The sequence below is a fragment of the Rhizobium terrae genome, from assembly GCF_003425685.1.
Taxonomy (GTDB): Bacteria; Pseudomonadota; Alphaproteobacteria; order Rhizobiales; family Rhizobiaceae; genus Neorhizobium; species Neorhizobium terrae.
Map to the genome: position 1 here is coordinate 57672 of NZ_QJKM01000013.1, position 55992 is coordinate 113663.

Genomic DNA, 55992 nt, shown 5'->3' on the forward strand with positions numbered 1-55992 from the left:
ATCCGCGCCGAACTCGGCCTCGACCGGCCGCTGGTCGCCCGCTATTTCGAATGGCTGGGCGGCGCCGTGCAGGGTGATTTCGGTACGTCCTGGGCGAGCCGGAACTCGGTCTCCGAACAGGTCGGCAACCGGCTCGGCAACTCGCTCTTCCTCGCTGGTTTTGCGGCGGTCATCGCCGTGCCGCTCGCCGTCGGGCTCGGCATGGTCTCGGTTCACTTCCGCAACCGCCTGCCGGACAAAGTCATCAACGTCATCTCGCTGGCGGCGATCTCGCTGCCGGAATTTTTCATCGGTTATCTGCTGATCCTCTATTTTGCGGTCAATTTCGGCATCGCGACCTTCCCCGCCACCGTCTACGCGGGCATGGGCATCATCGAGCGCCTCCAGGCGATCGCGCTCCCGGCAGCCACGCTTGTACTCGTGGTTCTCGCCCACATGATGCGCATGACGCGGGCCGCGATCCTCTCCGTCATGTCCTCGGCCTATATGGAAACCGCCGAACTCAAGGGGCTTTCGGCCTGGCGGGCGATCGTCAAGCATGCCGCGCCAAACGCGCTGGCGCCGATCATTAACGTCGTGGCCCTCAACCTCGCCTACCTCGTTGTCGGCGTCGTGGTGGTCGAGGTCGTCTTCGTTTATCCCGGCATGGGCCAGTACATGGTCGATGCCGTGACGGTGCGCGACATGCCGGTGGTGCAGGCCTGCGGCCTGATCTTTGCCGCCGTCTACATCTTCCTCAACATGTTGGCCGACATCCTCGCGATCGTCGCCAACCCGCGCCTGAGGCATCCGCGATGAGGCTGAGAGACATTCCCGTCACCGCCTGGATCGGCATGACCGGCATCGCGCTGGCGCTGATCTGTGCCGTGTTCGCGCCGCTGATCGCGCCCTATGGCGAAACGGACGTGGTCGGTGCCGTCTGGCAGGAAGCCGATGCGCAATTCTTTTTCGGCCTCGACAATCTCGGCCGCGACATCCTTTCGCGGCTGATCTATGGCGCCCGTACCACGCTGTTCGTGGCGCTGGCGGCAACCGCCATATCGTTTTCGCTCGGCATCCTCCTGAGCTTCATCGCGGCGGTGACCGGCGGCCTCATCGATACGGTCTTTTCCCGCTTCAACGACCTGATGATGTCGATACCGACGCTGATCTTCGCACTCGTGGTGCTCGCAGTGCTGCCGCAGCACCTGATCGTGCTGATCCTCGTCATGGCGATCCTCGATTCCACTCGCGTTTACCGCCTCGGCCGGGCTGTGGCGCTCGACGTTGCGGTGATGGAATTCGTCGAGGCGGCGAAGCTGCGCGGCGAAGGTACCGCCTGGATCATTTTTCGCGAAATCCTGCCCAACACATTGTCCCCGCTGCTTGCCGAATTCGGCCTGCGCTTCGCCTTCTCGATCCTCTTCCTCTCGACGCTCTCCTTCCTTGGTCTCGGAATCCAGCCGCCGACCGCCGACTGGGGCGGCATGGTGAAGGAAAACAAGGACGGCATCATCTTCGGCATTTCGGCGGCTCTCGTGCCGGGTTCCGCGATCGCCGCGCTCGCCGTCTGCGTCAATCTCGTCGTCGATTGGCTGCTCAAACGAACCTCCAGCCTCAAGGGGGGCCGCGGCGATGCCTGAGACTTCAAACCAGCTCCTTTCCGTCCGCAACCTGAAGATCGAGGCCACCAGCTATCCGCCAGGAGAACCGCCGAAGCGGATCACCATCGTCGACGGCGTCTCCTTCGACCTGCAGAGGGGCAAGGTGCTCGGCCTGATCGGCGAATCCGGCGCCGGCAAATCGACGATCGGCCTTTCTGCCCTCGCCTACGGGCGCGGCGGCGCGGAAATCACCGGCGGCGAAGTATCGCTGAACGGCACCAATATCCTGGCCCTCGGCAAGGGCGGCATCCGCACCATCCGCGGCGCGCGCGTCTGTTACGTGGCGCAATCGGCGGCCGCCGCGTTCAACCCCGCCCACCGGCTGGGCGACCAGGTGATCGAGGCTTCCGTCAAGCACGGGCTGATGACCAGGGAAGACGCGCGCAAGCGGGCACTCTATCTCTTCCGCGTGCTCGGCCTGCCGAACCCGGACACGTTCGGCGACCGCTTTCCGCACCAGGTTTCCGGCGGACAGTTGCAGCGGGCCATGACCGCCATGGCGCTCTGTTCCAATCCGGAACTGATTGTTTTCGACGAGCCGACGACCGCGCTTGACGTAACCACCCAGATCGACGTGCTCGCCGCGATCAAGCACGCGATCGAGGAAACCGGAACCGCCGCTCTCTACATCACCCACGACCTCGCCGTCGTGGCGCAGATTTCCGACGACATCATGGTGCTGCGCCACGGCAGGACGGTGGAATACGGCTCAGTGAAACAGATCATCGAGGCGCCGACTGAGGATTATACGCGGGCACTGGTGAATGTCCGCCAGGAGATCCGCCACGAGGCGGCCGACCAGTCGAAGCCGCTTCTCAAGATCGACAATGTCAGCGCCCAGTATTCCAACGGTTTCAAGGTGTTGCACGGCGTTTCGCTGCATCTCTGCAAGGGTCAGACGCTGGCGATTGTTGGCGAATCCGGTTCAGGAAAATCGACGCTGGCGCGGGTCGTCACCGGCCTGTTGCCACCGAGCGACGGCAGGATCACCTTCGGGGGCAAGCCGCTCACCCCGGCCTTGAAGAACCGCCCACGCGAAGATCTTCGCCGTATCCAGCTCATCTACCAGATGGCCGACACGGCGATGAACCCACGCCAGACGGTGCGCGACATCATTGGCCGGCCACTGACTTTCTATTACGGGCTGCGGGGCGCTGCCAAGACCGCCCGCGTCAGGGAGTTGCTCGAGCAGATCGAGATGGGCAACGGCTTCATCGACCGTTATCCGGCCGAACTTTCCGGCGGCCAGAAACAACGCGTCGCGATCGCCCGGGCGCTCGCCGCCAGGCCGGAACTCATTCTCTGCGACGAGCCGACCTCGGCGCTCGACCCGCTGGTGGCGGAAGGGATACTGAAACTCCTGATGAAATTGCAGGAAGAACAGCAGCTATCCTATGTCTTCATTACTCACGATATCGCCATCGTGCGCGCCATCGCCGATTCCGTGGCAGTCATGCATCGCGGCCGGCTGGTGCGCTTCGGCCCGAAATCGCTGGCCCTTTCGCCGCCCTTCGACGACTATACCGACCTGCTGCTGAAATCCGTGCCGGAGATGGAGATCGGCTGGCTGGAAAGGGTCCTGAGGACGCGGCGCATGGAAAGCGCCGGCAACTGAATACGTGTGAATACATGGATTGTTGAGTGATGCAGGCATGAGCGAGCGTTCCTTCACTGTCATCGAAAACCAATGGATCACGCTGAAGGACGGGACGCGGCTCGCGGCCCGCATCTGGATGCCGGCCGGCGCCGAGGCGGACCCGGTGCCGGCCGTCTTCGAATTCCTGCCCTATCGCAAGCGCGACGGAACGAGCGCCCGCGACGAATCCACCTATCCGGTCTTTGCTGCCGCCGGCATTGCCGGCGTGAGGGTGGATATTCGTGGCTCGGGCGAATCGGACGGTGTCATCGACGGCGAGTATACCGAGCTCGAACTGGCGAACGCCTGCGAATTGATCGCCTGGATCGCCGACCAGCCCTGGTCGAACGGCAATATCGGCATGATGGGCATTTCATGGGGCGGCTTCAACAGCCTGCAGGTGGCAGCACTCCGCCCGCCGGCACTGAAGGCGGTGATCTCGATCGCCTCCACCACCGACCGCTACAACGACGACATCCATTACAAGAACGGTTGTCATCTCTCCGCACAACTCTCCTGGGCTGCCACCATGCTCGCCTACCAGTCCCGTCCGCCGGATCCGGATGTTGTCGGCAGCCGCTGGATCGAGATGTGGATGGAGCGGTTGGAAAACGAGCCCTTTTTCATGGAGGAATGGCTTTCCCACCAGCGTCGCGACGCCTTCTGGAAACACGGCTCGATTGCGGAAGACTTTGCTGCGATAGAGATCCCGACACTGGTGATCGCCGGCTGGGCGGATGGCTACCGCAATACGCCGCTGCTGGCCGCCGAAGGGCTGGGTCAAAATTCGAAGGCGCTGATCGGCCCGTGGGTGCACAAATACCCGCATTTCGCCTGGCCGAAACCGCGCGCCGATTTCCACGGCGAAGCAATCGCCTTCTGGAACCGCTGGCTGCGCGGCGAGAAAAATGGCGCCGAGGACCTTCCGCAGGTGCGGGCCTACATTCTCGACGGCCCGAAACCGGCACCGCGCCGCGACCTCGATCCCGGCACCTGGGTTTCAAAACGGCGCTGGGCCAAGCCGGATATGCAATGCTTCTACGTCGACCAGTTCGGCGCGCTCGTCGAAGGCATGCCTATCCCGCAAGCGCCGCCGCATGAGGTCTACCTGAAATCGCCGCTCGACACCGGCACCGCTGCCGGCGAATGGTTCACGCTGAAGCCGGATGCCGAGCTTGCGGGAGACCAGCGCGTGGACGATGCCGGCTCGTTGACTTTCGAAACCCTTCCCCTCGGGCAAGCACAAGCTTTTCTCGGCCAGCCCGAACTCACGGTGACGCTCCGCTCCGAGGCCAAGCTCGCCAATCTCTGCGCCCGCATCGTCGACGTGCATCCGGATGGCGCTGCCACCCGTGTTTCCTTCGGAGTCGTCAACCTCGCCCATCGCGACGGCAATGCGGACCCGCAGCCGCTCAAGCCCGGAGAGCCGGTGACGATAAGGCTGGAACTCGATGCCTGCGGCTACAGCTTTGGTGAAGGCCATCGAATCCGGCTATCATTGTCGACAGCCTATTGGCCGACCGTGCTGCCGCCGCCGACCGATCCGGGCCTGACGCTCGACATCGCCTCGCTCGGTCTCGCCATGCCGAAACTCGGCGAGCACGATGTCTTCGAGATGAAGCAGCCGAACAATCCCGATCCTTTGCCGAACTATATCGAGCACGCTCCGGCGGAGACAAAACGCAGCGTCACCCGCGATCTCTCCGCTAACCGCACCGACTACCGTATCCGGGAGGATACCGGCCTCTTCGAACATCCGGACACAGGCCTGGCGACCCGCCAGCTGCGCGAGGAGATCTGGTCGATCAAGCCGGACGATCCGCTGTCCCTGACCGGCGCGGCGACCTGGACCTGCGACATGCAGCGCGAAAGCTGGTCGGTTCGCACCGTCTCCACCTCGCGGATCGCCTGCACGGCGACGGACTGGCTGATCAGCGCTTCCGTGCGGGCCTACGAGGGCGAAAGGCAGGTTTTCGAAAAGACCTTTGAAAAAGTCATTGCCCGCGATCTGATGTAGCGGAAGCAGCCATCACCGGCCCAAGCTGCCGAGCAGGGCGGAAAAGTCGGTATGCCGCTCATGGCCTGCTTCCCGCCAGCCGGCTCACCGCCTCGCAAAGCGCCGCGAAACCCTCGCCGGCGCCGGCGCTCATGTGCCGGGCGCGCAGCCAGGCATGCACCATCTGCGGCTCCTCGCGGAAGGTTACAGCCACGCCCGCGGCCCGCAGCCGCTCCGCATAGAGCCGGCCGTCATCCCTCAGAGGATCAAAATGCGCCACCGTGACATAAGCCGGCGGCAGGCCGGAAAAGTCGGCTGCCAAAAGCGGATGCGCCACCGGCTCGTCTTCCGGCGCCCGAAGGATAGCCCGGTAATAGGCGACGTCCGCCGTCGTCAGGCCGGGCGCATGGGCCATGTCCTGGTAGGAGCCGGAAACGAGATCCCCGCCGAGGCCGGGATAGATCAACACCTGGCCGATGACCCCGGACAGTCCTTCGTCTCGTGACCGAAGTGCGAGGCCGGCCGCCAGGTTGCCGCCGGCGCTGTCACCGATCAGCACGATCTTGCGGCTCGCCCCGAGAAGCTGTTTCAGCACCGCGAAACAATCATCCGATTGCGCCGGCCAGACATGTTCCGGCGCCAGCCGGTAGTCGACGCACATCAGTTCCGTCCCGGAAAAATCGGCGATCTCGGCGCAGATCGCGTGATGGCTCTGCAGCGAACCGACCACGAACCCGCCGCCGTGCAGATAAAGAAGCATCGTTTGCGTGCGGATGTTCGCCGGCCGATAGCGGCGGATCGGCACGAAGAGCATCTCGTCCTGAAAGGTCAAGCCGGCCGGCAACGGCCGGTCGAACCGGGCGCAAAGCGCATCATACCAGGCTCGCTGCTGTTTAATCGAGGCATCCACCGCGTCGGGTGGGTAGAACGCGTCACAGATCTTCAGGAATTCCAGAATTCCCGCCTCTTGCGGAAACGGCCCTGTCCTTGAAGGGAAATTCTCGGAAGCGGAATTGTCCATTGCAGTCGAACCTCTGTTCCGGAACCCGATGGAGAGGTTAAAGCGGTCGCCGCTCTCCCACAAGCGCGGAATACGCTGCCCCGTTGCCCACCGGAGACGCGATTTGATCTTGCATGTCAGTAGCGAGCTTCTAGTCTGCGTTGCTTCATTCGCTTGTTTCGAAGGTGTGTTTCGTGACCGATTTCGAAAAGACTCGCTCGCTTTTTTATCTGCCGGAAGGCGTTGTTTATCTCGACGGCAATTCGCTCGGACCGCTGCCGCTTGCGGCAAGGGAACGCGTCGCGAAGCTGATGACGGACGAATGGGGCGAGCTGTTGATCAAAGGCTGGAACAAGGCCGGCTGGATGATGATGCCGCGCAGGATCGGCGACCGGGTCGGCAGGCTGATCGGCGCCGCCGAAGGCACCGTGGTGATGGGCGACACGCTGTCCGTCAAGGTCTATCAAGCGCTCGCCTCGGCGCTTGATCTCGTCCCGGAACGCCGGGTCATCCTTTCCGACAGCGGCAATTTTCCCTCCGATCTCTATATGGCCCAGGGCCTGATCGGCACACTCGGCCGCGGCCACGAGCTGAAGGTCGTCGAGCCGGAAGAGGTCGAAGCCGCGATCGACGCGAGTGTCGCCGTGGTGATGGTGACCGAAGTGGACTACCGCACTGGCCGCCTGCACGACATGAAGGCGCTGACGAAGAAGGCGCATGCAGCGGGCGCGATCACCGTTTGGGACCTCGCCCACACCGCCGGCGCGCTGCCGGTCGATCTCGCCGGCGCGGATGCGGATTTCGCGGTGGGCTGCACCTATAAATATCTCAACGGCGGCCCGGGCGCGCCGGCTTTCATCTATGTCGCGCCGCGCCATGCGGATAAGGTCCGCCCTGCGCTTTCCGGCTGGCTCGGTCATGAGGCGCCGTTCGCCTTCGACCTCGACTACCGGCCCAGCGCCGGGATCGACCGGATGCGGGTCGGTACGCCGCCGATCCTGGGCCTGGCGGCGCTCGACGCCGCGTTGGATGCCTGGGAGGGCGTCGATATGGCGGATCTCAGGCGCCAATCGATAAGACTCTGCGACCTGTTCGTCGCCGAAGTGGAAAAGCGCTGCCCGATGTTGACGCTCGGCTCGCCGCGCGAGGGGCAAAAGCGTGGCAGCCAGATCTCTTTCCTGCACGAGGAGGGCTATGCGATCATGCAGGCGCTGATCGCCCGCGGCGTGATCGGCGATTTCCGCGCTCCGAACGCCATTCGCTTCGGCTTCACGCCCCTCTATATCGGTGAAAGGGACGTGTTGAAGGCGGTCGATATCCTGACGGACATCATGATAAACCGCCTCTGGGACACCGCCGAATACAAGCAGCGGGCGCTGGTGACGTGAGGCGCCTGACGAGACAGGAATGACGGACGAACGCCCCACCCGAAAGCTCTCGAGCGTCGTGCCTTACCGCATGGCCCGCAGCAATGCGGAAATGGTAAAGCTCGTCGCCCTGCTCTGCGAAGAGAACGGTTTTACGCTGAACATCTGGCGGGTCATGTCGGCGATCGGCACCTATCGTTCCATCTCGCCGATGGAAATCGGCAAGCTCACGACGATCGACAAGGCGATGATATCCCGGGCCATCCGCGAACTCGTCGACCGCGGTCTTGTCACCCGCCGTGCCGACCAGCGCGATGCCCGCTGGGCGCAGATCGAGCTGACCGTCGAAGGCAGCGCGATCTTCGACAGGATGGTTGCCGGCATCGACGCGCTGGAAAAACATATCTTCGGCGAACTGCCCCCCGAAAAGATCGAGGCCTTCATGGATATGCTCGGCTTCGTGGAACGCCGCGCCCGAACAGCACGCGAGATGGTGGAGGCAAACGGCAAGGCTGGTTTTCTGCGGATTTTTAGCGACGACGCGGAGTAAGGCCGCCCGGAGCCCCGCCCTTGCATCACGGCCTCTTGAATTGTTTACAAAGAAACAATCTCCATGTAAACAAACAGGCGGGCGAGAGGAGATCGCCCGCTTCTGATCTGGGAGGATCTTATGAAGAACCGGTTTTTAGCTGGGATTGCGGCCGCCGCCGTCGCGTCCCTTCCTTTGATGGTTGCCGCCCCCGCACTCGCTGACGTTACGATCGGTGTTACCGTATCGTCGACTGGTCCGGGTGCCGCGCTCGGCATTCCGCTCAAGAATTCCGTCGAATTGTGGCCGACCGAAGTAGGCGGCGAGAAGCTGAAGGTCATCGTTCTGGACGATGCCGGCGACCCCTCGACCGCCACGACCAATGCCCGCCGCTTCGTCAATGACGACAAGGTGGACGTGATCGTCGGTTCGGCGCTCACCCCCGCGTCGATCGCCGTCGCCGGCGTCGCCGCCGAAACCAGCACCCCGCATCTCGGCTGCTCGCCGGTTCCGCCGAACATTTCCAAAGGCAAATGGACTTTCATCATGCCGCAGGATGCCGGCCTGATCGCCAGAAACCTGTTTGCCAAGATGAAGGCCGATGGCGTCAAGACCGTTGGCTATATCGGTTTCTCCGACAGCTACGGCGACCTCTGGATGGGCCAGTTCAAGGCAATTGGCGAGCAATACGGCCTGAAGGTCATCGCCGACGAACGTTACGCCCGCCCTGACACTTCCGTTTCGGGCCAGGTGCTGAAGCTGGTTGCCGCGCGTCCGGATGCCGTCTTCGTCGGCGCTTCCGGTACGGGTGCGGCACTCCCGCAGATCGGCCTGCGCGAGCGCGGCTTCACCGGCAAGATCTACCAGACGCATGGCGCCGTCACCTTCGATTTCCTGCGCATCGCCGGCAAGGCGGCCGATAACACGGTCTTCGCATCCGGCCCGGCCATGGTGCCGGAAGGCCTGCCGGACAGCGCCGAGACCAAGCCGGAAGGCATGGCTTATGTGACGGCCTACGAGAAGAAATTCGGCGCCGGCACCCGCACTCAGTTCGGCCCGCATATCAACGATGCCATGGCCATCCTGAAGAAGGCGATCCCGATCGCACTGAAGAAGGCAAAGCCCGGCACGCCGGAATTCCGCGCTGCGCTGCGTGACGCGATCGAAACCGGCGGTCCGTTCCCCGCAAGCCAGGGCGTCTTCAACTTCAAGGCGGACGACCATCTCGGCCTTGACGACCGCGCCGTCGTGCTTCTGACCGCCAAGAACGGGAAGTTCGAACTCACCAAGTAAGCCGGGGTATCGAACGAAGCCCGGCGCCCGCGCCGGGCTTCCGAACTGCCGCCAAAGGCGGCCAGACATTTCATCGTCGCGCTCATCCCCTGGTTTTACCCGAGGGTGTTGCGAGCACCTGCCCATACCGATCTTGGATAGGCAGGCTCTCGGTATGAGGCCGAGAATGACGTCGAATATGAAGGCGAGCCTGTCTGCAAACCAAGAGCCGGGGCAGAACCTTTCCGGCATATTTCGCAATCGGAGGAATTCACTTTTGGACGCGATGATTGCGGCCTTCCTGATTCAGGATGGCATCACCAATGGCGCGGTCTATGCGCTTCTCGGCCTGGCGCTGGTCCTGCTCTTCTCCGTCACGCGGGTGATATTCATTCCCCAGGGCGAATTCGTTGCCTATGGCGCGCTGACGCTGGCGCTTCTCGACGGCGCCAAGGTGCCGGCCACCATTTCACTCCTCGTCTCATTTGGCGTAATCGCATTTTTGCTCGATCTCTGGGGCATGCGGCGCGGCACCGACGCGCGCACCTTTCTGCGCAGCGTCGGGCTCAATCTCGTGCTGCCCGGCGCCATCTACGGCATCACTGCGGCACTTGCGCCGCTCGGACTGCCTTCGGTCGCCAAGGCGCTCCTCACCGTCCTGATCATCACACCCATGGGTCTTTATATCTACCGGATCGCCTATCGGCCGCTCGCCGACGCCTCCGTGCTCGTCCTGCTCATCGCATCCGTCGGGGTGCACCTTGCAATGATGGGGCTCGGCCTCGTCTTCTTCGGGGCAGAGGGCCTTCGGGCGGAACCCTTGGCGGATGAAAACTACACGGTCGGCATGCTGATGGTGAGCGCGCAGAGCCTCTGCATCTACGGCGCGACGATCGCCATCATCGTCGCGCTCTACCTGTTCTTCGAGCGGACGCTGCTTGGCAAGGCGTTGCGTGCCACCGCCGTCAACCGGCTTGGCGCCCGGCTCGTCGGCGTGCGCACGCATCTGACCGGGGTCACCGCCTTCACGCTGGCCGCCGCGATCGGCGCCGTTTCCGGCGTGCTCATCGGGCCGATCACCACCATCTATTACGACACGGGTTTTCTGATCGGCCTCAAGGGCTTCGTGGCGGCAATCATCGGCGGGCTCGGGAGTTTCCCGATCACCGCCATCGCCGCGATCGGCGTCGGCCTTGTCGAATCCTTCTCCTCCTTCTTCGCCAGTTCCTACAAGGAGGTCATCGTCTTCGGGCTCATCATACCGGTGCTGATCTGGCTCTCGCTCAGCCATGCTTTCCACGAGGAGGAGTGAGCCATGAAGATCGAGCGCCTGCTTCCCGGCCTCGCCGGGATCGTCCTTCTGTCGGTCGTCCCGCTCCTGCCGGTACCGCCCTTCTGGATCACCATCCTGAACAACATCGGTCTTGCCTCGCTGGTGACGATCGGCCTCGTGCTTCTGACCGGCGTCGGCGGCCTCACCTCCTTCGGACAGGCGGCCTTCTGCGGCTTCGGCGCCTATACGACGGCCGTGCTCAGCACCAATTACGGTGTCTCGCCGTGGCTGACGCTGCCGCTGTCGCTGCTCGTTGGCGCGGCGACCGCCCTTCCCCTCGGCCTCATTACCGTACGCCTTTCCGGCCATTTCCTGCCGCTCGGCACGATCGCCTGGGGACTGGCGCTCTATTACCTCTTCGGCAAGATCGATCTGCTCGGCCGTTATGACGGCATTTCCGGCATCCCCCCGGTGGAATTTGCCGGCTACCGGTTCCTGAGCGATGACTCGATCTATTATCTCATCTGGTTCTTCGTGGTCGCCGTGGCGATCGGGGCTCGAAACCTGCTCGACTCGCGGATCGGCCGCGGCATCCGCGCGCTGCGCGGCGGCGGACAGGCGGCGGAAGCCTTCGGCGTCAACGTCGTCCGCGCCAAGCTGACCGTCTTCGTTTTCGCCGCAGTGGTGGCCGCCCTTTCCGGCTGGCTCTATGCCCATATGCAGCGAAACGTAAACCCGACGCCTTTCGGCCTTTCGATGGGTATCGAATATCTGCTGATGGCCGTGGTCGGCGGCTCGGGCCATGTCTGGGGAGCGATCTTCGGCGCCAGCATCGTCCTGATCCTGAAAGACGTGCTGCAGCGTTTCCTGCCTGATCTGATCGGCACGACCGCCAATTTCGAGATGGTTGTGTTCGGCATCCTGCTCGTGGTGATCCTGCAGCTCTCTCGCGATGGCCTTTGGCCCTTGGTGCTGAAAGCCCTGCCTGCACGACCGCCAAAACCCGTTCCCGTCTCCGACCGCAAGCTCTCCAGAAGAACGCTCGCTCCTGCCGGCACACCGCTGATCAGGGTGGACAAGGCGCGCAAGGCATTCGGCGGACTGGTGGCGGTCAACGACGTGAGTTTCGAAGTGCCGGCCGGCCGGGTTGTCGGGCTGATCGGCCCGAACGGCGCCGGCAAGAGCACCACTTTCAACCTGATCACCGGCATCGCCTCACTGACCGGCGGAACGGTCTTCTACCAGGGGCAGCCGATGAGCGGTGACAGCCCGCGCCAGATTGCACGGCACGGCATTGCCCGCACCTTCCAGCATGCCAAGATCCTGCCCGATATGTCGGTGCTTGAAAATGTCGCGCTCGGCGCCCATCTGCGCGGCTCGGCCGGTGTCTTCCGCAGCTTTCTAAGGCTGGAACGGGCAGAAGAGGCGGCGCTGCTCGCCGAGGCCGCCATCCAGCTCGATCGCGTGGGCCTGAGCGAATACCGCGACCGCTCGGCCGGCGACCTTGCGCTCGGCCAGATCCGCATCCTCGAAATCGCCCGCGCACTCGCCGCCGATCCGACGGTGCTGCTGCTCGACGAACCTGCGGCAGGCCTGCGCCACGGCGAAAAGCAGGAACTCGCCAGCCTGCTGAAGAAACTGCGCGAGGAAGGCGTTGCCGTGCTGCTCGTCGAACACGACATGGGCTTCGTCATGGGCCTCGTCGATCATCTCGTCGTCCTGGACTTCGGCACGCTCATCGCCGAAGGCAGGCCGGCTGACGTGCGCAAGCATCCGGCGGTGGTCGCCGCCTATCTCGGAGGTGCGGCATGAGGGAAACAGTAAGCCCGAACCTGCTCGAACTGTCGAACATTCACGTGTCCTATGGCCGCGCCGAGGTGCTGCACGGCATTTCGCTTGCCATGAAGCCCGGCAGCATCGTGACCGTGATCGGTGCGAACGGCGCCGGCAAATCGACGCTTCTCAATGCGGTTATGGGCATCGTGCCGTCGAAGGGCACGATCCTCTACGACGGCGCGCCCGTCCCCCGCTCCGTCGAGGGCCGGGTTGCCGCCGGCCTCTGCCTCGTGCCGGAAAAGCGCGAGCTCTTCGCCACCATGTCGGTGGAAGACAACATCGAGCTCGGCGGCTTTCTTCGCAGCGCCACGGAGCGGGCCGAGACCCGGGCCGACGTTTACAGCCGTTTTCCTCGGCTCGCCGAACGCCGTAAGCAGCTGGCCGGCACGCTGTCCGGCGGCGAGCGGCAGATGCTGGCGCTCGCCCGGGCGCTGATGAGCCGGCCTCGCCTGCTTTTGCTCGACGAACCGAGCCTGGGCCTCGCGCCGAAAATCGTCGTCGATATCCTGAACATCGTAGCGGAGCTGAGGAAAACCGGCGTTTCGATCCTGCTGGTCGAGCAGAATGCCCGCGCCGCGCTGGAGATCGCCGACGAGGGCTATCTGGTCGAGCTGGGAGACGTGAAGCTCTCAGGCCCGGCCTCGGAGCTCGCGGTCGATCCGGCGCTGATGGAAAGCTATCTGGGAGCGCATGGCTGAGGATTATCGCTCGAAACTTTCGACCAGCATCCGGCGAAATTCGTCCATGCGATAAACGGGCGTATCCTTTGCCGGAAGCATGCCGGACTGCCAGTTCCAGCCTTCGAGCCGCTTCAACAGGCCTGGATTGCCGGTGACGATATGCATCGGCACGTCGCGCGACGCTCCTTCGCCGGTGACGATCGAAGCCGGCTGGTGATCGCCAAGCAGGATGAACAGCGTGTTCCCGCCACAACGCACCATATAGGAGCCGAGTGTTTCGAGCGTGTAGTCGATCGAGGCGATGTATTGGGTGCGGACGCGGCCCGGGTCGGCCCAGACGATGGAAGGCGGATCGCCGCTTTCCGCCTGCCCGTTGAACACGCTGCCGTCGCCGACCATGTCCCAATCGATCAGCTTCGGGATCGGCGTCCAGGGCGCGTGACTGGAAATCAATGCCATTTCCGCCATGACCGGTTTGTGGCCGGCGGGACGTTCGAGACGCTCGAAGGCTTCGAGCGTGTACTGGTCCGGCATGGTGATCCAGTTGAACGGCTTGCCCCGGTAGCCGAGAGCTGCAGCATCGAGGATGCTGTCATAACCGAAGTAGCCGGCTTCCGGCCAGTCAAGCGTGATCGCCGGCATGACGGCCGCCGTCTTCCAGCCGGAGGCGCGGAACAGGCTGTTGAGGCTCGGCCGCTCGCTGGTGATCATCCGGTCGTAACGACCCTGGTTGTTGATCCAGAGCCCGGAGAGCAGCGTGCCATGCGCGAGCCAGCTGATGCCGCCGACCGTCGGCGAGGTAAGCCAGCCGCTGCGGGCTTGAAGTCCGGCCGCCCTGATCTCGTCCTCGACGGAAGCAAGCCGGCTGCCGATGCGTGCCGCATAACGGGGATCCTCGATCGCGCTTCGGCCATAGGATTCGATGAAGATCAGCACGACGTCGGTACCTGCAAGCGCCGAAAAATGCGGACCTGACGCGACCGAATCCTGCTTCAGTTCGCCTTCGAATCGGGTGAGATCGGCAATCGACTCCTGAACCATTGCAAGCCGATGGAAAAAATAGGGAGCAGTTTGCGCTTCCAGCCCGAGATTGCGGCGGTCATGGTCCTGGATGACGAGCGCCGCCAGCCCGGCAAGCAGCAGGATGCAGCTTGTCAGCGAAATTCTTTGCCTTGCTTCGGTCGGGAGATGACGGAACCCGCCGAGTGACCAGTGAAGCACGCCGGCTGCCAGCAGCCAGCCGAGCAGGCCGGCGCAGATGATGGCCACCGCCTCCGTGATCCCTAAGGTGCCACTCAGGAGATTCCAGCCGTCGGTAAGTATCTTCAGGTCGAGATAAGGGTTGAACGGTCGCTGGAAGGCCGTGGCGGTGCCTATATCCGCGAGCTTCAGGAAAAGCATGACCGCAAGGATGAGCGTCACCGACCAGCGCAGCACCGCATATGAGCGTCCGGTCGACATCGAGGCGATAAGCGCCAACCCCGCCACCTCCAGCGGGAAACGGAGGTCGCCGAACTCCGTCAGCGCTTCCGGCCTGGACGGCAGGACCAGGATGACGGCGCTGATGACCAGCCAGATCGTGATCCGCAGGATCGGCCGGCGATTTGCCTTACGGCGGACGATATGCCCTATGCTTGTTGCGCGCTCCTCGCGAAAAGGCCGATATTCGTTCATGCGCTGCTCATCCCGTCGAAATTCCGGCCCATACGGCTTCTCAACATGCGTCTTGTGAAGCTTATCGGCATTATTGCGGCCTTCGCACTTCTCATTGCCGTGATCTGGCGTTTCGGTCCCGCCCGGATCGCCGTCAGCCTCGCCTCCGCCGACCCTCTTTGTGTCTCCGCCGGCCTTCTTCTGGTGCAGGTTCAGGTCGTGCTCTCGGCGCTGCGCTGGCGGTTCACGGCCGCCCGGCTCGGCCAGCCTCTGGGCGTCGGCCGGGCGATCGGTGACTACTATCTCGGAACGCTGCTCAACCAGCTTCTGCCGGGTGGCGTTGCGGGCGACGCCGTGCGCGCCCACCGCAACCGTACGGAAGGCGCAGCCGACTGGAAAGTGCCGGCCCAGGCCGTGCTACTCGAGCGGATCGCAGGACAAGGCGTGTTCTTCCTCGTGGCAATCTTCGGCATCATGCTCTGGCCGCTGCTCGGTGAGGCCACGATCCCGGAAAGCATGCGTCATATCCTGACCGGCTCCTCCCTGCTTGCCGCCGCGCTGGCATTAACAGCCCTGCTGCTCTTCCGATTTCCGCCGAAACCGATTCATCTTCAACTCAGGAAGCTGAAAATCGACCTCGCACGGGCGCTCCTGCATGATCGGGCGTGGATGGCACAGGCAGCGTTTAGTCTTGTCATCGTCGCAAGCTATATCGCAATGTTCATGCTGGCCTCGGCCGCGATCGGTGCACCCTTGCCGCTGCCGGCGGCCATCACCGCCATTCCGCTTTGCCTGCTGATGATGCTGGTCCCGGCCACGATCGCCGGCTGGGGCGCACGGGAAACCGCAGCCGCGGCACTCTGGCCGCTTTTCGGCTACACCGCTTCCGATGGGATCGCGGCCAGCATCCTGTATGGCATCCTTGCGCTCGTGGGTGCGGCCCCCGGTCTGGTCTTCGTCCTGATCGCCCTGCTGGGCCGGAAACGCCGCTAGGCTTCCGCGTCGAGCCTCGCATAGATATCCCCTGAACGCGTTTCTCCGGCAAGGCCGGCAAGTTCCGTCAGCATGGCATCCGCGGGCAACCACTCCTCGTCGACGAAACGATGCCTTTCACCCTCGACCCGGTTGAAGCGATAGGGGCCGAGCCTCCGCAGATGGCTGATCGCCGTCTCGGCGATTTGCATGGCTGCCGGAATATATTCGAAGGCGATCAATGGAATAGGCCTTGTCAGGCCGGCGATGATATCCGCCTCCGCCCCTTCCACATCGATCTTGCAGAAGGCCGGCAGTCCATATTCCGCAACCAGCGCATCGAGCGTCGTCATCTCCACCCGCTCGATCCTGTCCCAGGTGACTTTCCGGAATCCCGGTGTCTTCCCGACTTTCGAAATCCACGACGAGGATATGCTTGTCACGGTCGGATGGCGGGCCGAAATATGCAGGTCGACATTTCCCTTTTCCCGCCCCACCGCCTTGCGCAGCAGGATCAACTCCTCGCCGGCAAACGATCTTTCCATGAAATCGGCAAAAATGGGCTGCGGTTCGAGAGCAACAACCCTGGCGCCGAGCGAAAGAAGCGTACGGCTGCGGCTGCCGGCATGCGCGCCGATATCGAAAACGAGGTCGCCCTTGCGGACGAGACCGGCATAAAATCTCCTGAGCGAAGATCGGCGCCACGGCTGGCCGTAATAGATCAGCAGCGACCGCGCCATCCCAAGCGATGCAGCAAGATCAGGCCGCATGGGAACCTCGGCTGGCCTGCGCCAGATAGATCACGTCCACGGCAAAAGAATAGGTCAGCGATGCGAGCGCCGCCGCCCCGAGCAAAGGGGAAACCGGCGGAACGACGACTGGAAAAAGCATGAGACAAAGAACCACCCCCTGAACCACGCAGATTGCCTTGCGGCGCGTCGACTGCGGCAGCTCGCCCCGCAGGGCCGGAAATACGGCCTGTGCCGCGACATAGGCATACCGCATGAGGCCGATCAGCAGCACCCAGCCCCCCGCCTTGCCCAGTTCGAAAGCCGCAATCGACAGGAAAAGGATCAGCAGCGCATCCACTTCCATGTCGAAACGCGCGCCGAAACGCGACGCTGTGCCGGTCCGGCGTGCGAGAAAACCATCGATACCGTCCAGGACCAGCGCGAAAGCGATCGTCAGCCCGAGCAGCCACAAGACGCCCTGATCGGAACCGGCACCGAGCTGCGGAGGCACCAGAACCAGCCCGCCCATGATCGAGGTGATCGCGGCGCGGACCGTCGTTACCATATTGGCTGCGCCGAAACGGCCATGGCCGTGCGAGCGAAGGTTTCCGAGCGCGATGGCGGAGATCACCGCATAGACGATGAAGGCTGCCGCTGCCGCTACCGTATCGATGCCGAGCCGGTCGCCGAAGAAATGCATCGCAGCGACGAGGATCGCGGCGACAGCCATGGTCACCGCATACGCATCGAGCGAGAGCAGGAGGTGCGTTTTGCGGGTGGCTTTGTCCAAGGTCCGCGCATTCGTCCAGTCAGCCATCGCGCAAGCCCTTCACAGTGATCGCCGGACTGGAGAAATCGGTAAGGCATGCCGCCCGAATGGCCCGCTCGACCGTTTCCAAAAGACGTTGCGAAACATTCATGACGCGCTCCTCGCGCTCCTACATGGCGAACACTACGCGCCACCGCCAAGCCTGGATCGCAAAAGCACCGTCAAATAAACGTGATAACCACATGTCGATCTCGCGAAAATCCTCTCTTGCCGTCATCGTCTGTGCCGCTAGGTGTGGACTCTTCCGTCACGAAGGGGTTGATATGTGACAAGACGTGAGGCGGCTCCCTTACCGGCGGCGAAAGGACAGGGCCGGGCACTTTGGTTCGAGGGAGCGGGTCGCTGTACACTTCGTCGCGAGCCACTTGCCGGCCAATGCGACGGCGAGGTTCTTGTTCGCACGCTCTTCAGCGGTATCAGCCGCGGCACGGAATCGCTCGTCTTCGGCGGGCAGGTGCCGGAAAGCGAATATGAGCGCATGCGCGCTCCGCATCAGGCAGGTGAATTCCCCTTCCCCGTCAAATACGGCTACGCCGCGGTGGGCGTGGTGGAAGAGGGGCCGCAGAACCTCGTCGGCAAGACGGTTTTCTGCCTTCATCCACACCAGGACCGTTTCCGCGTTCCCGTTTCCGCCGTTCATCCCCTGCCGGAAACTCTTGCGCCTTCGCGGGCGGTGCTGGCGGCCAATATGGAAACGGCGCTCAACATCACATGGGATGCCGGCGTCCAGCCGGGCGATCGCGTGGCCGTTTTCGGTGCCGGAGTGGTCGGACTGCTTGTCGCCTACCTCGCCTCGCAGATCATCGGCACCGACGTCGTGATTTCCGATATCGAACCGGAGCGTGGACAAACCGCAAGGGCTCTCGGGCTTCGTTTCGCCCGGCCGGATGCCGTGCCGCATGATTGCGATCTCCTCGTCAATGCATCGGCTTCGGCAGATGCCCTGACGACGGCGCTTGACCATGCCGGCCTCGAAGCACGCATCGTCGAGGCAAGCTGGTATGGCGAACGGCATGTCGAGCTTCCCTTGGGTGGTGCTTTCCACGCCAAGCGGCTATCCATCGTGAGTTCGCAGGTCGCATCCCTGCCGCCGGCGAGGCGCGCCCGGTGGGACGTCCGGCGTCGGATGGCCAAGGCGATCGAGCTTCTCGGCGACGACCGGCTCGACCATCTGATTTCGGCCGAAACCGCTTTCGAGACGATTGCCGCCGATTACGCCGGTATCGTCGGTTCGGCCGCCACGCTCTGTCATCGTATCCGCTACTGAGGAAATGCCCGCATGTTCGCAATCGAGGTCCGTGATCACATGATGATCGCGCACAGTCTTCCCCGCCCGGTTTTCGGCCCCGCTCAGGCAATGCACGGCGCGACCTTCGTGGTCGATGCAGCCTTCTTCACCGACGATCTGGACGAGAACGGCCTTGCAGTGGATATCGGGCTCGCAACCGAGGTGCTGAAGGAGACGCTGGCGCCTCTCAATTACCAGAATCTCGATACGCTCGAGATTTTCGCCGGCAAGATCACGACGACGGAATTCCTGGCAAGACATATCTTCCAGCGGGTCGCCGACGCCATTGAAAACGGCCGGCTCGGCAAGGGCAGCCGTCGCATCCGCAAACTCCGGATTACGCTGCATGAATCGCATGTCGCACGCGGCTGGTACGAGGCCGAACTGTGAGCAGGACCCTCGTCTTCGCCTATCCCGGTGATCTCGAAACCCGCACCGGCGGTTACGGCTATGACCGGCGGGTCATCGCCGCGCTTGGTGACCTCGGCTGGCAGATCGAACCGCTCTCGCTCGGCGCAGCCTTCCCGAACTCGGATCCCACGCAGCTCGAAACCGCAGGCAAGCAGCTGTCCGAGCTGGCCGACGGCACGCTGGTGCTGGTCGATGGCCTTGCCTTCGGGGTTCTCGATGAATGGGCCGCCCGCGACGCAGACCGGCTGAGGATCGCAGCACTGGTGCATCATCCGCTGGCGCTGGAGACCGGGTTGGCCGAGGACCGGCGGCACGAATTGACCCTCCGTGAAAAAGCCGCGCTCGCAAAGACGCGGGGCGTGATCGTTACATCGCACTCGACGGCCGCCGAGCTTGTGGCCAATTACGGCGTATCGGCCGAAAAGATCGCGGTCGCCATTCCAGGCGCCGATCCGGCGCCGCTGGCGATCGGTGGCGGCGACCCGCCGCTGATCCTCAGCATCGGCACGCTGACCGCCCGCAAGGGCCACGATGTCCTCATCGCGGCACTGGAAAAGTTGCGGGACCTGCGCTGGTCCTGTCGCGTCGTCGGGAGCAAGGTACTGAGCCCGGAAGTGACCACGGAACTCGAAAGACAGATTGCGCGCGCCGGCCTCGAAGAGCGGATCGAGCTGGCGGGCCAGATCGACGATACAAGAGCGGAATTCGCCAAGGCCGATATTTTTGCGCTCGCCAGCCGTTACGAAGGTTACGGCATGGTCTTCGCGGAAGCGCTGGTGCAGGGCCTGCCGATCGTGGGCTGTGCCGCGGGCGCGGTTCCGGATGTGGTTCCGGCAAGTGCCGGCTTTCTCGTTCCGCCCGACGATCCGGCCGCGTTCGCCGAAGCTCTCGGCCGATTGCTGTCCGAGCCGGAGACCCGCATCGCCATGGCGGATGCAGCGGCGGTCGCCGGTGCAAAACTGCCGTCCTGGCGGGATACGGCAAAGATCATCTCCGATATGCTGGAAACGGTACGATGAGCGGGTTTGACCGCGACTGGCTGGCATTACGCGAACCCGTGGACGCCCGCTCCCGGGACACGGCACTGCTCCAGGCCGCCTGCGAAACCGCCCGCGACACGATCCTCGATATCGGCTGCGGCACCGGCTCCACCTTCCGCATGCTGTCGCCAAGGCTGGCGGCGCATGTTCGCTGGCGCTTCATAGACAACGACCCGAACCTGCTCGAAGAGGCGCGGCGCCGCCACGGGGATGTGGCGGAGATCGTTCATGCCGATCTCAAACGGATAGACGCGCCTTCATTTGCCGATGTCGGTCTGGTGACCGCCTCGGCGCTCTTCGACCTCTGTTCCGAAGATTTCATCCGCGCGTTCGTCGAACGGGTTTCCGAAACGGGCGCAGCCTTCTATGCAGCGCTCAGCTACGATGGTTCGATGTCCTGGTCGAGGCCACATCCGCTCGACGAAGTGATGACCGCGAACTTCAACGCGCATCAGCTGAGCGACAAGGGATTTGGCATATCGCTCGGCCCGAAAGCCTGGCAGGTGCTGGCCGACAGGCTGAAGACGCATAGTTACCAGATCCGGGTGGCCGAAAGCCCGTGGCGGATGACACCGGCCGATGCCGATCTGCAGCGGCTCTTCCTCAACGGCATCGTGCGGGCGGTTTTCGAATATGGGGAGCTGGACGAGGCGGAAATCCGCGACTGGGCCGAATTCCGCCATCGAATGATCGAGCGGGAGGACAGCCTATGCCGTGTCGGCCATCAGGATGTTCTCGCGATCCGCTAGAACTCGCCGCTCCGCTTCGGCACGCAGATTGCAGTCGAAGACGATATCCGTGCCGATATTGTAGATATCCACCTCGGGACGTCTCGCCTCCGACAACCGGTCAATCGGCGAAAGCCGGATGCCGGCGGGGCCGGATCCGATGATGATCGGCGCGACCGAGACATGCAGCCGGTCGACCAGACCGGCATCGACGAAGCGGGAAATCGTATTCGCACCCCCTTCCACGAGCACCGTCGTCAAGCCGCGTTCGGCAAGCGCCTTCAGAATATCACGCGGCGCCAGGCCCCCGTCCGCCTGCCGCGGCAGGCGAATGGTCTCATGCCTGCCCTCGTGGAGTGCAATATCGGCCGCCTGCATCACGATCACCGGCATGCCGCCATCATGCAGCATCTTTGCCATCCCTGGCATGCGGCCGTTGCAATCGATCACCACCCGCACGGGGCTTTTGCCGCTCACGGCACGCACCGAAAGGCTCGGATTGTCGGCGACCACCGTGCCGACGCCGACGACCACGGCATCGGCCAGCGCGCGGCAGCGATGCAGATGGGCAATTCCGTCACAGCCGGACACGTCCTGTGCGTCGCCGGTCGGCGTTGCGACGCGACCATCCAGCGACTGGCCGACCTGCGCAAGCACGAAAGGCCCATTCCGGAGCGCTATCCTTTTGTAGAGAGAAAGGCAGGATGCCTCCAAACCGGCGGGAAGCCCGACCGGGCGCAAAGCGTGGTTCCGCAACGAAAGCAGGTGCTGCCACAACTCTTCGGTCATGCTGACTGATTGCATATCCCGCCTCGTTTTCCGACTAAAATGGACAATGCCGGGCACATGGAAAAAGTTCCTGCCTTCGAATATCCTCTCAAATCCTTTACGCTGGAAAGTTTCACCGGATCAACAATCCGTCAACGGCTGCAGGGAGATCCCACGCCTCTTCGTGCCGGGCGCGGAACCGATAATAACGTCATGAAGGGCACGATGGCGCTTGCTTCACGGGCCTGGATCTCCTGGCCGACCTTTACCCGTGAGAGACGCTGCCGCATTTGCCGCCTGGCTCCGCCGAACATCCGGCATCTCGGTGGGCCGGCCGGGCCCGCCGAACACGGCAATGTCAGGCAGGGTGGGTTGCAGGACTTCTCCGGCTTTCTGTATCAAGACGCCTGAACTCTTGATCGCCCCCGGTGGAGAAGGCCTCTGCGATGATTGTCGAAACTCCAGATCGCGCGCTTGAAATCTGCGGCGTGTCCCGGCGGTTCGGGCCGACGGCCGCTGTCTCGGACGTCTCGTTGTCGATCGGAAAAGGAGAGATCATCTGCCTTGTCGGACACTCGGGTTGCGGCAAGTCGACATTACTTCGATTGATCGCCGGCGTCGAGATTCCGGATACGGGCCGGATTTCGTTGAACGGCAGGGACGTCTCCGGACCCGCGGCCTTTATCGAGCCGGAAGCCCGCAACATCGGCTTCGTCTTTCAGGACTATGCGCTCTTCCCGCATCTGACAGTTAGGCAGAACATCCGGTTCGGTCTCAAACGCCGGTCGAAAGCCGAAGCGATGGAAAGGACTTCCGACGTCATCGACAGGATCGGGATATCCCATCTTGCCGATCGCTTTCCGCACACGCTCTCCGGCGGCGAGCAGCAGCGCGTGGCCCTGGCAAGGGCGCTTGCGCCGCAGCCTGACATTCTCCTGATGGACGAGCCCTTCTCCAATCTGGATCAGGCGCTGAGAGACAGGGTGCGCGACGATACGCTGTCGCTCCTGAAAATGCTCGGCACCACCGTGATCATGGTCACGCATGATCCGCAGGAGGCCTTGTCCTCGGGAGATCGGGTCGTGCTGATGAAGGAGGGCAAGATCGTCCAAGCCGGTTCCGGCTACGACCTGCATGATCGTCCCGCTACGGCCTACGCTGCAGAATTTTTTTGTGACTTCAACAAGGTGCCGGGCGTCTACGACGCCGGCATCATCAAGACGGCAATCGGCCATTTCGCCTATCCCATGATCGTTGAGAACGGAAGTTCGGCCGTCCTCTACGTCCGCCCCCAAGCCATCTCGATTTCCCTCGACCAGGGCGATCTTCCGGGGCGCATCGAAGCCCGAAATTTTCACGGGGAATTCGAGCAGTTCCTTGTTCGCATCGGAGACCTCGAAAGGCCTCTCCGCATCAGGACCACGAAACGCCTGCCGAAAGATGCTCAACGGGTGCTGATTTCCATTGCCGACGATCAGGTTCTGGCATTTTCGTGAGCCGTAATTCAGGGTTGCATTTTTTGCCGTGGTCGAGATCAAGAGTCCGTGAAGGTGACTTCAAGTTGAGAAATAACTTGACGCAAAGGGTCATGAACTGCTGCAAGCGTGGAGAATTCATTGGAGGGACGACCTATGACCAAACACGCTTTCGCGACATCCACGTTACTCGCCGCTTCGCTCTGCCTCAGCGCAGGTGCTGCCTCAGCGGCCGAGATCAACATCTATACGACTCGTGAACCGGGCCTGATCCAGCCGCTGCTCGACGCATTCACCAAATCCACCGGCACCAAGGTCAACACCGTCTTCCTGAAGGACGGGCTTCCCGAACGTGTCGCGGCGGAAGGCGCAAGCTCGCCAGCGGATATCCTGATGGCCGTCGATGCCGGCAGTCTCGTCGATCTGGCCGAAAAGGGCGTCACCCAGCCGATCGAGTCGGCCACCTTGAATGCCGCCATCCCGGCGCAGCTGCGCGATGCGAAGGGTCACTGGTTCGCGCTCTCGATGCGCGCCCGCGTGCTCTACGCTGCCAAGGACCTCGATCTGGCATCCTTCAACTACGAGGATCTGGCCGATCCCAAGTGGAAGGGCAAGGTCTGCATCCGCGCCGGCCAGCACCCCTACAACACGGCTCTCTTCGCCGATTACATCGCCCACTATGGCGCTGCCGAAACCGAAAAATGGCTGACGGGCGTCAAGGCCAACCTTGCCCGCAAGGCTGGCGGCGGCGACCGTGACGGCGCCAAGGACATCATGGGCGGCATTTGCGATATCGCCATCGCCAATTCCTACTATGTGGGCCTGATGCGCTCCGGCAAAGGTGGCGCGGACCAGGTCAAATGGGGCGAGGCGATCAAGGTCGTCCTGCCGACCTTCAAAAACGGCGGCACGCAGGTCAATATCAGCGGCGCGGCGGTTGCCAAGCATGCACCGAACAAGGCCGAGGCTGTAAAACTTCTCGAATATCTCGTCTCCGACGATGCCCAGAAGATCTATGCGGAAGCCAATTACGAATACCCGGTCAAAGCCGGCGCCAAGGCCGATCCGATCATCGCTGCACTCGGCGAACTGAAGATCGATTCCAAGCCGCTGACGGAGATCGTCAGCCACCGCAAGCAGGCGAGCGCGCTGGTCGACAAGGTCGGCTTCGACAACTAAGGCACGAAAAGGCGCCCGCGCCTTTTCGTGGGCGCCTTTTCGTTTCCGGCCGGTGAGCAATTTGACCTCCCATATCGCGGCAATCGGTTGGCGAAAGAAACGCTCCGGTCTTCGCTGGCTCGTCTGCGCCGGCATTGTCGCGACATTCGTCGGGCTTCCGCTCGCCGGCCTGTTCCTGCAGGCGATCCAAGGCTCTCCAGGCCTCTGGGCGCATCTGATATCGACCATCCTTCCGGCTCATCTGGTCGATACCCTGATCCTGCTCTGCGGCGTCGGCGTCGTGACAACGGTTGTCGGCACGACTACGGCCTGGCTGGTGACGGCCTATGCCTTTCCCGGCCGGCGGATACTGGAATGGGCGCTGCTGCTGCCGCTCGCGGTGCCCACCTATATCGTCGCCTATGCCTATCTCGACATTCTGCACCCGATCGGTTCGGTTCAAGGCGCGATCCGCTGGTGGCTCGGTTATTCCAGCCCCCGCCAGTTCCGTCTGCCGGACGTGCGCTCGATGACCGGCTGCATCCTTCTCTTAGGCTTCGTCCTCTATCCCTATGTCTACATCCCGACGCGGGCGATGTTCGTCACCCAGTCGGCCAATCTTATTGATGCCGCACGCACTCTCGGCATTTCCCGCCATGGCATCTTCTGGAATGTCGCCTTGCCGCTCGCAAGGCCGGCTGTTGCAGTGGGCGTCAGCCTGGCTCTGATGGAAACGCTGAACGACGTCGGCGCGGCGGAGTTTCTCGGCGTGCGAACGCTCACCGTCTCGATCTACACGACCTGGATCACCCGCAGCGACCTGCCCGGCGCCTCACAGATCGCCTTGTTGCTGCTGCTGATCGTCGTTGGCCTCGTGGCACTTGAGCGCTGGGCCCGGCGCAGGCAGCGTTATTCGGCGGATGCGCGGCGCCATCGCAGCCTCAAGCCTCACTGCATCACGGGCATCAAAGGCATGATCCTGTTCATGTTGGGCTTCACCCCCATCCTCATCGGATTTGCTGCGCCGGCGCTCTATCTTGTGACGGAAGCGTTGAAGCGCGTGCGCTTTGCCGGTTTGTCCCCACGCCTGCAGCACGAGGCCGTCAACACCATCTCGCTCGCCGCCATCGCTACACTCGTCACGATCCTTTTGGGCGTCGTGATCGCTTACACCAACCGCCTTCGTCCTGGGGCAGTGTCCTCATGGTCCTATCGTCTGGCGACGATGGGCTATGCTGCCCCCGGAACGGTGGTCGCGATCGGCGTGCTGATCGTGCTTGCCTCTGTCGATCGTTTCATCGACCGTACGGCACTCGAATGGTTCGGGCTCTCCACCGGTCTGCTGATCATGGGGTCCGGCGCCGCGCTGATCTATGCCTATGCGATGCGTTTCCTGGCGATCTCCGCCGGCGGCATCGACGCTGGCCTTAGCCGCATTTCCCTGTCGCTCGACCATGCGTCCCGAACGCTCGGCCAGTCTCCGGCCGGCACATTCCGCCATGTCCACCTGCCCCTGTCGAAGGCAGCGATTACGGCAGCCGGATTGCTGGTCTTCGTGGACTGCGTCAAGGAACTCCCCGCAACCCTGTTGCTCAGGCCGCTCAACGTGGAAACCTTCGCCACCCATCTTTATGGCGAAGCGGCACGGGGAACTTATGAGGAAGCCTCGATCGCGGCTCTCGCAATCCTGCTGATCGGCATGGCTCCCGTCATCCTGCTCTCCCGCATCGGCCGGGAAACCCGATAGGCTGGCCCGTCGAGGCGGCGCACCGCCTGCAATCGCTTTCGGCATTCCGCAGTGTCGCCCTCTGGCTCTCAACCCATGTGCTGGCTAGAGATCATAAATATTTGCCACCAAAAATTGAAGTGCCCTTGAAAGCACAAAAGCGGTGCTTTATGTTGCAGGTATGGCACAGATATCTCATACCTCGATCCTGCGCTACGATCTGGCGCCGTCCGTTGAAGCAAGGCAGGCCCTCGACGATACCTTCGCGGCCTATGCCGTCATGCTGTCCATGCTTGATGAACTGGCGGCGGAAAAGGGAGGCGCCAATCTCGTCACGCTTCATGAGCTGGCTTACGAATCCGTCCGCGAGCGGACTGGCCTGCCGGCACGGCTGGTAACCCTGGGTCTGCGGGACTTCGCGGCCAATCGCGGCCACAGGTCGGTCCTTGACAGGCTGCCGCTCGACGACAAGCTTTTTGCGATCAAAGGCCCGACGGACCTGACCGTGGCTACGGTGCGCGGCCGCGTCGCCATCCCCTTCGACGTTGCCGGCTATTCCCGCGGCACCCTCAACATCTTCACCGCTCAGCTGGTGGCGCATGACGGCGGCTACCAGATCCATATCGGCGTCACCCCACATGCGGACCGAACGGAGGAACACATGATGATGAATGAAGGCATTTTGTCCCGCATGGGACGGCTGATTGCAGGTCTTGCAAATTCCGCCATCGACAAGGCTGAAGATGCCAACAAGATCGCGATCGTCGAACAGGCGCTTCGGGAAATCGATACGGCGGCGGACGAAGCCCGCGCCGACATCGGCAAGGCACGTGCGGAGGAATACCGTATCATGAACCGGCGCGACGAGATCGGCGCCGACATGAAGGCGCTGGAAGAAAAGATCGTCACGGCCGTCTCTGCCGGCAGGGATGACCTTGCCAAGGCCGGCGTGGCGCGCCAGATCGATCTTGAATCCCAGCTCGCCGCTCTCGACAAGGCACTGGCGGACGCACGGATCAATCTCGCGGAAGGCCAGCAGGCGTTACAGGCCGTGCTCGCGACCCGCCGCGAAGCCGAGGAAAGGCTTGGCGATCTGAAGCGCAGCCTCGCAAAGTTTCCGGAAGGCACCGCAGCGCGCGAGACCCGCAGCCCGACCGATGGCGCCGCCCGCGCGGCATCCACCATTTCACGCCTTACCGGCGTGCCTGCCGGCCAGAAGGGAACCAGCGCGGAATTGGACGAACTTGACCGGCTGCATCGCGAGCGAGCGATCGAGGCCCGGCTCGCACAATTCAAGTCGAAGCAGAACTAGCGCCCATGCAGCTCTTCCTCGCGCCCGAATGCCTGCCCTTCGCCGTTGCGGCGGTGATGCTGGTCGCGCTGACCGGCCTGGAGATCGTGGGCCTCCTCATCGGTTTTTCGCTTGGCGAGGTGATCGACAAGGCCTGGTCGAACGACCATGGCGGCATTTCCGGGCTGCTCTCCTGGCTGAACCTCGGCGGCGTTCCTATCCTCATCCTGATCATGATGCTGCTCGGCTTCTTCGCGATCACCGGTTTTGCCCTGCAGGCCGTCGCTCAGGCGGTGTGGACACCTCTGCCGGCGATCGTGGCATCGGTGCCGGCCTTCCTCCTGGCGCTTCCCGCCGTCCGCACGTCGAGCAGATGGGTGGCACGCATCGTGCCGCGTGATGAAACCTATGCCGTCGACCTCTCCGAATTCATCGGAAGGGGCGGCGAGGTGACCGTCGGCCCTCTCGACCAGGGCCTGCCGGGACGCGTGCGTATAAAAGACCGACATGGAAACTGGCATACGCTGAGAGCCAGGGCCGCCAGGAGCGAAGCTCCTCTCGCGATCGGCACCGATATCCTGATCGTCGACCGCGCGGCCGACATCTTCATCGCCATCGCCGCGCCGTCGGACATGCTGACGCCGGCCAATCCAGATTCAACGGAGCGTCCATGATTTACGATCTCTTGTTGCCTGCCGGCATAGGCATAATCCTGATCTTCGGCATCGGTTTCGTTCTCGCATCGCTCTACACCCGGTCGAGCCGCGACGAGGCCTATGTCCGGACCGGCCTCGGCGGCCAGAAGGTGGTGCTCGACGGCGGCTCCGTCGTGCTGCCGATCTTCCACTCCATTGCGCGGGTCAACCTGAAGACGCTCAGGCTGGAGGTCAGGCGCGGCGAGGGCGACGCCCTGATCACCAAGGACCGCATGCGTGTCGATATCGGCGCCGAATTTTACGTGCGGGTCAAGCCGGACGCCTCCTCGATCGCGCTTGCGGCCCAGACCCTGGGCGACCGCACCAACGATGCGGAACAGCTTCGCGTCCTGATCGAGGCAAAATTCGTCGACGGTTTGCGTTCTGTCGCGGCGACAATGCCGCTCGACGCGTTGCAGGAACAGCGCATGGATTTCGTCAAGGCCGTGCAGGAAGCGGTGGGCGCCGATCTGCAGTCGAACGGCCTGGAACTGGAATCCGTCTCGCTGACCCGGCTCGACCAGACTGATATCAAGCACTTCAACTCCAACAATTTCTTCGACGCTCAGGGCCTTGCGACGCTGACCCGCATCACCGAGAGCCGCAAGAAGGAGCGCAATGAAATCGTCCGCGATACGGAAGTGGCGATTGCGCAGAAGGATCTCGAGGCCCGCCAGCAGTCGCTGGCGATCGAGCGCACCAAACGCGAGGCCGAACTGAACCAGGAACGCGACATCGCCAACAAGTCCGCCGCCACGCGGGCGGAGACCGCGCAGCAGGAGCAGGCTGCAAAGCGCGCCGAGGAGGAAGCCCGTATCGCCGCCGAACAGGCGATCGCCGAACGCGAAGCGCTGGCCAAGCAGGCGCGCGAAAGCGCCAATATCGATGCAAGCCGGGCCGTGCAGCAGCGCGACACGGAAGCCCGCCGTGATCTGCAGATCGTCGCGCAGGAAAGCGCCATCGCCGTCGCCAACAAGAGCCGTGAGGAATCGGAAGCCAAGGCAAGCGCCGAGAATGCCCGCGCACTTGCGATAGCCGCAGAAGAAAAAGTCACGACCGCCAAGGAAGTGGAAATTGCCGAGCGTGAACGTCAGATCGCCGTCATCGACGCCCGCAAAAGGGCGGAAACGGAGGCGACTGCCGTGACCGTCGGCGCCGAGGCCGAAAAACAGGCCGCGGTGGACCAGGCCGACGCCATCAAGACACTCGCCACCGCCGAAGCGGATGCCGCGATCATCAAGGCGAAGGGCGTTCTCGAAACCGGCAAAGCCGCCGCCGAAAGCGAGGCCCTGCTCAACGAGGCGCGCAACCGGCTGAGCCCGGCCATCATCGAATTCGAGATCCTGCGCGAACGCATCCGCATCATCCCGCAGGCACTGGCGGAAGCCGTCAAGCCGATCGAAAAGATCTCCGACATCCGCATCTTCGACACCGGCGGCATGCTCGGCCGCGGCGAAGGCGGTGCAGGTGCCGCAGGCGGAATCGGCCTCGGCGAGGGCCTCGCCGGCCAGCTGCTGGCCTACCAGGCCAACAAACCGATCCTCGACAAACTGTTGAAGGAAGCCGGTTTCGAAGGAGAGAATGCGGTATCGTCGCTGCTGGGAAATTTGCAGGTTGAGCCGGCGAAGGAGCCAAAGGATCAGTAAAGGCTTATCGGGGACAACAATTTCCGATGCGAAATACCCGAGATGTCGCGGCCGTCAATCCGGCAGCGATGCCGATTTTTCCGAGCTGGCACTGCTTCTCGAATTCCCCCTGCATTACGCAACCGGCAATGGCGTGTAGTCTGCGGCCGGCCCCACGTTCTGCATCGCTCCGTTTATACTGTCGTGAGGATCTTGAGATGGAGGTTTGGTAGAATGGCGAAGCTGATCTTCGGAATGAACCTGTCCTTGGACGGTTATGTCGATCACCAGGAATTTGCGCCAAGTCCCGTGCTCTTTCGTCACTGGATAGAGCATGTGCGCGACCTGACTGGCAGCGCGTACGGTCGCCGCATGTACGAGATCATGCGTTATTGGGACGAGGACCGTCCTGAGTGGAGCGCGGAGCATCACGAATTCGCCGCGGCGTGGCGGCGCCAACCTAAGTGGGTCGTGTCGCGCTCGCTGAAGTCAGTCGGCCCAAACGCCACACTTATCGAGGATAACGTCGAGGCGGTGATACGTGACCTGAAGGCTCGGCTTGACGGAGAGATTGCAGTTTCCGGACCTGATCTGGCACGAAGCCTGACCGACCTTGGTCTTATCGATGAATATCGTCTCTACTTCCATCCCGTCGTGCTTGGCCGCGGCAGGCCGTTCTTTGCCGGCCCACGGCCTCCGCTCCGCCTTGTTTCCACCGATCTCATTGGCGAGGACACGGTCAGGCTGATATACATTCCTGCTTAGTCGAACGGCGAACTTGAGCGGCGTGTCACCTGCTTGTGGCGCCGTCACCTGCCTGATTGCGCTGAACTATTCTCAGGGCTGCACAGATCAGCGTTTGGTGGAATGCCGTGATCGGCGGCAATATCGAACGAGAGACGCAACCGGCGGCAAATGGCGGAGAGGGTGGGATTCGAACCCACGATACGGTTGCCCGTATGCCGCATTTCGAGTGCGGTGCTTTCGACCACTCAGCCACCTCTCCGCTTGAGCATGATGACGCGATGGTCAGCGCGGCGTTCTCATAGCGGCGAAAAATCGGGCTGGCAAGGGGCGAATATCAAGTCTTTATATCCTTTTGCCTTGACAGTTTTTTGTCGGTCGCGTATCCGGGCACGCGATCAGGCGTGGAAAAGATTCCCGCCTCTTTGTTTGCAGGGACGCCGCGGGGCTTCCGTGCAGATTTCACCGGCAGACAGTTCAGAAGATCACCTCTTTCGAAATCCTGCTAGAACCGACTGACAAAAAGACGGCCGCTTTTTTAAAGGCAGAGCCGGACCGAACATGAAAGGACAAAAAATGTTCGCAGTCATCAAGACCGGCGGTAAGCAGTACCGCGTGGCAGCCAACGACGTGCTTACCATCGAAAAGCTGGAAGCCGAAGCTGGTGCAGTTGTCGAATTCAACGAAGTCCTGGTTGTCGGCGTTGGCGCCGATGCCAAGATCGGCGCCCCGTTCGTTTCGGGTGCGACGGTCAAGGCCGAAGTGGTCGAGCATAACCGTGGCGCGAAGGTCATCTCCTTCAAGAAGCGTCGCCGCCAGAATTCCAAGCGGATTCGCGGCCATCGCCAGCATCACACGGTTGTCCGCATCACGGACATTCTCGGTTAATCAGGGTTTCGAAGGGTAAAGGAGAACTCCAATGGCACACAAAAAAGCTGGCGGTTCGTCGCGTAACGGTCGCGACTCTCAGTCCAAGCGCCTTGGCGTGAAGAAGTTCGGCGGCGAAGCCGTCCTCGCGGGCAACATCATCGTGCGCCAGCGCGGCACGCAGTGGCATCCGGGCCAGAACGTCGGCCTCGGCAAGGATCACACCATTTTTGCGCTTACGGCCGGCAATGTGAATTACCGTACGAAGGCCAATGGCCGAGTGTACGTGTCCGTAATGCCGAAAGCCGAAGCAGCAGAATAAAGCCGGTAAGCGTACTTTAGCAGCCGGTGTCACATCGACCCGGCTGAACGCCCAAAGGTTCAGTCAGAAAAAAGGGAAGATGGGACACCACCATCTTCCCTTTTTCTTTACCCCCAACAGGAGGACTGAACATGCAAGGCGAACTACTGAGGGCGAGCCAATCCCGGCCGCCAGAGGAACGGTTGAGACCCGACCGGTCGAGAAGCGATTGCCCCGTCTTACTGTCGCGGAGCCTGGTGCTCCGCGCACCCCACGAAGAAGACATCGACGCACTTGCCCATCTCGCCAACAATGCGAATATCGCGACCATGGTGTCGCGTATGCCGCATCCCTACACGGCAAAAGACGCAGCCGATTTCGTGCGACGCACGAAGGCCGGCGAGATCGGCAAATGCGTCTATGCCATTACGCGAGGAGACAACGGCGCCTTTCTCGGTTGTTGCGCACTGGAACCCCAGGCAGACGGAAGAACGCTCGAACTTGGCTACTGGCTTGGCGAGCCCTATTGGAACCGAGGTTATGCCACGGAAGCCGCCCATGTCCTGATCGACATGGCTTTCCGCACCCGCAACAACATCGACCACATCGATGCGCGTTGCCGGGTGACCAATATCGCCTCCAGGCGGGTGATCCAGAAATGCGGTTTCCAATTTCAGGGAACCGGCATGATCGATTGCCTGGCGCTGGGCGGCATGGTCGCCGTCGAATGGTTCCGGCTCGACCGCAAGACCTGGATGTCGCTGAGAAGCTGGGGAGAAATGCGATGAACGCCGCGGTTCTCCAAAGCACGAGCCTGTCGCTCACGACGCCAGGCCCCAGCCCGATCATCACCACGAAGCGGCTGGTGCTCCGGCCGCACAAGATCGGCGATGCGGGTGCGATTGCCGAATCGCTCGGCGATTTCAAGGTCGCCCGCATGCTGGCCCGCGTGCCGCAGCCCTATGATCGCCAGGATGCGCTGGACTGGCTCGTCCCGCATGCATCCGGTATCCTGCCGGATTGGATGCTGGCGATCACCACCGGCGACGACGTGCATATCGGTGCCGTCGGCCTGGAGCAGAGACGCGGGCAGTGGCGCCTCGGCTACTGGCTCAACCGGCTCTATTGGGATCGCGGCTATATGACGGAAGCGGTGGCGGGGACACTGGAGCGGTTCTTCTGGCGTATGCCGGAAACGCCGATTCACTCCGGCGCCTTTGCGGACAACCTTGCCTCGCTCAACGTCCAGAAGAAGCTCGGCTTCCGGATTGTCGATGCGAACCAGCTCTTCAGCCTGTCACGCAACCGCACGGTTCCGCACATCGAGACCCTGCTGCTGCCCGAGGATTTTCGTCCGCTCGGCCGGCCGTGACGATCCCCTGAAAATACCCGGCGGACAAATCCGCCGGCCCCTTCACTCCAGCTCCACCCACAGTGGAAAATGATCGGAACCGAGCGCCTCGTTGTCCACCCAGGCGCTTTTCAACCGCGGCGCCAGTCCGGAACTTACGAAACAATGATCCAGATGCATCTTCATCTGCCTCTCTCCCGGCGGTTCCGCCCAGGTATAGGTTTCGGGCGTGCGCACCTTCAGCCATTCCAGCGCGTCGACGGGTTGGTTGGCGCGCAGGGCGCGCCCGTAAAGCCGGTCCCGCTGGCCGACCATGGCGACATATTCGCCCGACTCGGGCTCCATGTTGAAATCGCCCATGATGAGAAAGTCCGCCGGTTGCGGCGGGTCGGGAAAACCCTGTTCGGCGCCGCCGGTGAGCGCGCCGCCCTCGGCGACGAAATTCAGCGCCCGCGCCTTGAGATAAAGGATCTGCTCGAGCCGCTCATCGGGAGAAATGTGATCGAGATGGGTGGAATAGACCCTGAGCGCACCGCCGGGCGCATCGATGACGGCCTCCAGCGCGCCGCGCTGCAGGTTGAGCTGGTCGGTGGTGTAGCTGCGCGGCAGGAGCAGATGGCGCGTCGCGCGGATCGGCCAGCGCGACAGGATCATGTTGCCGAACTGGAAGCGGCGTTCGATCCGGCGGCCGTTCTGAACCATGATACCGAGGAGTACGTCGCAGGGCGCACCGTAGACATGGAAATGATCGGGGAAAAGGCCCGCAAAACGTTCGACCAGATCGGCATGACTATTTTTGGGATGATCGCGGGTAATTTCCTGAAGCGCGATGACATCTGCACCTTCGATGTCTTTTGCGATGCGTTCGGGATCGAATCGGCCGTCCATACCGAACCCGTACTGGACGTTATAGCTCACGAACTTCATGATATTCTTTGACCTTGGCCCCAAGCGGCTATATCGAAACCTACCGGATGCCATAGGAACGCAGGCGCCCGACTAACACAAGACCAGCGGCGGCAAGATGAAGTTTCTCGACGAGGCAAAAGTGTACATACGCTCCGGCGACGGCGGCGCGGGTGCGGTCTCGTTCCGGCGAGAGAAATTCATCGAATTCGGTGGTCCCGACGGTGGTGACGGCGGGCGTGGCGGCGATGTCTGGGTCGAGGCAGTCAACGGTCTCAATACGCTGATCGACTTCCGCTTCCAGCAGCATTTCAAAGCCCAGACCGGCACGCACGGCATGGGCAAGAACCGCACCGGCGCCAATGGTGGCGACGTGACGCTGAAGGTACCGGTCGGCACCCAGATCTTCGAGGAAGACAACGAGACGCTGATCATCGACCTGACCAAGGAGGGCCAGACGTTCCGTCTCGCAAAGGGCGGCAACGGCGGTTTCGGCAACGCCCATTTCAAGACTTCCACCAACCAGGCGCCGAACTGGGCCAATCCAGGCCTCGAAGGGGAAGAGAAGACCATCTGGCTGCGGCTGAAGCTTATCGCCGACGCCGGCCTGGTCGGCCTGCCGAATGCCGGCAAGTCGACCTTCCTCGCAAGCGTCACGCGCGCCCGGCCGAAGATCGCCAACTATCCGTTCACGACGCTGCACCCGAACCTCGGTGTCGCAACCATCGACGGCCGTGAATTCGTGCTGGCCGACATTCCGGGCCTGATCGAAGGCGCTCACGAAGGCGTCGGTATCGGCGACCGGTTCCTCGGCCATGTGGAGCGCACCCGCGTATTGCTGCATCTCGTCTCGGCTGTCGAGGAGAAGGTCGGCAAGGCCTATAAGACGGTGAAGACCGAGCTGGAAGCCTATGGCGGCGGACTGATCGACAAGCCGGTCATCGTGGCGCTATCCCAGATCGACATTCTGGACGACAAGGAATTGAAGAAAAAGGCCAAGGAGCTGGAAAAGGCCTGCGGCCAGACGCCGTTCCTGATCTCCGCCGTCACCGGCAAGGGCATGACGGAGGTGCTGCGCGCGCTTCGGGACGTAATCGTCGAGGCGAGCGGGGGTGAAGAGACCGCCCTGCCGGACCGATCGGTGCCGATCGGGAATTTCGACGAGGAAGACGACGAATGAGCGCCGTCCGTACCCCGCTTGCAAACCATCGCCGCATCGTCATCAAGATCGGCTCTGCCCTGCTGGTAGACCGCAAGACCGGTCTGAAGTCCCGCTGGCTGGAGGCCGTCTGCGCCGATATCGCAGCGCTGAAAGCAAAGGGTATCGATGTGCTGGTCGTCTCGTCCGGCGCGATCGCCATGGGCCGCACCGTACTCGACCTGCCTTCCGGTGCGCTGAAGCTTGAGGAAAGTCAGGCCGCCGCCGCCGTCGGCCAGATCGCGCTCGCCCGCGCCTGGTCGGAAAGCCTGTCCCGCCATCGCATCGTCGCCGGCCAAATCCTGCTGACACTGGGCGACACGGAAGAACGCCGCCGCTATCTGAACGCCCGCGCCACGATCAACCAGCTGCTCAAGATCGGCGCCGTGCCGATCATCAACGAGAACGACACGGTGGCGACCACCGAAATCCGCTATGGCGACAATGATCGCCTTGCCGCCCGCGTCGCGACTATGACCAGTGCCGATCTTCTCGTGCTGCTCTCCGATATCGACGGGCTCTACACCGCCCCGCCGCATCTTGATCCCGAAGCCAGGTTTATCGAGATCATCCCGGCGATCACCCCCGAGATCGAGGCCATGGCCGGCGGTGCGGCGTCCGAGCTTTCACGCGGCGGCATGCGCACCAAGATCGACGCCGGCAAGATCGCCACCGGTGCCGGCTGCGCCATGATCATCGCGTCCGGCAAGACGGATCATCCGTTGCGCGCCATCGAGGAAGGCACGCGCTCCTCCTGGTTCGCACCTTCCGGCACGCCCGTGACGGCGCGAAAGACCTGGATTGCCGGACAGCTTCAGCCGGCGGGCGAACTTTTCGTCGACGAGGGGGCGGAAAACGCGCTCGGCACCGGAAAGAGCCTGCTGCCGGCAGGCGTTCGCCGCATCGAAGGCAATTTCCATCGCGGCGATACGGTCGCGATCATCGGCGCCGACGGGCGTGAGATCGCCCGCGGATTGGCGGGCTACGACGCCGATGAGGCGCGCCAGATCACCGGCCGCAAGTCCGCGGAGATCGAAGCGATCCTCGGTTATGCCGGCCGCGCCGCCATGGTGCATCGCGACGATCTGGTCATCACCGGATCGGTGCGCAAGACGAAAAAAGAAGGCCGCAAGGAGGATGCAGCCCATGCTTGACAAGGTTGCGAAGACAGACGACGTGGCCGCCGTGATGGACAAGATCGGCCGCAACGCCAGGGCGGCAGCTCGCGAACTGGCGACTGCTTCCGCCGAGGCCAAGAACAAGGCACTGAACGCCATGGCGGATGCGATCATGGCAGCCAGGGACAAGATCCTGGCCGCCAATGCAGCCGACCTGAAGGACGTCGAAGGCAAGGACCTCCTGCCTTCCTTCGTCGACCGGCTGACGCTGACGGAAAAGGGCATAGCCGGCATGGCGCAGGCGCTGCGCGAGATTGCCGAATTCAAGGATCCGGTCGGCGAGGTCATGGCTGCCTGGGATCGCCCGAACGGCCTCAATATCGAACGCGTCCGTACGCCGCTCGGCGTCATCGGCGTGATCTACGAAAGCCGCCCCAACGTGACGGCCGATGCAGGCGCGCTATGCCTCAAGGCGGGCAACGCGGTCATCCTGCGCGGCGGTTCCGATTCGGCCCAATCATCGCAGGCTATTCATGATTGCCTCGTCGCCGGCCTCAAGGTCGCAGGACTTCCAGAGCACGCTATCCAGATCGTGCCGACGACCGACCGGGCCGCCGTCGGCGCCCTTTTGTCGGGCTTGAACGGCGCAATTGACGTCATCGTGCCGCGCGGCGGCAAAAGCCTTGTGGCGCGTGTCCAGAACGAGGCGCGGGTTCCGGTCTTCGCCCACCTCGAAGGCCTCTGCCATATCTATGTGGATGCCTCCGCCGATCTCGATATGGCCAAGAAGATCACCGTCAACGCCAAGATGCGCCGCACCGGCGTCTGCGGCGCCGCCGAGACCCTGCTGATCGACAGCGCCGCGATCGGCACGCATCTCATGCCGATCCTCGAAGCCCTGACGGAAGCAGGCTGCGAAATCCGTGCCTCTGCGGCCGTTCTCAAGGTCTTCCCCGGCTTCAGACCGGCGACGGAGGAGGACTGGCGTACCGAATATCTCGACGCGGTCATTTCGGTCGCCATCGTCGATGGCATTTCCGGTGCGATCCGCCACATCAACACTTATTCGTCGAATCACACCGAAGCGGTGATTGCCGAAGATCCGCAGGTCGTCGCCCGTTTCTTCAACGAACTCGATTCGGCGATCCTGCTCCACAATGCCTCGACCCAGTTTGCCGATGGCGGCGAGTTCGGCATGGGCGGCGAAATCGGCATCTCGACCGGCAAGATGCACGCACGAGGGCCGGTCGGCGTCGAACAGCTCACCTCGTTCAAATACCGGGTGCACGGCACCGGCCAGACCCGGCCCTGACTGCACGTGACGGAAGAGAAGATCGACCGCCGGTACCTGGTGATGCCGCATGCCGGAAATGGCATGGCGGTCGGCCTGTTAGGCGGCTCCTTCAATCCCCCGCATGAAGGTCATCTCCTGGTCGCCGAGATCGCGCTGCGCCGCCTCGGCCTTGACCAGCTCTGGTGGATGGTCACCCCCGGCAATCCATTGAAAAGCCGCTCCGAACTCGCGCCGCTTTCCGATCGGATCGCGATGAGTGAAAAACTGATCCACGATCCGCGCATCAAAATCACCGCTTTCGAGAAGACCTTGGGAGGCTCCTACACCGCCGATACGCTGGCTTTCGTGAAGGCGCGCAATCCCCATGTCCATTTCATCTGGGTGATGGGGGCCGACAGCCTGAAGACCTTCCATCTCTGGCAGAAGTGGAAAACGATCGCTTCGACATTCCCGATCGCCGTCATCGACCGGCCCGGCGCCACCTTGTCGTTTCTCTCCTCCAAGATGGCTCGTACCTTCGATTATGCGCGGATCGACGAGGACGATGCCGGGACGCTTTGGAAGCGCCCGTCACCCGCCTGGACCTTCATTCATGGACCGCGCTCGGCGCTCAGTTCCACTGCGATCCGAGCCGCAAGCAACCGGAATGGCACATAGCATGACAGGACGGTGAAGTTTTCTTCCCCGCGATCACCTTTTTCGGCTGTCTCTTGAAAGATTAACCATTCGATGCCACGTTTGAGGGAGCGGCCGACTCTCAGTTCGGATTCGCTGTAAGTGCCTGTTGCTGTTACGTGGAAGAAAGGACAAACCCTGACAACAGTACACGCCAAGGGAAAGACGGCTCCCGTCCTCCCGCAGAGCCTGGAACGTGGCGCCGATGCCGCCGCCCGTGCTCTCGAACTGGTCCTCGCAAGCCTCGAGGATTCCAAAGCAGAAGATATGGTCACCATCAACATCGCCGGAAAATCCGCACTGGGAGATTACATGGTCGTCGTCTCCGGCAGATCGAACCGGCATGTCACGGCCATCTCCGATCATCTGATTTCCGACCTGAAGGACGAAGGCCTGGGAACGGCCCGCGTCGAAGGCCTGGAAACCGGCGACTGGGTGCTGATCGACACCGGTGACATCATCGTCCATGTGTTCCGCCCTGAAATCCGTGCGTTCTACAACATCGAAAAGATGTGGGCCGCGCCGGATATCGAGGAAGGTGCATTGCTGCATTGACAAGGTTTAGGCATGTCCTGAACCGGTCGGAATGACGGGGCAATACCAGCGGCAGTTAAGCGCAGGCAGCTGCCGCACATGGATTTTGGCCGCCTGAATCAACGGAATGGGACATGCGTGTAAGCCTTTTTGCTGTGGGACGGCTCAAGGCCGGACCGGAAAAGGACCTAGCGTCCCGTTATCTCGACCGCTTCGCCAAGGCGGGTCCGGCGGTAGGGCTGGAATTGTCGAAACTGATCGAAGTCCAGGAAAGTCGCGCGGCGAATGCCGATACCCGCAAGCGGGAGGAAGCCGGCTTGCTCGCCAGGGCGCTTCCCGAAGGCGCGGTCCTGATCCTTCTCGACGAACGCGGCAAGACGCTCGACAGCGGGGCCTTTGCAGATCTCATCGGCCGCTACCGCGACAACGGCAAGCGCGACCTGATGTTGGCGATCGGCGGCGCCGATGGTCTCGATCCCGAACTGCGGGCGCAAGCCGACATCGTGCTCAACCTCGGCACGATGACCTGGCCGCACCAGCTGGTACGGATCCTGATCGCCGAACAGCTCTATCGCGCCGTGACGATCCTTTCCGGCCATCCCTATCACAGAGCGTAAACATTTCATTTAGATTCAAACACGATGTTGTTTGTGGCCTCGTCGGGCAAATCAGCTTAGGCTTCCTCGATCCGGCGACATATCGGGGCAGGAATGAACGAAAGACAGGCCAGATCATACCGTGGCGCGCTGCTTCTGGCAGTGACTACCGGTTTGACGCTGGCTTCGCCCCCGCCCTTTTCCGCCCTGGCGCAGGCTCAGGACGCCGTCGTGCCGGCGGCTCAGGCGGTGGATCCGACTGCCGATCTGCAGCGCCGCCGCAACGAGACGCGGGGCGAACTCGAAGTTCTTACCAAAAGCATGAAACTGTCGGCCGAAAGGATGGCCGCCATCGAAAAAAGCATTGCCGATACCCGCAAGAATACCGCCGACATCCGTCAGGCGCTGATCGACTCGGCGGCTCGCCGGAAGGGCCTGGAAGCCAGGACGCTGGAGAGCGAAAAGAAGATCGCCGCACTGAAGGTCCGGCAGGATGGCATCCACGCCTCGCTGCGCAGCCGCCGGGCCGTGCTGGCCGAGGTTCTGGCGGCCTTGCAGCGCATGGGTCGCAATCCGCCGCCGGCCCTTCTGGTCACGCCGGACGATGCGCTTGCTTCGGTCCGCAGCGCCATCCTGCTCGGCGCGGTGGTTCCGGGCATGCGTCACGAGGCGGACAAGCTGGTGGCCGACCTGCAATCGCTGACCTCGCTGCAGGCCGAGGCTTTGACGGAGAAGGCCAACGTCTCCAACACCATCGCCGCAAGCGTCGAGGAAGATCGGCGCATGGACCTGCTGCTCGCCGAAAACGAAAAATTGAACAGGCGCAATATCGCCGATCTCGATGCCGAACGCCGTCGCTCCGAGGAGCTTGCCGGGCGCGCCAACACGCTGGACGGCCTCATTCAGTCGCTGGAGGGCGAGATTGCCTCTGTACGCGAGGCGATCGACAGGGCCCGCGCCGAAGAAGAACGGCGCCGCATGATGTCGGAAGCCGAGCGCGAACGGGCAAAGCAGCTCGCCGAAAGCGGTGTGCCTGACAAAAACCGCATTGCGCCCGCATATGCGTTTTCAAGCCTTAGGCAGAAGCTGGAGCTTCCGGTTGCCGGAGAAGTATTGCGGTGGTTCGGCGACGCCGACGGAACGGGCCATACGGCAAGAGGCATGACGATCGCTTCGAATCCCGGTGCGGTGGTAACCGCACCCGCCGATGGCCTGGTTGTTTTTGCCGGCGCCTTCCGGAGTTATGGGCAGACGATCATCCTCAATGCCGGAGACGGATACCATCTGGTTCTGACCGGCATGGATGAAGTGAATGCGCGACAGGGCAAGTTCGTTTTTGCGGGCGAGCCGATTGCCGCGATGGGTGAGAAAAGAGTGGCAAGCGCAATGGCATTGGCGCTGGAAACAGATCGTCCAACGCTTTACATTGAATTCCGAAAGGACGGCACCCCGGTCGATTCCAGGCCGTGGTGGACCGCGAAAGAAACTGGAAGGGCACGAAATGATTCGTAGGGCTTCTCTTGTCATCGTCGGTGCACTCATGGGTGCGACCGCGATGAGCGTGATTTATTCGGCGGGCATGCCGGCGCAGGCCGCCGGCCCGTCGACCTATAAGGAATTGTCGATCTTCGGCGATGTGTTCGAGCGGGTCCGCGCGCAGTATGTCACGCCGCCGGACGAGGAAAAGCTGGTCGAAAACGCCATCAATGGCATGCTGAGTTCGCTTGACCCGCATTCGAGCTACATGAATGCCAAGGATGCCGAAGACATGCGCACCCAGACGCGCGGCGAATTCGGCGGCCTCGGCATTGAGGTCACGATGGAGAACGAACTCGTCAAGGTCATCACGCCGATCGACGATACGCCAGCCTCCCGGGCCGGCATTCTCTCGGGCGATTTCATCTCGGAAATCGACGGTACTCCTGTCCGCGGCCTGAAGCTCGAAGACGCTGTCGAAAAGATGCGTGGCGCCGTCAATACGCCGATCAAGCTGACGGTCATCCGCCAGGGTGCCGACAAGCCGCTCGATATCACCGTGGTGCGCGATATCATTGCCGTTCGGGCCGTGAAGTCCCGCGTCGAAGGTGGCGATGTCGGTTATCTCCGGGTCATTTCCTTCAGCGAAAAGACCTACGACGACCTCGAAAAGGCGATCAAGAAGATCAAGGCGGACGTGCCGGCCGACAAGCTGAAGGGTTATGTCCTTGACCTTCGTCTCAATCCCGGCGGTCTCCTCGACCAGGCGATCAACGTTTCCGACGCCTTCCTTGAGCGCGGCGAAGTGGTCTCCACCCGCGGCCGCAACGCCGACGAGACCCGTCGCTTCAACGCCGGCCCCGGCGACCTCACCGATGGCAAGCCGGTCGTCGTGCTCGTCAACGGCGGTTCGGCCTCCGCATCGGAAATCGTTGCCGGCGCGCTGCAGGACCTGCGCCGAGCCACCGTTCTCGGCACGCGGTCCTTCGGCAAGGGCTCGGTTCAGACGATCATTCCGCTCGGCGATGCCGGCGCGCTACGTCTGACCACCGCGCTCTATTACACGCCGTCGGGCAAGTCGATCCAGGGCACCGGCATCACGCCGGACATCAAAGTCGAGCAGCCGCTGCCGCCGGAACTGCAGGGCAAGGTCCGCGCCGAGGGCGAATCGAGCCTGCGCGGCCATATCCAGGGCGCCGCCGAAACCGAAGAAGGCTCGGGCTCCGTCGCTTACGTTCCGCCGGAAACCAAGGACGACATCCAGCTCAATTATGCGCTGGATCTGCTGCATGGCGCAAAGACCGATCCGGCTTTTCCGCCGAACCCGGAAAAGGCCGCGGCCAACATCAAGAAGTAAGCAGCTTCGACCGGCCAGCGTTTGACGTCGAAAAGGCGTCGCGCTGGCCGGTTCTTCTATGGGCAGAGATGATGCGGAACTGAACTTGGGCACCGATCTCCACGCACCGCTTGGACAGAACCGGCCGGCTGCCCGACAGAAGAGCAGGAGATTTTCTCCCGCGGTCATCCTCGCCTCCGTGGCCGTTCTTGTCGTTCTCGGCCTTTCGGTCTACGCCATGCGGGGTGACGAGGCACTGAAACAGGTCGCCTCCAATGCTCCGGCTTCTCCACCCGAAGCGGCGCAGGCCCTGCGACCGGAGCAAAATCCGGCGCAGCCATCCGCCGGCATGCCGCTCTCCAACCCGAATTCCGGCGCCAACGTCCAACGGACCATGACTGACGACGGTTCGGTCGTGACGAAATATACGCCCCGGGCGCGCGGCGAGAGCGGCCCCGTTCTGCTCGATACGCAACGGATCGGCCAGGATCCGCGCGTGGCCGCACAGCCCAACGAAGCCTTGCTTGAAGACTCCGCCAATGGCCGCCTGCCCATCGTCGGTCCCGATGGGCGGCGTCCGATGGATCAATATGCCAGGCCCTGGTCCGGCGCACGCGGCACACGCATTGCGATCGTCGTCGGCGGTCTGGGCCTCAGCCAGACGGGAACGCAATACGCGATCCGTGAATTGCCGCAGGCCGTAACGCTGGCCTTCGCCGCAAGTGGCAACAGCCTGCAGCGCTGGATGCAGGAGGCCCGCCGCAACGGCCATGAAATTCTGGTTCAGGTACCGTTCGAACCCTTCGATTACCCGGCGAACGACCCCGGCCCCGGCACGCTGCTGACCAAGGCCTCCGCCAAGGAAAATCTCGGCCGACTGCATGAGGCGATGGGCAAGATCACCAATTACACCGGCATCATGAACTATCTCGGCGGCCGTTATCTTTCCGACGCTAACGCGCTGGAGCCCGTCCTGCGCGATATTTCCAGGCGCGGCCTGCTCTTCCTGGACGACGGCACCTCCGCCCAGTCGAAGACCGGGCCGATCGCCAAGGCGATCGAATTACCCCACGCCTTTGCCGATCTGACGCTCGACGGGCAGCTGCAATCCGATGCAATCCTGAAGAAGCTCGATGAACTGGAACGCATAGCCAACCGCAAGGGCACGGCGATCGGCGTCGCTTCCGCTTTCGACGAAAGCATCCATGCGATAAGAAAGTGGAGCGAGGAAGCTGGCCAGCGCGGCATCGAGATTGTAGGAATATCCGCGCTGGCAGGCGAAAGCGCCAAACCCTGATCGGAACCGCCATGAGCAAGAGAGACAAACGCCCCCTCCGCGCCGAGGATCTGCCGTACCGACCTTGCGTCGGCGTCATGGTGCTGAATCGGGACCGACTTGTCTGGGCGGGCCGGCGAATCTCCGAGGGCAATAGCGAATACGACGGTTCGCCGCAGCTCTGGCAAATGCCGCAGGGCGGCATCGACAAAGGGGAAGATCCGCTCCCCGCCGCTTATCGCGAACTTTATGAGGAAACCGGCATCCGTTCGGTCACGCTGCTCGCGCAATCGCGCGACTGGATCAATTACGACCTGCCGCCGCATCTGATCGGCATCGGGCTCAAAGGTAAATACCGCGGCCAGACGCAGCGCTGGTTCGCCTTTCGTTTCGAGGGCGACGAAAACGAAATCGCCATCAACCCGCCGCCCGGCGGGCACGAGCCGGAGTTCGACGCCTGGGAATGGAAGCCCATGGCCGATCTTCCAAACCTGATCGTCCCGTTCAAGCGTGCCGTCTACGATCAGGTTGTCGCCGAATTCGCCCATTTGGTCAAAGCCGCCGCCTGAGGGCGATCGAGCCCAACTTTCTTCAAATGGCAGATACCGCCCAAAAATGATGTGGGTCCGTTACAAATCGCATTCCCGTCGCCGCCGGCGTTTCAGAGGGGGCGCCAGCTTCGCGCACTGCGAAGCATAAGAATAACGGCCGTTGATTTTCCCGGGATGGCGCGAAGTGGAATCCGGCGGATCGGAACGAGGTTCCTTCACTCTTCGGCATCTGCCGTCGATGTGGAGCAACTGGATCGCGTCATTCTGCATTTCGCGGCGCTTGAACGGCGGAAGCAGCAGATTCGCCGACGATCTCCGAACAGCGTTGATGGCCCGATGGGTGGGATTGTCTGCAGGTGCACTTGGCGAGGCTATTTTGAAGGGGTTAAGGCGTGAATTGTAATGGAGAGATTTTTTAGTGCCGTGTGGCGGCTTTGGCCTTCGCATGATCGGCCAAATTGGAGAAGTTTGACGACGTCGTTCCTCGAAGGGACCAATGCGGACATGCCTTGAGACAGGTCTCGAAGATACGTCGTTCGTCGAATGACAGCGGGCGCTTCTTCGGTGGCGACACAAGCCCGGGACAAGACGTTACGTCCTCCGGTGAACGCTTGGGAGATCTGCATTTCAAGCGCAAAAAACCCAGCGGACAGCAGGGCCGCCGGGCTTTCGGAATCTTTAAAAAAGATCTTATTCCGCGCTGTCTGCCGGTTCGGCGTTGAGCTGGCCGTATTTTTCCTCACCGATCTTGGCAAGCAGGTCGAGCTGGGTTTCCAGGAAGTCGATATGGCCTTCCTCGTCCATGAGCAGTTCTTCGAACAACTTCATGGAGACATAGTCACCGGCCGCGTGACAGATGTCGCGGGAGGCCTTGTAGGCGGTGCGGGCATCATATTCGCCGGCGAGGTCGGCCTCCAGTACTTCCTTGACGTTCTGGCCGATCCGCAGCGGCGCCACGGTCTGCAGGTTGGGATGGCCTTCGAGGAAGATGATGCGATCGATGAGCCGATCGGCATGGTGCATTTCTTCGATCGATTCGGCGCGTTCTTTCTTGGCCAGCTTTTTGAAGCCCCAGTCGTCCAGGAGACGATAGTGGAGCCAATACTGATTTACCGCGCCGAGTTCGAGAAACAGTGCCTCGTTAAGCCGCTCGATGACCTTTGAGTCGCCTTTCAATGTCCGCTCTCCTGTTTTCTTCGTGGAACTCTCTCAAGCGGGACATATATACAACGACCTCGGCTTCCGTCGAGTGGCGCTGGGCGTGATATTCCTCAGTGGTACGGATTATGAGATCGACGACGTTCGGGAAGCAGCCGCAGCATCGCCCGCGCTTTCCCATGGCATGATAGACTTTTACGGGAACGATGAGCTGCCAACAGTCCTCATCGAGCAGTTCAATGATGACATCCCTGATTTCCCTGTCGGTAATGTAATTGCAACTGCAAACCAGCATTCTCGGTCAACCTGCTAAACATGACCCATTCCATCTTCTTTTTTGCGAAAGCGGATCAGGGATGTCAAGAAAAAACCGGGGGTATCTGCGCTCTTTCTTAAAAGGAAACCTGTCATGGGCGCCTGAAATCCGCCTTGCGCTTGATCAATCATGCAACGCAGTTTCAATGAAAGTTCCGACCTTTTGGCATGACATCCCCAGGTTCGGCCGCATGGGAACCCGGGATCATCACCTCGTCCTTGCAGCGGGAGCCCTCTTCCTCCTTCATGGTGAAGCGCCCTTTCTGCCGGTGGTCGCCGCTCGATTGCAATGCCTCGTCCGCACGCCGCGACACGCCGAAATGTCTCGCCTCCTTCTGAAGCAGGCCCAGCATGGGTGTAATATCCTCTATATGCTCTACGACCGTGTGAATGACCCCGCTCTGGCTTTGCAGCCTCCCGCGGATCTTCACCAATCTTGCGCCCATGACGATCGGCCGGAAACGCTCGAAGATTTTTGGCCAGACGATTGCATTGGCAACACCTGTCTCATCCTCCAGCGTCATGAAGATCACCCCTCTCGCCGAACCCGGGCGCTGTCGTACGAGGACGATTCCTCCGATCGTCACCCTCCGCCCGTTCCCGACCGTCAGCAGATCGACGCTGCGCGTGATGCCCATCTTCCGGAACTCCTCCCGCAGGAAGGAGACGGGATGGGCCTTGAGCGACAGTGAGAGATATCGGTAATCCTCGATCACCTCTTCGCCGGGCAACATCTGCGGGAGCGCAGCCTTCGCCTCGGGTCTGAGATCCGTACGGTCGGCCACATCGAATAAAGTCAATTTTTCGGTCGCATTCCTGATATCCAGTCCCCTGACTGCCCACAGCGCCTCGCGACGGCCAAGTCCCATGGAATTGAAGCCGTCGGCATCCGCAAGCCGTTCGATATCCGTTCTGTCGAGGCCGGACCTCACCCAGAGATCATGAACGGACGCATAACCCGCTCCACGATGGGCGATGAGCTTTTCAATCATGTTCTTCTCGGCAAGGCCCTTGACCTGCCGAAAACCCAGCCGGACGGCATATTGCGTCCTGATCACGTCCCGCATGGATTGATGGCGCCCGTCGATCGACTGCCCGTCGAAAACCGTTCTCTCCAGAGTGCAGTCCCATTCCGATCTGTTGACGTCGACGGGGAGGACCCGCACGCCATGCTCCCGCGCGTCCCGAATAAGCTGCGCCGGCGCATAAAATCCCATGGGCTGGGAGTTCAGCATCGCCGTGCAGAAAACATCCGGATAATAGGCCTTGATCCATGAGGAGACGTAGACCAACAGTGCGAATGATGCCGCATGGCTTTCCGGAAACCCATACTCGGCAAAACCCTCGATCTGGCTGAAACAGCTCTCGGCGAACTCCCGGGAATACTTGTTCTCCAGCATTCCGTTGATGAAATCGCGCCTGAACTCCTCCACTCGTCCCGAACGCTTGAAGGTCGCCATCGATCGGCGCAGCCTATCGGCTTTTTCAGGGGGAAAATTGGCGCCGGTGATGGCGATCTGCATCGCCTGCTCCTGGAAGAGAGGAACGCCCAGGGTCCGTTTCAGAACCTCTTCAAGTTCAGGACTGGGATACCGGGCGGGAATACCTCTTCGGGCCTCCTCCCGCCGTTTCAGATAGGGATGAACCATGTTTCCCTGGATCGGCCCTGGACGCACGATGGCTACCTCGACGACGAGATCGTAAAACTTTCTTGGCCGAAGCCGCGGCAACATGCTCATCTGCGCCCGGCTTTCGATCTGGAAGACCCCGATCGTATCGGCCCGGCAGACCATGTCGTAGACCGCATCCTGCTGATCCTGAAGAAGCCCGGCCAGCGTTTCTTCCCGCTGATAATGCCGTTGCATAAGTTCAAACGCCTTCTTCAGGCAGGTCAGCATGCCGAGCGCCAGCACGTCGATCTTCAGGAGCTTCAGGATATCGAGATCGTCCTTGTCCCATTCGACCATGTAGCGGCCGGGCATCGCCGTTTTCATGATTGGCACGACTTCGTCGAGCCGGTCGCGGGTGATCAGGAAACCTCCGACATGCTGGGTAAGGTGCCGCGGAAAACCCATGAGTTCCTTCGCATGGGCAATGACTTTTTTCGTGGTGGGGTCCTCCGCGTTCAGGCCTGCCACCTTCGCTTCCCGCTCCGAAAGCCCCTCTTCCGACCATCCCCAGACGGTGCTGGAAAGCGCGGCTTGCACGTCTTCGGAAAGGCCGAAAACCTTGGCCACCTCGCGGCCGGCCATGCGGGTCCGATAGCTGGTGACCGCCGCGGTCAATCCCGCATGCCGGTAACCGTAATGCTGATAGATATACTGGATGACCTCCTCGCGCCGGGCGTGTTCGAAATCGACATCGATATCCGGCGGCTCGTTCCGCTCCGTCGAAATGAACCGCTCGAAGAGGAGGGTCGTGAAGGTGGGATCGACCTCGGTGATGCCGAGGCAATAACAGACGGTGGAATTGGCCGCCGACCCGCGTCCCTGGCATAGGATTTTCAACACGTCCCGGGCATGCCAGACGATATGGCGTACCGTCAGGAAATAGGGCTCGTAATTCATCTCCTTGATAAGATCGAGCTCATATCTGACCTGTTCGGAAACCTTGGCGGGTATCTTGCCAGGATATCGGCGCCTTGCTCCTTCCCAGGTAAGCCGCTCCAGGGTTTCGGAAATGCTCTCCCCTGGAACACTCTCGTCCGGATAGTTGTGCCCCAGTTCGTCGAGGGAGAACCGCAGCCGACTGAAAAACCGCTCCGTATTGGTGATCGCATCCGGATAGGCATGAAAAAGCCGTGCCATTTCACCAGCCTGCTTGATATGTCGCTCGCCGTTGGGAGCAAGGTGAAAGCCCGCTTCCTGGACCGTCACATGCTCCCGGATCGCGGTCACGACATCGGACAGGGATCTCCGGTAAGGAAGATGGAAGAGAGGCAGATTGGTCGCGACCAGAGACAGGCGATTGCGCGCAGCGATCTGCGCAAGCGATGCGAAAACAAACGTATCACGCCCGTCGTAAGTCGGCGATATCGCGACATGAACCTTTCTGCCGAACCGTTCCCGATAACGGCCAAGACGTTCTTCCAAATGCTGTTGATAGCCTGCTTCTTCTACCCGGGAAAAATCCGGAACCACGGCGAGCATCATCTCGTCGCACCATTCCAGCAAATCCCACTCTTCCAGAATGCAGGAACCTTTCTCCGTCCTGAGATTTCCGCGGCTCAGCAGACGGCAGAGATTGGCCCAGCCTTTTCGATTCTCCGGATAAGCAAGAACATCCGGCGTATCATCGGAAAAGACGAGCCGCGCGCCAGGATAAAAGGCGCAAGGGCGGATGGCATCCTCTTCGCCTTCCTTTTTCTCGCCCCATTCCTGCCGGTCCCATGTCTCCTGCATATTTCGCACCTGGGCGTGCGCTCTCACCACGCCCGCGACCGAATTTCGATCGGCAATGCCAAGACCGGAGAGACCCAGAATACTGGCGGTCAACACCATCTCCTCCGGCTTCGCGGCTCCTTCCAAGAAAGAGAAATTGGTCTTGGCGCCGATCTCGAAAAAGGCAGGAACGGGCTTCATGAGAAAATACCGTGCATGTGCCAGGTCGGCGGGACCTTTCCGGCGTCGTAATGGCCCTGACGAAAGATCCAGAAGCGGCGGCCCGTATTGCTCTCGAGACGGAAATAGTCCCGCTCCTCGCCATCCTGTCCATCCAGCCACCATTCCGGCGCAATCCGTTCCGGCCCCTCGGCACGGACGACCTCGTGGACGAGACGACGCCAGCGAAAGCGTTGCGGCGGCCCATCCGGCACCGTTGCGGCGAAAGCTTCCACGGGCTCCGGATGACGGAAGAGCCGCAAAGGCCGCTCGCTCCTCGGCGCGAAGGCGAAAATCTCCTCGACCTTTCTCTGGACGGGCCGCGCCATGATCGCCGGCACGAAAACCTCGGCGCGCTCGGGGAGATGGCTCTGTTTCGGCTCGGCAATCCTGAGACAGTCTACTCCGAGCCGCGCCGATACCCGGTCGACAAAATCGGCGAGTGAAATTTCACCCCTGCCATTGCCGGTGAAATCATCCTGCGAGATCTCGAAGGCGTCGTATTGCAGCACGTTGAGGCGCAGGAGCTCAAAACCGAAACCCGCATCGAAATCGTCATGCACTGCATTCAGGCGCTCCGAAAACAGTGCGGAAATCCGGCTCGGATCGCGAAGGGGCTGCGAGGCGCCGGCTGTTATGCGAAAAACTCGGCCATCGACCCGGAACAGGACCAGTTCGAAAACCCGCCCGCCGGCGCCGCGCGCCTCCAGGCCCGGCTTCAGCGAATACGCGATCTGACCAGTCAATTGAAGGATACCATCTTCCGCCTGGATCGGCTCGGCCAGCTTGCGCTCGGCAGAAAGCGCCGCCACCGGCCGGCGTGGAGAAATCGCTTCTTCATTTGCACCTCGTGCCTGATCGAGCCGCAGCAAAAGCCGTGTCCCGAACCGGCGGGCGAGCGACGCCCGCGGCAGGTGGAGGAGATCCCCAACCCGCCTTAGCCCAAGCTTGCAGAGCGAGGCGACCGTTTCCTCTTCCAGACGCAAGGCATTGACCGGCAGCGAGATCAGCGCTTCCTCCATTCTCTCGCCCGATATCACGCCACCCCGGCCGAAACGACAGATCGCCCAGGAAAGACCCGGCGACGAAGAAATCGCTCCTTTGACATCGAATCCCATCTGCAGGAGCCGGGCGAGCACATCCTTCAGCAGAGCCTCCTCGCCGCCGAAGAGATGTGCACAGCCGGTAATGTCGAGAAACAGGCCTTCGCCGCCATCCAGCGCGACAAGCGGGGTGTAGCGATCGCACCAGTCGGCAATCGCCTCGATAAGCGCCCGGTCTGCGGCTCCATCCTCATCCGCTACATCAATATTCGGAAACATGGCGCGCGCTTCCGCCAATCCCTGTCCCCGCTTCAAGCCGAGACCTTCGCAAATCTCATCGAGCGCGGTGAGCCGCATGGCATTCTCGCGCCGGCCCGCACACAGGATCGGCGGATGTTCAGGACGCCCTTTCGAGCGCCACGACGGTCCCCACAACCGGCGTGCGATCCTGTCGGTCGACAGGTGCGGGAAGGCGAGGGCCAGGATGCGCTGGCTCCTTGCGGGAAGAGAAAGTCTCTCCTGCGTCTCGGGCAAGGGAAAATTGACGGTCATGGAGGTTCCATTCCAGAAGAAAGGAGAGGGGAGCCGGATTTCGGCTCTTCTCCAGGGTGAGCCGAAAGACGGAATGGCCGATGCTGCCGCCAAGCAGGGACCCATCCGGAAGGCGCCGGCCGGCAGCCGGTGCCGGTTCAACGAGGAAGCGGAAGGAAGCGCTGCTCGCCTCCTCCTTTCCCGCATGTCGCAACAGAAAGAGCGGTCTCTGCGCCGCCTTTGCCCTGAGACCGAGCCTGCGGCTTTCGGTTAGGCCGAAATGCCTCAGGTTGCCCCGGATTTCGAGAATGGTGGCGGAAAAAGCCCCGCTCGCCACTGCGTTTTCCGCCAGCCACAAGGCATCGTCCAGCTTGCGCGGCGACGCGTAGAGAATATTCTGCGGGCTCAATCCGAATTGCCTGAGGCCGACGGAATAGGGAAGGCCGGCTTCCTGGCCGGAAACGACATCGCTGATCCAGAGAACCGGCGCCTTATCCGGTTGCCGGATCTTGAGATGGGCTGCGAGCGACAGGATAAAGCCGCTTGCAGCGCCGGCATCCCCCATGAGGCGCGAGCGGATTTCGGTGATGCCGTCCAGGGGAAGGCCGCCTTCCAGAGCTAAATCCATCGACGGAACGCCCAAAGCGAGGCGAAACTGGCTGCTCTTTGCCTTTTCATGCTCGGGATGTACGGCAGCTTCCTCCCGCTTCGCCGCAGTCAATCCCGGCAGGGACTTCCCTTCCAGTCTGGCGATCTGTTCGCGCAGGGCAAAAAGCTTCTCCTGCGCCGTGGCGTTCCCGGCCATGGCGTCAGCTCCATCTGCATATGTTCACTTTATGTTCCTATGGATTCCAGAGGGCTCTAAAAGAGTCAACAGGCGAACCGAAGGAATCTTTTCCTCTCCATCTAGGCCGATGATTCTTCTCTCGAAAAATATCGCCAAAGGCATTATATCCGCCTGACAAGAAGGAGAGCCCATGGCCCGCATTGACCAGACCGACGATTGGCAGGATCGCCACGCGCCGACGATCAGCACATTCGAGTCGCTGGCGATCGAAGCTTACGGCCATCTGCCGGAAGAGTTCAGGGCGCTCACCACCAACCTGACCATCGAGATCGAGGACTTTCCGGACGACGAGGTGTTCGAGGACATGGCGCTGGAGACGCCCTTCGACCTGCTCGGCCTCTTCGAAGGCCGCGGCATTTCCGAACGCTTCAACATGGAAACGGGCGAGTTGCCCAACCGGATCCGCCTCTACCGCCGCCCTATCCTCGACTACTGGGCAGAAAACGAGGAAACGCTGGGCGACATCATCACCCACGTGTTGATCCATGAGATCGGCCACCATTTCGGCCTGAGCGACGACGACATGGAACGGATCGAGGCCAGCGCCGAGGAGGCGGCCCAGCGCTGAACTCTGCTATCGGGGTTTACTGCTCGCCGAGCTTCATCTCGGGATCGTAGTCCCTGCCGTGCACGGTCTTGGTCACCGCCTGGCCGCATTGCATCTCGCCGGTCGTGGCATTGAAGGCATAGGTCGGCGAGCCGTGCAGTTCCCAGCCTTTGCTGAGCGCAAGCGAGACCTTGTGGCAGAAGGAGGCGTCGTCCGGACCGGTGAGAAAGCGGTAGAGCTTCATGAGGTTTTCTTTCTGTCTGCGATGATACGTGCGGCTGCGACAAGCTTTTCCGCCTCGACGAGATGGAGTCGCTCGACCATCCTGCCGCCGAGATTGATGACGTTGAGCGATTGCGCCTCCGGCCGGGCGAAGGCGGCAATGACCGCTTCCGCGTTCTCGATCGCCTGGAGATCCGGGCCGAAATGGCGGTTGGCAGGCTCGATCTGCGCCGGATGAATCAGCATCTTGCCGGAAAAGCCCATGGCGCGGCCCTGCGCGCATTCGGCCTCGAAAGCGTCCGCATCCTTGAAATCGTTGAAGACGCTGTCGATCACATCGACGCCATGGGCGCGGCCGGCAAGCACGACCTGCATCAGCCAAGGCACCAGATAGGCCCGGCCGGGCTGCGGCAGAACGCCGGTCTCCTTGCGCAGATCGTTGAGCCCGACCACGAAGCATTTGAGCCGTTCGTCCGCCCTGGCGATCATCGGCGCATTCAGGATCCCCTTCGGCGTCTCTATCATCGCCCAGATAGCAAGCGTGTCCGGCGCGCCGGCTTCCGAGAAGATATCCGCCACCGCCTGGATCTCGGAAACATGCTCCACCTTGGGAATCAGCACCACATCCGGCGAGACATCGAGGACGAGATCCATGTCCGCCCTGCCGAATTCGCTCTTCAGCGGGTTGATGCGGATGATCGTCTCCCGGTTCCTCAGCGGACTGTCCTCGAACAGCCGGCGCAGGTTGTCACGCGCCTCGGCCTTCTTCTCCAATGCGACTGAATCCTCCAGATCGAGAATCACCGCATCGCAATCGAGGCCCGGAACCTTCTCCAAAGCCCTCGGGTTGGCGGCTGGAACGCTCAGAACCGAGCGCCGCACGGCCAGCGAGGCAAGTTTGATGTCGGTCAAAGCGGTCATCGGCGCTTTCTGCCAATCTTTTTGGTCTGCGGCAATATGGTGCTTTGCAAAACCCCCTTGCAAGAAAGGGCGGAAAGGCCCACATTCCTTGACGAGAAAGGTATAGACCATGCAAAACATACGCGCATTCTTCGTCATCGTTTCGGCAATTGCCGTGCTCGCCATGGCAGCGCTCCTGACAGCCTCTCTGACCGTCGCCTTTGCCGGCATCCTCGCCATTCTTTCGATCGGTCGTGCGCTTTCGGCGCGCCTCAAGCCGGTTCCGGTGCGGGCGAAGACGGGCAAGCGCGAAATGCGCGTGTGGAACGACGGTCGCGGCACGATCATCGACCTCTAACCGGGAAAACCCGTCGGGCAGGCCTCAAAGCGGCGGTTTCCGGCACTTGGGCGTACCGGTTCACGGTAAACAGCCCTTCAAATCCTCGCTGATTTGCTTTATGGCAGCTTCCGCGTATTCAGTCCCACGTGGAGGCAGATCATGGAAAAGTTCACCAAGCTCACCGGCGTCGCCGCGCCGCTTCCGGTCATCAATATCGACACGGACATGATCATTCCGAAGGACTACCTCAAGACCATCAAACGCACCGGTCTCGGCAAGGGTCTTTTCTCGGAAGCCCGCTACAGGGACGACGGTTCGGAAAATCCCGATTTCGTGCTGAACAAGCCGGCCTATCGCAACGCCAAGATCCTGGTTGCGGGCGACAATTTCGGCTGCGGCTCTTCCCGCGAGCATGCTCCCTGGGCGCTGCTCGATTTCGGCATCCGCTGCGTGATCTCTACCAGCTTCGCCGATATCTTCTACAACAACTGTTTCAAGAACGGCATCCTGCCGATTGTGGTTGGCCCGGAAGACCTCGAAAAGCTGATGGACGATGCCGAGCGCGGCTCGAACGCCATCCTTTCGATCGATCTGGAAGCCCAGGAAATCACCGGTCCGGATGGCGGTTCGATCCATTTCGACATCGATCCCGGCCGCCGTCACATCCTGCTCGAAGGCCTCGACGACATCGCTTCGACGCTGAAGAGCGACGCTGCTATTTCGAGCTTCGAGAACAAGAATCGCGCCGACCGCCCCTGGCTCTGAAACGAAGAGGGCCTGATGGTCACGCGTATTTCTTCCGGATCGCCCTTCGAAGCGCGGATCGGTTATTCGCGCGCCGTGGTGGATCGCGATATGGTCTATGTTTCCGGCACCACCGGCTACGACTATGCGAAGATGGAAATGCCGGGTGACGTCGCTGCCCAGACGCGCAATGCCCTCGGTACGATCGAAAAGGCGCTGAAGGAGGCCGGCAGCGGCCTACAGGACGTCCTTCGCGTGCGTTATTACCTCGTCGATATGGCCGATTACGATGCGGTGGTCGAGGTTCTCGGCGAGACCTTCTCCGAGATCCGGCCGGCCGCGACCATGGTTGTCTGCGGGCTCACCACCCCGGAAATGAAGATCGAGATCGAAGTGACGGCCCGCATCGGCGCCGGCAGCTCTTAAAACCTTTCCAGCCTCGTCCTCTGGCAGGCTCGGACGAGGTTCATCAGGCACGGTAACACCGTGCGGGGGACGGTGGGCCTGCAAAAACCGCCCTGCAAAAACCGCAAGGACACCGACAATATGGCAAAGAACCTCTTCCTCCTCCCCGGTGACGGCATCGGCCCCGAAGCCATGGGCGAAGTCCGCAAGATCATCGCCTATATGAACGACGCCATGAAGGCCGATTTCGTGCTCGACGAAGGCCTGGTCGGCGGCTGCGCCTATGATGCGCATGGTGCTGCCATTTCTGAAGAGGACATGGCCAAGGCCATGAAGGCGGATGCGGTTCTGTTCGGTGCCGTCGGCGGTCCGAAATGGGATCATGTCCCTTACGAAGTACGTCCGGAAGCCGGCCTGCTGCGCCTGCGCAAGGACATGGAGCTCTTCGCGAACCTGCGCCCCGCCATCTGCTATCCGGCGCTCGCGTCCGCCTCCTCGCTGAAGCCGGAACTGGTCGAAGGTCTCGACATCCTGATCGTCCGCGAATTGACCGGCGGCGTTTATTTCGGCGAACCGAAGGAGATCATCGACCTCGGCAACGGCCAGAAGCGCGGCATCGACACCCAGGTTTACGATACCTACGAGATCGAGCGCATCGCCGGCGTCGCCTTCGAGCTTGCCCGCACCCGCAAAAATGCCGTCTGCTCGATGGAAAAACGCAACGTCATGAAATCCGGCGTGCTCTGGAACCAGGTGGTCACCGAGACGCACAAGGCGAAATATTCCGACGTCAAGCTCGAACACATGCTGGCCGACGCCGGCGGCATGCAGTTGGTTCGTGCGCCCAAGCAGTTCGACGTCATCGTCACGGACAACCTGTTCGGCGACATGCTCTCCGACGTCGCCGCCATGCTGACCGGTTCGCTCGGCATGCTGCCGTCGGCCTCGCTCGGCGCCCCGGATGCCAAGACCGGCAAGCGCAAGGCGCTCTACGAGCCGGTTCATGGCTCGGCGCCGGATATTTCCGGCAAGGGCATAGCCAACCCGATCGCCATGATCGCCTCTTTCGCCATGTGCCTGCGTTATTCTTTCAACATGGTGAAGGAAGCCGACAACTTGGAAAAGGCGATCGCCAACGTGCTCGACCAGGGCATCCGCACCGGCGACATCATGGCTCAGGGCGCACGCCAGGTCGGCACCGCCGAGATGGGCGATGCCATCCTCAAGGAATTCGCAAGCCTCTCGGCCTGATCTTCCCATGATTTCCGATCCGGGCCTTCTACCGCAGGTGGAGGGCCCTCGCCATTTGGTCTTCCGCATTCCACTACCCATATCGGCAATTCTGTGGGAGAAGCACCCCGGATCCATTCCGCGCCACGGATAGAGGCCGATGAAACGCACGATCGAAAAGCTGAAACTTCGCCGCAGCCGCTATCATGCAGCGCCCCCCGCACCCCGCTGGTGGCCTTGCGCGTTTGTCACGATCAACCTGGTCC

At 62.0% G+C, this 55992-nt stretch carries 56 protein-coding genes and 1 tRNA gene (2 of these 57 running past the window's edge); 43 read left to right on the forward strand and 14 right to left on the reverse strand.

Translation table 11 applies throughout. The features are described 5' to 3' along the window. The 4 genes in view from DMO26_RS23160 to DMO26_RS23175 are tightly spaced (at most 37 nt apart) and all read left to right on the forward strand, a layout consistent with a single transcriptional unit that may run on beyond the window. Positions 1 to 798: the 3' portion of an ABC transporter permease gene (locus tag DMO26_RS23160; RefSeq protein ID WP_117194535.1), read on the forward strand. The gene continues 210 nt to the left of window position 1, outside the view; only the last 798 of its 1008 coding nucleotides appear in the window; its start codon lies beyond the left edge, outside the window; it ends in the stop codon at positions 796 to 798. Then, entirely contained in the window at positions 795 to 1622 is an 828-nt protein-coding gene (locus DMO26_RS23165; protein ID WP_117194536.1) for an ABC transporter permease, read from the forward strand. Before DMO26_RS23160 ends, DMO26_RS23165 begins: the two co-directional genes overlap by 4 nt. After that, a complete protein-coding gene (locus tag DMO26_RS23170; protein WP_117194537.1) occupies positions 1615 to 3258 on the forward strand; it encodes an ABC transporter ATP-binding protein in 1644 nt (547 codons plus the stop codon). Before DMO26_RS23165 ends, DMO26_RS23170 begins: the two co-directional genes overlap by 8 nt. 37 nt (positions 3259 to 3295) lie before the next feature. Next, positions 3296 to 5296: a CocE/NonD family hydrolase gene (locus DMO26_RS23175; RefSeq protein WP_117194538.1), complete on the forward strand. Its 2001-nt coding sequence runs from the start codon at positions 3296 to 3298 to the stop codon at positions 5294 to 5296. Between the two features lie 58 nt (positions 5297 to 5354). Here the strand turns inward: DMO26_RS23175 and DMO26_RS23180 are convergent, their stop codons facing one another. Then, complete coding sequence (locus DMO26_RS23180) at positions 5355 to 6296, reverse strand: alpha/beta hydrolase (RefSeq protein WP_117194539.1); 942 nt, start codon at positions 6294 to 6296, stop codon at positions 5355 to 5357. A gap of 173 nt (positions 6297 to 6469) precedes the next feature. Here DMO26_RS23180 and kynU point away from each other — a divergent pair, with 173 nt between their 5' ends. From kynU to DMO26_RS23210, 6 genes are all read left to right on the forward strand, one after another. Then, positions 6470 to 7663, forward strand: coding sequence for a kynureninase (gene kynU, locus DMO26_RS23185; RefSeq protein ID WP_117194668.1), 1194 nt, complete (start codon positions 6470 to 6472; stop codon positions 7661 to 7663). 19 nt (positions 7664 to 7682) lie between these two features. Then, the gene (locus DMO26_RS23190) at positions 7683 to 8192 is read left to right on the forward strand and encodes a MarR family winged helix-turn-helix transcriptional regulator (protein WP_117194540.1); all 510 of its coding nucleotides are present in this window, start codon (positions 7683 to 7685) and stop codon (positions 8190 to 8192) included. A gap of 120 nt (positions 8193 to 8312) precedes the next feature. Beyond that, positions 8313 to 9464: an ABC transporter substrate-binding protein gene (locus DMO26_RS23195; protein WP_117194541.1), complete on the forward strand. Its 1152-nt coding sequence runs from the start codon at positions 8313 to 8315 to the stop codon at positions 9462 to 9464. Positions 9465 to 9720: 256 nt separating this feature from the next. Beyond that, the gene (locus tag DMO26_RS23200) at positions 9721 to 10755 is read left to right on the forward strand and encodes a branched-chain amino acid ABC transporter permease (protein ID WP_117194542.1); all 1035 of its coding nucleotides are present in this window, start codon (positions 9721 to 9723) and stop codon (positions 10753 to 10755) included. Positions 10756 to 10758: 3 nt separating this feature from the next. Further along, positions 10759 to 12528 carry a branched-chain amino acid ABC transporter ATP-binding protein/permease gene (locus DMO26_RS23205; RefSeq protein WP_117194543.1) on the forward strand — a complete coding sequence of 590 codons (1770 nt, stop codon included), beginning with the start codon at positions 10759 to 10761 and terminating at the stop codon, positions 12526 to 12528. After that, positions 12525 to 13250 (forward strand): ABC transporter ATP-binding protein, encoded by a 726-nt coding sequence (locus DMO26_RS23210; protein ID WP_117194544.1) that lies wholly within the window; start codon positions 12525 to 12527, stop codon positions 13248 to 13250. Before DMO26_RS23205 ends, DMO26_RS23210 begins: the two co-directional genes overlap by 4 nt. 3 nt (positions 13251 to 13253) lie before the next feature. On the opposite strand, the gene DMO26_RS23215 is transcribed toward DMO26_RS23210, so the two are convergent. Beyond that, positions 13254 to 14906, reverse strand: coding sequence for a sulfatase-like hydrolase/transferase (locus tag DMO26_RS23215; protein WP_117194545.1), 1653 nt, complete (start codon positions 14904 to 14906; stop codon positions 13254 to 13256). Between the two features lie 45 nt (positions 14907 to 14951). Here DMO26_RS23215 and DMO26_RS23220 point away from each other — a divergent pair, with 45 nt between their 5' ends. Beyond that, entirely contained in the window at positions 14952 to 15878 is a 927-nt protein-coding gene (locus tag DMO26_RS23220) for a lysylphosphatidylglycerol synthase transmembrane domain-containing protein (RefSeq protein ID WP_117194669.1), read from the forward strand. Here DMO26_RS23220 and DMO26_RS23225 read toward each other — a convergent pair. Continuing rightward, complete coding sequence (locus tag DMO26_RS23225) at positions 15875 to 16627, reverse strand: FkbM family methyltransferase (protein WP_117194546.1); 753 nt, start codon at positions 16625 to 16627, stop codon at positions 15875 to 15877. The two genes, DMO26_RS23220 and DMO26_RS23225, sit on opposite strands and share 4 nt — an antisense overlap. After that, entirely contained in the window at positions 16617 to 17405 is a 789-nt protein-coding gene (locus DMO26_RS23230; protein WP_117194547.1) for a CDP-alcohol phosphatidyltransferase family protein, read from the reverse strand. Before DMO26_RS23230 ends, DMO26_RS23225 begins: the two co-directional genes overlap by 11 nt. A 277-nt stretch (positions 17406 to 17682) precedes the next feature. Here DMO26_RS23230 and DMO26_RS23235 point away from each other — a divergent pair, with 277 nt between their 5' ends. Genes DMO26_RS23235 through DMO26_RS23250 form a run of 4 tightly spaced genes read left to right on the forward strand, consistent with a single transcriptional unit; the run spans position 17683 to position 20905 of the window. Further along, a complete protein-coding gene (locus tag DMO26_RS23235; protein WP_117194548.1) occupies positions 17683 to 18684 on the forward strand; it encodes a zinc-dependent alcohol dehydrogenase in 1002 nt (333 codons plus the stop codon). Positions 18685 to 18696: 12 nt separating this feature from the next. Next, positions 18697 to 19095, forward strand: a complete 399-nt coding sequence (locus tag DMO26_RS23240) for a 6-pyruvoyl trahydropterin synthase family protein (protein ID WP_117194549.1) — start codon at positions 18697 to 18699, stop codon at positions 19093 to 19095. Continuing rightward, entirely contained in the window at positions 19092 to 20135 is a 1044-nt protein-coding gene (locus DMO26_RS23245; protein WP_117194550.1) for a glycosyltransferase family 4 protein, read from the forward strand. Before DMO26_RS23240 ends, DMO26_RS23245 begins: the two co-directional genes overlap by 4 nt. Continuing rightward, complete coding sequence (locus DMO26_RS23250; RefSeq protein WP_117194551.1) at positions 20132 to 20905, forward strand: class I SAM-dependent methyltransferase; 774 nt, start codon at positions 20132 to 20134, stop codon at positions 20903 to 20905. Before DMO26_RS23245 ends, DMO26_RS23250 begins: the two co-directional genes overlap by 4 nt. Here the strand turns inward: DMO26_RS23250 and DMO26_RS23255 are convergent. Further along, positions 20864 to 21688, reverse strand: a complete 825-nt coding sequence (locus DMO26_RS23255; RefSeq protein WP_117194552.1) for a RibD family protein — start codon at positions 21686 to 21688, stop codon at positions 20864 to 20866. The genes DMO26_RS23250 and DMO26_RS23255 overlap by 42 nt on opposite strands. Before the next feature lie 24 nt (positions 21689 to 21712). Between DMO26_RS23255 and DMO26_RS23260 the strand changes: the two genes are divergently transcribed. The 8 genes from DMO26_RS23260 (at position 21713) to DMO26_RS23295 (ending at position 30387) form a co-directional block, all read left to right on the forward strand. Next, positions 21713 to 22063: a hypothetical protein gene (locus DMO26_RS23260; RefSeq protein WP_162895034.1), complete on the forward strand. Its 351-nt coding sequence runs from the start codon at positions 21713 to 21715 to the stop codon at positions 22061 to 22063. Positions 22064 to 22098: 35 nt separating this feature from the next. After that, complete coding sequence (locus tag DMO26_RS23265) at positions 22099 to 23148, forward strand: ABC transporter ATP-binding protein (protein ID WP_117194554.1); 1050 nt, start codon at positions 22099 to 22101, stop codon at positions 23146 to 23148. Between the two features lie 135 nt (positions 23149 to 23283). Further along, the gene (locus tag DMO26_RS23270) at positions 23284 to 24306 is read left to right on the forward strand and encodes a Fe(3+) ABC transporter substrate-binding protein (RefSeq protein ID WP_117194555.1); all 1023 of its coding nucleotides are present in this window, start codon (positions 23284 to 23286) and stop codon (positions 24304 to 24306) included. A 61-nt stretch (positions 24307 to 24367) separates the two neighbouring features. After that, positions 24368 to 26032, forward strand: coding sequence for an ABC transporter permease (locus DMO26_RS23275; RefSeq protein WP_404947075.1), 1665 nt, complete (start codon positions 24368 to 24370; stop codon positions 26030 to 26032). Positions 26033 to 26174: 142 nt separating this feature from the next. Beyond that, positions 26175 to 27323 (forward strand): PspA/IM30 family protein, encoded by a 1149-nt coding sequence (locus DMO26_RS23280; protein ID WP_404947076.1) that lies wholly within the window; start codon positions 26175 to 26177, stop codon positions 27321 to 27323. A gap of 5 nt (positions 27324 to 27328) precedes the next feature. Beyond that, positions 27329 to 27976, forward strand: a complete 648-nt coding sequence (locus DMO26_RS23285; RefSeq protein ID WP_117194557.1) for an OB-fold-containig protein — start codon at positions 27329 to 27331, stop codon at positions 27974 to 27976. Continuing rightward, positions 27973 to 29643 carry a flotillin family protein gene (locus DMO26_RS23290; RefSeq protein WP_117194558.1) on the forward strand — a complete coding sequence of 557 codons (1671 nt, stop codon included), beginning with the start codon at positions 27973 to 27975 and terminating at the stop codon, positions 29641 to 29643. Before DMO26_RS23285 ends, DMO26_RS23290 begins: the two co-directional genes overlap by 4 nt. 213 nt (positions 29644 to 29856) lie before the next feature. Next, positions 29857 to 30387 (forward strand): dihydrofolate reductase family protein, encoded by a 531-nt coding sequence (locus DMO26_RS23295; RefSeq protein WP_117194559.1) that lies wholly within the window; start codon positions 29857 to 29859, stop codon positions 30385 to 30387. Positions 30388 to 30538: 151 nt separating this feature from the next. Here the strand turns inward: DMO26_RS23295 and DMO26_RS23300 are convergent. Beyond that, positions 30539 to 30628, reverse strand: a tRNA-Ser gene (locus tag DMO26_RS23300). 314 nt (positions 30629 to 30942) lie between these two features. On the opposite strand from DMO26_RS23300, the gene rplU reads away from it, so the two are divergent. From rplU to DMO26_RS23320, 4 genes are all read left to right on the forward strand, one after another. Beyond that, positions 30943 to 31254 (forward strand): 50S ribosomal protein L21, encoded by a 312-nt coding sequence (rplU, locus tag DMO26_RS23305; protein WP_117194560.1) that lies wholly within the window; start codon positions 30943 to 30945, stop codon positions 31252 to 31254. A 31-nt stretch (positions 31255 to 31285) separates the two neighbouring features. Beyond that, positions 31286 to 31555 carry a 50S ribosomal protein L27 gene (gene rpmA / locus DMO26_RS23310; RefSeq protein ID WP_117194561.1) on the forward strand — a complete coding sequence of 90 codons (270 nt, stop codon included), beginning with the start codon at positions 31286 to 31288 and terminating at the stop codon, positions 31553 to 31555. A 131-nt stretch (positions 31556 to 31686) separates the two neighbouring features. Beyond that, complete coding sequence (locus DMO26_RS23315; RefSeq protein WP_117194562.1) at positions 31687 to 32322, forward strand: GNAT family N-acetyltransferase; 636 nt, start codon at positions 31687 to 31689, stop codon at positions 32320 to 32322. After that, positions 32319 to 32906, forward strand: a complete 588-nt coding sequence (locus tag DMO26_RS23320; RefSeq protein ID WP_117194563.1) for a GNAT family N-acetyltransferase — start codon at positions 32319 to 32321, stop codon at positions 32904 to 32906. The genes DMO26_RS23315 and DMO26_RS23320 overlap by 4 nt, the downstream gene beginning before the upstream one ends. A gap of 42 nt (positions 32907 to 32948) precedes the next feature. On the opposite strand, the gene DMO26_RS23325 is transcribed toward DMO26_RS23320, so the two are convergent. Further along, the gene (locus DMO26_RS23325; RefSeq protein WP_117194564.1) at positions 32949 to 33812 is read right to left on the reverse strand and encodes an endonuclease/exonuclease/phosphatase family protein; all 864 of its coding nucleotides are present in this window, start codon (positions 33810 to 33812) and stop codon (positions 32949 to 32951) included. A gap of 97 nt (positions 33813 to 33909) precedes the next feature. Here DMO26_RS23325 and obgE point away from each other — a divergent pair, with 97 nt between their 5' ends. The 10 genes from obgE (at position 33910) to DMO26_RS23375 (ending at position 43863) form a co-directional block, all read left to right on the forward strand. After that, entirely contained in the window at positions 33910 to 34971 is a 1062-nt protein-coding gene (gene obgE / locus DMO26_RS23330; protein WP_117194565.1) for a GTPase ObgE, read from the forward strand. After that, positions 34968 to 36143 (forward strand): glutamate 5-kinase, encoded by a 1176-nt coding sequence (proB, locus tag DMO26_RS23335; RefSeq protein WP_117194566.1) that lies wholly within the window; start codon positions 34968 to 34970, stop codon positions 36141 to 36143. Before obgE ends, proB begins: the two co-directional genes overlap by 4 nt. Beyond that, positions 36136 to 37419, forward strand: coding sequence for a glutamate-5-semialdehyde dehydrogenase (locus tag DMO26_RS23340; RefSeq protein WP_117194567.1), 1284 nt, complete (start codon positions 36136 to 36138; stop codon positions 37417 to 37419). The genes proB and DMO26_RS23340 overlap by 8 nt, the downstream gene beginning before the upstream one ends. Before the next feature lie 42 nt (positions 37420 to 37461). Then, positions 37462 to 38058 carry a nicotinate-nucleotide adenylyltransferase gene (locus DMO26_RS23345; protein ID WP_404947078.1) on the forward strand — a complete coding sequence of 199 codons (597 nt, stop codon included), beginning with the start codon at positions 37462 to 37464 and terminating at the stop codon, positions 38056 to 38058. Between the two features lie 120 nt (positions 38059 to 38178). Next, complete coding sequence (rsfS, locus tag DMO26_RS23350; protein WP_117194569.1) at positions 38179 to 38631, forward strand: ribosome silencing factor; 453 nt, start codon at positions 38179 to 38181, stop codon at positions 38629 to 38631. A gap of 113 nt (positions 38632 to 38744) precedes the next feature. Beyond that, the gene (gene rlmH / locus DMO26_RS23355) at positions 38745 to 39227 is read left to right on the forward strand and encodes a 23S rRNA (pseudouridine(1915)-N(3))-methyltransferase RlmH (RefSeq protein ID WP_117194570.1); all 483 of its coding nucleotides are present in this window, start codon (positions 38745 to 38747) and stop codon (positions 39225 to 39227) included. Between the two features lie 93 nt (positions 39228 to 39320). Then, positions 39321 to 40718: a murein hydrolase activator EnvC family protein gene (locus tag DMO26_RS23360; RefSeq protein WP_117194571.1), complete on the forward strand. Its 1398-nt coding sequence runs from the start codon at positions 39321 to 39323 to the stop codon at positions 40716 to 40718. Continuing rightward, complete coding sequence (locus DMO26_RS23365) at positions 40708 to 42039, forward strand: S41 family peptidase (protein WP_117194572.1); 1332 nt, start codon at positions 40708 to 40710, stop codon at positions 42037 to 42039. Before DMO26_RS23360 ends, DMO26_RS23365 begins: the two co-directional genes overlap by 11 nt. An 85-nt stretch (positions 42040 to 42124) precedes the next feature. Then, positions 42125 to 43315: a divergent polysaccharide deacetylase family protein gene (locus tag DMO26_RS23370; RefSeq protein WP_117194671.1), complete on the forward strand. Its 1191-nt coding sequence runs from the start codon at positions 42125 to 42127 to the stop codon at positions 43313 to 43315. Positions 43316 to 43326: 11 nt separating this feature from the next. Continuing rightward, the gene (locus DMO26_RS23375) at positions 43327 to 43863 is read left to right on the forward strand and encodes an RNA pyrophosphohydrolase (protein WP_117194573.1); all 537 of its coding nucleotides are present in this window, start codon (positions 43327 to 43329) and stop codon (positions 43861 to 43863) included. A gap of 672 nt (positions 43864 to 44535) precedes the next feature. Here DMO26_RS23375 and bfr read toward each other — a convergent pair. The 5 genes from bfr to DMO26_RS33825 all read right to left on the reverse strand — a co-directional run bounded on the left by bfr (position 44536) and on the right by DMO26_RS33825 (position 51296). Next, entirely contained in the window at positions 44536 to 45021 is a 486-nt protein-coding gene (gene bfr / locus DMO26_RS23380; RefSeq protein ID WP_117194574.1) for a bacterioferritin, read from the reverse strand. Next, the gene (locus tag DMO26_RS34510) at positions 44987 to 45298 is read right to left on the reverse strand and encodes a (2Fe-2S)-binding protein (protein ID WP_117194575.1); all 312 of its coding nucleotides are present in this window, start codon (positions 45296 to 45298) and stop codon (positions 44987 to 44989) included. The genes bfr and DMO26_RS34510 overlap by 35 nt, the downstream gene beginning before the upstream one ends. A 163-nt stretch (positions 45299 to 45461) precedes the next feature. Continuing rightward, entirely contained in the window at positions 45462 to 48899 is a 3438-nt protein-coding gene (locus tag DMO26_RS23390) for an error-prone DNA polymerase (protein ID WP_117194576.1), read from the reverse strand. Then, positions 48896 to 50446: a Y-family DNA polymerase gene (locus tag DMO26_RS23395; protein ID WP_404947079.1), complete on the reverse strand. Its 1551-nt coding sequence runs from the start codon at positions 50444 to 50446 to the stop codon at positions 48896 to 48898. Before DMO26_RS23395 ends, DMO26_RS23390 begins: the two co-directional genes overlap by 4 nt. Next, entirely contained in the window at positions 50358 to 51296 is a 939-nt protein-coding gene (locus tag DMO26_RS33825) for an ImuA family protein (protein ID WP_162895037.1), read from the reverse strand. Before DMO26_RS33825 ends, DMO26_RS23395 begins: the two co-directional genes overlap by 89 nt. A 172-nt stretch (positions 51297 to 51468) precedes the next feature. Here DMO26_RS33825 and DMO26_RS23400 point away from each other — a divergent pair, with 172 nt between their 5' ends. Continuing rightward, on the forward strand, positions 51469 to 51906 hold the full coding sequence (locus tag DMO26_RS23400; protein WP_117194578.1) for a metallopeptidase family protein: 438 nt from the start codon (positions 51469 to 51471) through the stop codon (positions 51904 to 51906). 16 nt (positions 51907 to 51922) lie between these two features. Here DMO26_RS23400 and DMO26_RS23405 read toward each other — a convergent pair whose 3' ends face one another. Both DMO26_RS23405 and DMO26_RS23410 read right to left on the reverse strand, forming a co-directional pair. After that, entirely contained in the window at positions 51923 to 52129 is a 207-nt protein-coding gene (locus DMO26_RS23405) for a DUF1737 domain-containing protein (protein ID WP_117194579.1), read from the reverse strand. Beyond that, positions 52126 to 53028, reverse strand: coding sequence for an HpcH/HpaI aldolase/citrate lyase family protein (locus DMO26_RS23410; protein WP_117194672.1), 903 nt, complete (start codon positions 53026 to 53028; stop codon positions 52126 to 52128). The genes DMO26_RS23405 and DMO26_RS23410 overlap by 4 nt, the downstream gene beginning before the upstream one ends. Positions 53029 to 53137: 109 nt before the next feature. Between DMO26_RS23410 and DMO26_RS23415 the strand changes: the two genes are divergently transcribed. The 5 genes from DMO26_RS23415 to lpxE all read left to right on the forward strand — a co-directional run. Beyond that, positions 53138 to 53365: a hypothetical protein gene (locus DMO26_RS23415; RefSeq protein WP_117194580.1), complete on the forward strand. Its 228-nt coding sequence runs from the start codon at positions 53138 to 53140 to the stop codon at positions 53363 to 53365. A gap of 141 nt (positions 53366 to 53506) precedes the next feature. Next, positions 53507 to 54112 (forward strand): 3-isopropylmalate dehydratase small subunit, encoded by a 606-nt coding sequence (gene leuD / locus DMO26_RS23420; protein ID WP_117194581.1) that lies wholly within the window; start codon positions 53507 to 53509, stop codon positions 54110 to 54112. A 15-nt stretch (positions 54113 to 54127) separates the two neighbouring features. After that, positions 54128 to 54517, forward strand: a complete 390-nt coding sequence (locus DMO26_RS23425) for a RidA family protein (RefSeq protein WP_117194582.1) — start codon at positions 54128 to 54130, stop codon at positions 54515 to 54517. A 120-nt stretch (positions 54518 to 54637) separates the two neighbouring features. Then, positions 54638 to 55747 carry a 3-isopropylmalate dehydrogenase gene (gene leuB, locus DMO26_RS23430; protein ID WP_117194673.1) on the forward strand — a complete coding sequence of 370 codons (1110 nt, stop codon included), beginning with the start codon at positions 54638 to 54640 and terminating at the stop codon, positions 55745 to 55747. A gap of 139 nt (positions 55748 to 55886) precedes the next feature. Further along, a protein-coding gene (gene lpxE, locus DMO26_RS23435) for a lipid A 1-phosphatase LpxE (protein ID WP_117194583.1) crosses the window boundary here: on the forward strand, positions 55887 to 55992 show its 5' end (the start). 710 nt of this gene lie beyond the right edge of the window; only the first 106 of its 816 coding nucleotides appear in the window; its start codon is at positions 55887 to 55889; its stop codon lies beyond the right edge, outside the window.

What these genes read in the sequence shown, in the direction of transcription:
- obgE (WP_117194565.1), top strand. Translation starts at nt 33,910, where the DNA reads ATGAAGTTTCTCGACGAGGCAAAAGTGTACATACGCTCCGGCGACGGC.
- DMO26_RS23225 (WP_117194546.1), bottom strand. Translation starts at nt 16,627, where the DNA reads ATGCGGCCTGATCTTGCTGCATCGCTTGGGATGGCGCGGTCGCTGCTG.
- DMO26_RS23405 (WP_117194579.1), bottom strand. Translation starts at nt 52,129, where the DNA reads ATGAAGCTCTACCGCTTTCTCACCGGTCCGGACGACGCCTCCTTCTGC.
- DMO26_RS23345 (WP_404947078.1), top strand. Translation starts at nt 37,462, where the DNA reads ATGCCGCATGCCGGAAATGGCATGGCGGTCGGCCTGTTAGGCGGCTCC.
- leuD (WP_117194581.1), top strand. Translation starts at nt 53,507, where the DNA reads ATGGAAAAGTTCACCAAGCTCACCGGCGTCGCCGCGCCGCTTCCGGTC.
- rpmA (WP_117194561.1), top strand. Translation starts at nt 31,286, where the DNA reads ATGGCACACAAAAAAGCTGGCGGTTCGTCGCGTAACGGTCGCGACTCT.
- DMO26_RS23230 (WP_117194547.1), bottom strand. Translation starts at nt 17,405, where the DNA reads ATGGCTGACTGGACGAATGCGCGGACCTTGGACAAAGCCACCCGCAAA.
- leuB (WP_117194673.1), top strand. Translation starts at nt 54,638, where the DNA reads ATGGCAAAGAACCTCTTCCTCCTCCCCGGTGACGGCATCGGCCCCGAA.
- DMO26_RS23170 (WP_117194537.1), top strand. Translation starts at nt 1,615, where the DNA reads ATGCCTGAGACTTCAAACCAGCTCCTTTCCGTCCGCAACCTGAAGATC.
- DMO26_RS23220 (WP_117194669.1), top strand. Translation starts at nt 14,952, where the DNA reads ATGCGTCTTGTGAAGCTTATCGGCATTATTGCGGCCTTCGCACTTCTC.
- DMO26_RS23260 (WP_162895034.1), top strand. Translation starts at nt 21,713, where the DNA reads ATGGACAATGCCGGGCACATGGAAAAAGTTCCTGCCTTCGAATATCCT.
- DMO26_RS23255 (WP_117194552.1), bottom strand. Translation starts at nt 21,688, where the DNA reads ATGCAATCAGTCAGCATGACCGAAGAGTTGTGGCAGCACCTGCTTTCG.
- DMO26_RS23190 (WP_117194540.1), top strand. Translation starts at nt 7,683, where the DNA reads ATGACGGACGAACGCCCCACCCGAAAGCTCTCGAGCGTCGTGCCTTAC.
- DMO26_RS34510 (WP_117194575.1), bottom strand. Translation starts at nt 45,298, where the DNA reads ATGCTGGTTTGCAGTTGCAATTACATTACCGACAGGGAAATCAGGGAT.
- DMO26_RS23250 (WP_117194551.1), top strand. Translation starts at nt 20,132, where the DNA reads ATGAGCGGGTTTGACCGCGACTGGCTGGCATTACGCGAACCCGTGGAC.
- DMO26_RS23290 (WP_117194558.1), top strand. Translation starts at nt 27,973, where the DNA reads ATGATTTACGATCTCTTGTTGCCTGCCGGCATAGGCATAATCCTGATC.
- DMO26_RS23425 (WP_117194582.1), top strand. Translation starts at nt 54,128, where the DNA reads ATGGTCACGCGTATTTCTTCCGGATCGCCCTTCGAAGCGCGGATCGGT.
- DMO26_RS23210 (WP_117194544.1), top strand. Translation starts at nt 12,525, where the DNA reads ATGAGGGAAACAGTAAGCCCGAACCTGCTCGAACTGTCGAACATTCAC.
- DMO26_RS23375 (WP_117194573.1), top strand. Translation starts at nt 43,327, where the DNA reads ATGAGCAAGAGAGACAAACGCCCCCTCCGCGCCGAGGATCTGCCGTAC.
- DMO26_RS23175 (WP_117194538.1), top strand. Translation starts at nt 3,296, where the DNA reads ATGAGCGAGCGTTCCTTCACTGTCATCGAAAACCAATGGATCACGCTG.
- DMO26_RS23320 (WP_117194563.1), top strand. Translation starts at nt 32,319, where the DNA reads ATGAACGCCGCGGTTCTCCAAAGCACGAGCCTGTCGCTCACGACGCCA.
- rplU (WP_117194560.1), top strand. Translation starts at nt 30,943, where the DNA reads ATGTTCGCAGTCATCAAGACCGGCGGTAAGCAGTACCGCGTGGCAGCC.
- DMO26_RS23365 (WP_117194572.1), top strand. Translation starts at nt 40,708, where the DNA reads ATGATTCGTAGGGCTTCTCTTGTCATCGTCGGTGCACTCATGGGTGCG.
- DMO26_RS23180 (WP_117194539.1), bottom strand. Translation starts at nt 6,296, where the DNA reads ATGGACAATTCCGCTTCCGAGAATTTCCCTTCAAGGACAGGGCCGTTT.
- DMO26_RS33825 (WP_162895037.1), bottom strand. Translation starts at nt 51,296, where the DNA reads ATGGCCGGGAACGCCACGGCGCAGGAGAAGCTTTTTGCCCTGCGCGAA.
- DMO26_RS23415 (WP_117194580.1), top strand. Translation starts at nt 53,138, where the DNA reads ATGCAAAACATACGCGCATTCTTCGTCATCGTTTCGGCAATTGCCGTG.
- DMO26_RS23270 (WP_117194555.1), top strand. Translation starts at nt 23,284, where the DNA reads ATGACCAAACACGCTTTCGCGACATCCACGTTACTCGCCGCTTCGCTC.
- DMO26_RS23240 (WP_117194549.1), top strand. Translation starts at nt 18,697, where the DNA reads ATGTTCGCAATCGAGGTCCGTGATCACATGATGATCGCGCACAGTCTT.
- DMO26_RS23295 (WP_117194559.1), top strand. Translation starts at nt 29,857, where the DNA reads ATGGCGAAGCTGATCTTCGGAATGAACCTGTCCTTGGACGGTTATGTC.
- DMO26_RS23265 (WP_117194554.1), top strand. Translation starts at nt 22,099, where the DNA reads ATGATTGTCGAAACTCCAGATCGCGCGCTTGAAATCTGCGGCGTGTCC.
- DMO26_RS23390 (WP_117194576.1), bottom strand. Translation starts at nt 48,899, where the DNA reads ATGAAGCCCGTTCCTGCCTTTTTCGAGATCGGCGCCAAGACCAATTTC.
- DMO26_RS23360 (WP_117194571.1), top strand. Translation starts at nt 39,321, where the DNA reads ATGAACGAAAGACAGGCCAGATCATACCGTGGCGCGCTGCTTCTGGCA.
- DMO26_RS23410 (WP_117194672.1), bottom strand. Translation starts at nt 53,028, where the DNA reads ATGACCGCTTTGACCGACATCAAACTTGCCTCGCTGGCCGTGCGGCGC.
- proB (WP_117194566.1), top strand. Translation starts at nt 34,968, where the DNA reads ATGAGCGCCGTCCGTACCCCGCTTGCAAACCATCGCCGCATCGTCATC.
- DMO26_RS23205 (WP_117194543.1), top strand. Translation starts at nt 10,759, where the DNA reads ATGAAGATCGAGCGCCTGCTTCCCGGCCTCGCCGGGATCGTCCTTCTG.
- DMO26_RS23215 (WP_117194545.1), bottom strand. Translation starts at nt 14,906, where the DNA reads ATGAACGAATATCGGCCTTTTCGCGAGGAGCGCGCAACAAGCATAGGG.
- DMO26_RS23325 (WP_117194564.1), bottom strand. Translation starts at nt 33,812, where the DNA reads ATGAAGTTCGTGAGCTATAACGTCCAGTACGGGTTCGGTATGGACGGC.
- DMO26_RS23315 (WP_117194562.1), top strand. Translation starts at nt 31,687, where the DNA reads ATGCAAGGCGAACTACTGAGGGCGAGCCAATCCCGGCCGCCAGAGGAA.
- DMO26_RS23400 (WP_117194578.1), top strand. Translation starts at nt 51,469, where the DNA reads ATGGCCCGCATTGACCAGACCGACGATTGGCAGGATCGCCACGCGCCG.
- DMO26_RS23285 (WP_117194557.1), top strand. Translation starts at nt 27,329, where the DNA reads ATGCAGCTCTTCCTCGCGCCCGAATGCCTGCCCTTCGCCGTTGCGGCG.
- DMO26_RS23195 (WP_117194541.1), top strand. Translation starts at nt 8,313, where the DNA reads ATGAAGAACCGGTTTTTAGCTGGGATTGCGGCCGCCGCCGTCGCGTCC.
- rlmH (WP_117194570.1), top strand. Translation starts at nt 38,745, where the DNA reads ATGCGTGTAAGCCTTTTTGCTGTGGGACGGCTCAAGGCCGGACCGGAA.
- DMO26_RS23165 (WP_117194536.1), top strand. Translation starts at nt 795, where the DNA reads ATGAGGCTGAGAGACATTCCCGTCACCGCCTGGATCGGCATGACCGGC.
- DMO26_RS23340 (WP_117194567.1), top strand. Translation starts at nt 36,136, where the DNA reads ATGCTTGACAAGGTTGCGAAGACAGACGACGTGGCCGCCGTGATGGAC.